At 66.4% G+C, this 56,926-nt stretch carries 54 protein-coding genes and 2 tRNA genes (2 of these 56 running past the window's edge); 24 read left to right on the plus strand and 32 right to left on the minus strand.

The window, feature by feature from the left end; genetic code table 11:
* On the plus strand, nt 1-1,395 hold the 3' portion of the coding sequence (locus tag HPC46_RS17995) for a glycosyltransferase family 39 protein (protein ID WP_179472293.1). It extends 141 nt beyond the left edge of the window; 1,395 of the gene's 1,536 nt are visible here — the last part of the coding sequence; its start codon lies beyond the left edge, outside the window; it ends in the stop codon at nt 1,393-1,395.
* A complete protein-coding gene (locus HPC46_RS18000) occupies nt 1,392-2,255 on the plus strand; it encodes an alpha/beta fold hydrolase (protein ID WP_179472295.1) in 864 nt (287 codons plus the stop codon). Before HPC46_RS17995 ends, HPC46_RS18000 begins: the two co-directional genes overlap by 4 nt.
* Here the strand turns inward: HPC46_RS18000 and HPC46_RS35550 are convergent.
* The 3 genes from HPC46_RS35550 to HPC46_RS18015 form a co-directional block, all read right to left on the minus strand.
* Nucleotides 2,252-5,353 carry a hypothetical protein gene (locus HPC46_RS35550; RefSeq protein WP_179472297.1) on the minus strand — a complete coding sequence of 1,034 codons (3,102 nt, stop codon included), beginning with the start codon at nt 5,351-5,353 and terminating at the stop codon, nt 2,252-2,254. The genes HPC46_RS18000 and HPC46_RS35550 overlap by 4 nt on opposite strands.
* Before the next feature lie 331 nt (nt 5,354-5,684).
* Nucleotides 5,685-5,740, minus strand: a tRNA-Cys gene (locus tag HPC46_RS18010).
* A gap of 3 nt (nt 5,741-5,743) precedes the next feature.
* Nucleotides 5,744-6,508: a DUF899 domain-containing protein gene (locus tag HPC46_RS18015; protein ID WP_179472299.1), complete on the minus strand. Its 765-nt coding sequence runs from the start codon at nt 6,506-6,508 to the stop codon at nt 5,744-5,746.
* A gap of 88 nt (nt 6,509-6,596) precedes the next feature.
* Here HPC46_RS18015 and HPC46_RS18020 point away from each other — a divergent pair, with 88 nt between their 5' ends.
* Nucleotides 6,597-7,301, plus strand: a complete 705-nt coding sequence (locus HPC46_RS18020) for an MgtC/SapB family protein (RefSeq protein ID WP_179472301.1) — start codon at nt 6,597-6,599, stop codon at nt 7,299-7,301.
* A 2-nt stretch (nt 7,302-7,303) separates the two neighbouring features.
* Here the strand turns inward: HPC46_RS18020 and HPC46_RS18025 are convergent, their stop codons facing one another.
* Entirely contained in the window at nt 7,304-8,701 is a 1,398-nt protein-coding gene (locus HPC46_RS18025) for an MFS transporter (protein WP_179472303.1), read from the minus strand.
* A gap of 39 nt (nt 8,702-8,740) precedes the next feature.
* The gene (gene uvrB / locus HPC46_RS18030; RefSeq protein WP_179472305.1) at nt 8,741-10,912 is read right to left on the minus strand and encodes an excinuclease ABC subunit UvrB; all 2,172 of its coding nucleotides are present in this window, start codon (nt 10,910-10,912) and stop codon (nt 8,741-8,743) included.
* 56 nt (nt 10,913-10,968) lie between these two features.
* Here uvrB and HPC46_RS18035 point away from each other — a divergent pair, with 56 nt between their 5' ends.
* The 3 genes from HPC46_RS18035 to HPC46_RS18045 are packed head-to-tail and all read left to right on the plus strand — an operon-like array spanning nt 10,969 to nt 12,515.
* Complete coding sequence (locus tag HPC46_RS18035) at nt 10,969-11,475, plus strand: ribonuclease FAU-1 family protein (protein ID WP_179472307.1); 507 nt, start codon at nt 10,969-10,971, stop codon at nt 11,473-11,475.
* 59 nt (nt 11,476-11,534) lie between these two features.
* Nucleotides 11,535-12,065: a hypothetical protein gene (locus tag HPC46_RS18040; protein WP_179472309.1), complete on the plus strand. Its 531-nt coding sequence runs from the start codon at nt 11,535-11,537 to the stop codon at nt 12,063-12,065.
* A gap of 9 nt (nt 12,066-12,074) precedes the next feature.
* Nucleotides 12,075-12,515, plus strand: coding sequence for a nitroreductase family deazaflavin-dependent oxidoreductase (locus HPC46_RS18045; protein ID WP_179472311.1), 441 nt, complete (start codon nt 12,075-12,077; stop codon nt 12,513-12,515).
* Here HPC46_RS18045 and coaE read toward each other — a convergent pair.
* Both coaE and rpsA read right to left on the minus strand, forming a co-directional pair.
* The gene (gene coaE / locus HPC46_RS18050; protein WP_179472313.1) at nt 12,512-13,657 is read right to left on the minus strand and encodes a dephospho-CoA kinase; all 1,146 of its coding nucleotides are present in this window, start codon (nt 13,655-13,657) and stop codon (nt 12,512-12,514) included. The genes HPC46_RS18045 and coaE overlap by 4 nt on opposite strands.
* Before the next feature lie 73 nt (nt 13,658-13,730).
* Nucleotides 13,731-15,185 (minus strand): 30S ribosomal protein S1, encoded by a 1,455-nt coding sequence (gene rpsA / locus HPC46_RS18055; RefSeq protein WP_179472315.1) that lies wholly within the window; start codon nt 15,183-15,185, stop codon nt 13,731-13,733.
* A 165-nt stretch (nt 15,186-15,350) separates the two neighbouring features.
* On the opposite strand from rpsA, the gene HPC46_RS18060 reads away from it, so the two are divergent.
* Together HPC46_RS18060 and HPC46_RS18065 are read left to right on the plus strand one after the other, a co-directional pair.
* Nucleotides 15,351-16,484, plus strand: a complete 1,134-nt coding sequence (locus HPC46_RS18060; RefSeq protein ID WP_179472317.1) for a PrsW family intramembrane metalloprotease — start codon at nt 15,351-15,353, stop codon at nt 16,482-16,484.
* Between the two features lie 50 nt (nt 16,485-16,534).
* The gene (locus HPC46_RS18065) at nt 16,535-17,203 is read left to right on the plus strand and encodes a trimeric intracellular cation channel family protein (RefSeq protein WP_179472319.1); all 669 of its coding nucleotides are present in this window, start codon (nt 16,535-16,537) and stop codon (nt 17,201-17,203) included.
* Here HPC46_RS18065 and polA read toward each other — a convergent pair.
* Both polA and HPC46_RS18075 read right to left on the minus strand, forming a co-directional pair.
* Nucleotides 17,170-19,866, minus strand: a complete 2,697-nt coding sequence (polA, locus tag HPC46_RS18070; RefSeq protein ID WP_179472321.1) for a DNA polymerase I — start codon at nt 19,864-19,866, stop codon at nt 17,170-17,172. The two genes, HPC46_RS18065 and polA, sit on opposite strands and share 34 nt — an antisense overlap.
* Nucleotides 19,867-19,895: 29 nt before the next feature.
* Nucleotides 19,896-20,195: a hypothetical protein gene (locus tag HPC46_RS18075; RefSeq protein WP_179472323.1), complete on the minus strand. Its 300-nt coding sequence runs from the start codon at nt 20,193-20,195 to the stop codon at nt 19,896-19,898.
* 68 nt (nt 20,196-20,263) lie between these two features.
* On the opposite strand from HPC46_RS18075, the gene HPC46_RS18080 reads away from it, so the two are divergent.
* The 3 genes from HPC46_RS18080 to HPC46_RS18090 are packed head-to-tail and all read left to right on the plus strand — an operon-like array spanning nt 20,264 to nt 22,170.
* Nucleotides 20,264-20,743: a Zn-ribbon domain-containing OB-fold protein gene (locus HPC46_RS18080; protein ID WP_179472325.1), complete on the plus strand. Its 480-nt coding sequence runs from the start codon at nt 20,264-20,266 to the stop codon at nt 20,741-20,743.
* Nucleotides 20,740-21,942, plus strand: coding sequence for a lipid-transfer protein (locus HPC46_RS18085; protein WP_179472327.1), 1,203 nt, complete (start codon nt 20,740-20,742; stop codon nt 21,940-21,942). The genes HPC46_RS18080 and HPC46_RS18085 overlap by 4 nt, the downstream gene beginning before the upstream one ends.
* Nucleotides 21,943-22,170: a DUF167 domain-containing protein gene (locus tag HPC46_RS18090; RefSeq protein ID WP_179472329.1), complete on the plus strand. Its 228-nt coding sequence runs from the start codon at nt 21,943-21,945 to the stop codon at nt 22,168-22,170.
* Here the strand turns inward: HPC46_RS18090 and HPC46_RS18095 are convergent.
* A complete protein-coding gene (locus HPC46_RS18095) occupies nt 22,148-22,423 on the minus strand; it encodes a helix-turn-helix domain-containing protein (protein ID WP_179472331.1) in 276 nt (91 codons plus the stop codon). The two genes, HPC46_RS18090 and HPC46_RS18095, sit on opposite strands and share 23 nt — an antisense overlap.
* Nucleotides 22,424-22,471: 48 nt before the next feature.
* On the opposite strand from HPC46_RS18095, the gene map reads away from it, so the two are divergent.
* A complete protein-coding gene (map, locus tag HPC46_RS18100) occupies nt 22,472-23,242 on the plus strand; it encodes a type I methionyl aminopeptidase (RefSeq protein ID WP_179472334.1) in 771 nt (256 codons plus the stop codon).
* A gap of 7 nt (nt 23,243-23,249) precedes the next feature.
* Here the strand turns inward: map and HPC46_RS18105 are convergent, their stop codons facing one another.
* From HPC46_RS18105 to HPC46_RS18140, 8 genes are all read right to left on the minus strand, one after another.
* A complete protein-coding gene (locus HPC46_RS18105) occupies nt 23,250-23,654 on the minus strand; it encodes a carboxymuconolactone decarboxylase family protein (RefSeq protein WP_179472336.1) in 405 nt (134 codons plus the stop codon).
* Nucleotides 23,651-24,067 carry a MerR family transcriptional regulator gene (locus HPC46_RS18110; protein WP_218894328.1) on the minus strand — a complete coding sequence of 139 codons (417 nt, stop codon included), beginning with the start codon at nt 24,065-24,067 and terminating at the stop codon, nt 23,651-23,653. The genes HPC46_RS18105 and HPC46_RS18110 overlap by 4 nt, the downstream gene beginning before the upstream one ends.
* Nucleotides 24,068-24,126: 59 nt before the next feature.
* Complete coding sequence (locus HPC46_RS18115) at nt 24,127-24,864, minus strand: ABC transporter ATP-binding protein (RefSeq protein WP_179472338.1); 738 nt, start codon at nt 24,862-24,864, stop codon at nt 24,127-24,129.
* The gene (locus HPC46_RS18120) at nt 24,851-25,720 is read right to left on the minus strand and encodes an ABC transporter ATP-binding protein (protein WP_233716488.1); all 870 of its coding nucleotides are present in this window, start codon (nt 25,718-25,720) and stop codon (nt 24,851-24,853) included. Before HPC46_RS18120 ends, HPC46_RS18115 begins: the two co-directional genes overlap by 14 nt.
* Entirely contained in the window at nt 25,717-26,910 is a 1,194-nt protein-coding gene (locus HPC46_RS18125) for a branched-chain amino acid ABC transporter permease (protein WP_179472340.1), read from the minus strand. The genes HPC46_RS18120 and HPC46_RS18125 overlap by 4 nt, the downstream gene beginning before the upstream one ends.
* Entirely contained in the window at nt 26,907-27,944 is a 1,038-nt protein-coding gene (locus tag HPC46_RS18130; protein WP_179472342.1) for a branched-chain amino acid ABC transporter permease, read from the minus strand. The genes HPC46_RS18125 and HPC46_RS18130 overlap by 4 nt, the downstream gene beginning before the upstream one ends.
* A gap of 78 nt (nt 27,945-28,022) precedes the next feature.
* On the minus strand, nt 28,023-29,240 hold the full coding sequence (locus tag HPC46_RS18135; RefSeq protein WP_179472344.1) for a branched-chain amino acid ABC transporter substrate-binding protein: 1,218 nt from the start codon (nt 29,238-29,240) through the stop codon (nt 28,023-28,025).
* 188 nt (nt 29,241-29,428) lie between these two features.
* On the minus strand, nt 29,429-30,046 hold the full coding sequence (locus HPC46_RS18140; protein ID WP_179472346.1) for a two-component system response regulator PdtaR: 618 nt from the start codon (nt 30,044-30,046) through the stop codon (nt 29,429-29,431).
* Between the two features lie 115 nt (nt 30,047-30,161).
* On the opposite strand from HPC46_RS18140, the gene HPC46_RS18145 reads away from it, so the two are divergent.
* Nucleotides 30,162-30,235 (plus strand) — tRNA-Leu (locus HPC46_RS18145).
* A 537-nt stretch (nt 30,236-30,772) separates the two neighbouring features.
* Entirely contained in the window at nt 30,773-33,205 is a 2,433-nt protein-coding gene (locus HPC46_RS18150; protein ID WP_179472348.1) for a preprotein translocase subunit SecA, read from the plus strand.
* 397 nt (nt 33,206-33,602) lie between these two features.
* Here the strand turns inward: HPC46_RS18150 and HPC46_RS18155 are convergent, their stop codons facing one another.
* Nucleotides 33,603-35,033 (minus strand): hypothetical protein, encoded by a 1,431-nt coding sequence (locus HPC46_RS18155; RefSeq protein ID WP_179472350.1) that lies wholly within the window; start codon nt 35,031-35,033, stop codon nt 33,603-33,605.
* A 235-nt stretch (nt 35,034-35,268) separates the two neighbouring features.
* On the opposite strand from HPC46_RS18155, the gene HPC46_RS18160 reads away from it, so the two are divergent.
* The gene (locus tag HPC46_RS18160) at nt 35,269-36,027 is read left to right on the plus strand and encodes a phosphatase PAP2 family protein (RefSeq protein ID WP_179472352.1); all 759 of its coding nucleotides are present in this window, start codon (nt 35,269-35,271) and stop codon (nt 36,025-36,027) included.
* Between the two features lie 10 nt (nt 36,028-36,037).
* Complete coding sequence (locus HPC46_RS18165; RefSeq protein ID WP_407665519.1) at nt 36,038-36,412, plus strand: heme-binding protein; 375 nt, start codon at nt 36,038-36,040, stop codon at nt 36,410-36,412.
* 24 nt (nt 36,413-36,436) lie between these two features.
* On the opposite strand, the gene HPC46_RS18170 is transcribed toward HPC46_RS18165, so the two are convergent.
* From HPC46_RS18170 to HPC46_RS18180, 3 genes are all read right to left on the minus strand, one after another.
* Nucleotides 36,437-36,697 carry a hypothetical protein gene (locus HPC46_RS18170; RefSeq protein ID WP_179472356.1) on the minus strand — a complete coding sequence of 87 codons (261 nt, stop codon included), beginning with the start codon at nt 36,695-36,697 and terminating at the stop codon, nt 36,437-36,439.
* 112 nt (nt 36,698-36,809) lie between these two features.
* On the minus strand, nt 36,810-37,025 hold the full coding sequence (locus tag HPC46_RS18175) for a hypothetical protein (protein ID WP_179472358.1): 216 nt from the start codon (nt 37,023-37,025) through the stop codon (nt 36,810-36,812).
* A 49-nt stretch (nt 37,026-37,074) separates the two neighbouring features.
* Nucleotides 37,075-37,872 (minus strand): nitrilase-related carbon-nitrogen hydrolase, encoded by a 798-nt coding sequence (locus HPC46_RS18180; RefSeq protein ID WP_179472360.1) that lies wholly within the window; start codon nt 37,870-37,872, stop codon nt 37,075-37,077.
* A 45-nt stretch (nt 37,873-37,917) separates the two neighbouring features.
* Here HPC46_RS18180 and speB point away from each other — a divergent pair, with 45 nt between their 5' ends.
* Both speB and HPC46_RS18190 read left to right on the plus strand, forming a co-directional pair.
* Entirely contained in the window at nt 37,918-38,856 is a 939-nt protein-coding gene (gene speB / locus HPC46_RS18185) for an agmatinase (protein ID WP_179472362.1), read from the plus strand.
* Nucleotides 38,857-38,937: 81 nt separating this feature from the next.
* On the plus strand, nt 38,938-40,209 hold the full coding sequence (locus HPC46_RS18190) for an adenylate/guanylate cyclase domain-containing protein (protein WP_233716496.1): 1,272 nt from the start codon (nt 38,938-38,940) through the stop codon (nt 40,207-40,209).
* Here HPC46_RS18190 and HPC46_RS18195 read toward each other — a convergent pair.
* The 7 genes from HPC46_RS18195 to HPC46_RS18225 are packed head-to-tail and all read right to left on the minus strand — an operon-like array spanning nt 40,206 to nt 46,863.
* A complete protein-coding gene (locus tag HPC46_RS18195) occupies nt 40,206-40,703 on the minus strand; it encodes a Dps family protein (protein ID WP_179472366.1) in 498 nt (165 codons plus the stop codon). The genes HPC46_RS18190 and HPC46_RS18195 overlap by 4 nt on opposite strands.
* 7 nt (nt 40,704-40,710) lie before the next feature.
* The gene (locus tag HPC46_RS18200; protein WP_179472368.1) at nt 40,711-42,453 is read right to left on the minus strand and encodes a DUF2339 domain-containing protein; all 1,743 of its coding nucleotides are present in this window, start codon (nt 42,451-42,453) and stop codon (nt 40,711-40,713) included.
* A 46-nt stretch (nt 42,454-42,499) separates the two neighbouring features.
* Complete coding sequence (locus HPC46_RS18205; RefSeq protein ID WP_179472370.1) at nt 42,500-43,150, minus strand: response regulator; 651 nt, start codon at nt 43,148-43,150, stop codon at nt 42,500-42,502.
* Nucleotides 43,140-44,270: a MacS family sensor histidine kinase gene (gene macS / locus HPC46_RS18210; protein ID WP_179472372.1), complete on the minus strand. Its 1,131-nt coding sequence runs from the start codon at nt 44,268-44,270 to the stop codon at nt 43,140-43,142. The genes HPC46_RS18205 and macS overlap by 11 nt, the downstream gene beginning before the upstream one ends.
* Nucleotides 44,271-44,276: 6 nt before the next feature.
* Entirely contained in the window at nt 44,277-45,029 is a 753-nt protein-coding gene (locus tag HPC46_RS18215) for an amino acid ABC transporter ATP-binding protein (protein WP_179472424.1), read from the minus strand.
* A gap of 11 nt (nt 45,030-45,040) precedes the next feature.
* Nucleotides 45,041-45,961, minus strand: a complete 921-nt coding sequence (locus HPC46_RS18220) for an amino acid ABC transporter permease (protein ID WP_179472374.1) — start codon at nt 45,959-45,961, stop codon at nt 45,041-45,043.
* Between the two features lie 5 nt (nt 45,962-45,966).
* Nucleotides 45,967-46,863: an ABC transporter substrate-binding protein gene (locus HPC46_RS18225; protein WP_179472376.1), complete on the minus strand. Its 897-nt coding sequence runs from the start codon at nt 46,861-46,863 to the stop codon at nt 45,967-45,969.
* Nucleotides 46,864-47,069: 206 nt separating this feature from the next.
* Between HPC46_RS18225 and HPC46_RS18230 the strand changes: the two genes are divergently transcribed.
* The 6 genes from HPC46_RS18230 to HPC46_RS18255 all read left to right on the plus strand — a co-directional run bounded on the left by HPC46_RS18230 (nt 47,070) and on the right by HPC46_RS18255 (nt 54,044).
* Nucleotides 47,070-47,627 carry an HdeD family acid-resistance protein gene (locus tag HPC46_RS18230; RefSeq protein WP_179472378.1) on the plus strand — a complete coding sequence of 186 codons (558 nt, stop codon included), beginning with the start codon at nt 47,070-47,072 and terminating at the stop codon, nt 47,625-47,627.
* A gap of 94 nt (nt 47,628-47,721) precedes the next feature.
* Complete coding sequence (locus tag HPC46_RS18235; RefSeq protein WP_179472380.1) at nt 47,722-49,170, plus strand: cytochrome ubiquinol oxidase subunit I; 1,449 nt, start codon at nt 47,722-47,724, stop codon at nt 49,168-49,170.
* Between the two features lie 22 nt (nt 49,171-49,192).
* Complete coding sequence (gene cydB, locus HPC46_RS18240) at nt 49,193-50,236, plus strand: cytochrome d ubiquinol oxidase subunit II (protein WP_179472382.1); 1,044 nt, start codon at nt 49,193-49,195, stop codon at nt 50,234-50,236.
* A 62-nt stretch (nt 50,237-50,298) separates the two neighbouring features.
* Entirely contained in the window at nt 50,299-51,903 is a 1,605-nt protein-coding gene (cydD, locus tag HPC46_RS18245) for a thiol reductant ABC exporter subunit CydD (RefSeq protein ID WP_179472384.1), read from the plus strand.
* Nucleotides 51,890-53,503 (plus strand): thiol reductant ABC exporter subunit CydC, encoded by a 1,614-nt coding sequence (gene cydC / locus HPC46_RS18250; protein ID WP_179472386.1) that lies wholly within the window; start codon nt 51,890-51,892, stop codon nt 53,501-53,503. Before cydD ends, cydC begins: the two co-directional genes overlap by 14 nt.
* A gap of 10 nt (nt 53,504-53,513) precedes the next feature.
* On the plus strand, nt 53,514-54,044 hold the full coding sequence (locus HPC46_RS18255; protein ID WP_179472388.1) for a DUF4190 domain-containing protein: 531 nt from the start codon (nt 53,514-53,516) through the stop codon (nt 54,042-54,044).
* Here HPC46_RS18255 and HPC46_RS18260 read toward each other — a convergent pair.
* The 3 genes in view from HPC46_RS18260 to pyk are tightly spaced (at most 22 nt apart) and all read right to left on the minus strand, a layout consistent with a single transcriptional unit that may run on beyond the window.
* Complete coding sequence (locus HPC46_RS18260; RefSeq protein WP_179472390.1) at nt 54,022-55,383, minus strand: MprF family protein; 1,362 nt, start codon at nt 55,381-55,383, stop codon at nt 54,022-54,024. The two genes, HPC46_RS18255 and HPC46_RS18260, sit on opposite strands and share 23 nt — an antisense overlap.
* Before the next feature lie 22 nt (nt 55,384-55,405).
* Nucleotides 55,406-56,272 carry an acyl-CoA thioesterase gene (locus tag HPC46_RS18265; RefSeq protein WP_179472392.1) on the minus strand — a complete coding sequence of 289 codons (867 nt, stop codon included), beginning with the start codon at nt 56,270-56,272 and terminating at the stop codon, nt 55,406-55,408.
* A gap of 12 nt (nt 56,273-56,284) precedes the next feature.
* A protein-coding gene (gene pyk, locus HPC46_RS18270) for a pyruvate kinase (protein ID WP_179472394.1) crosses the window boundary here: on the minus strand, nt 56,285-56,926 show its end. The gene runs 777 nt beyond the window's last position; only the last 642 of its 1,419 coding nucleotides appear in the window; its start codon lies off the right edge, out of view; the stop codon is at nt 56,285-56,287.

Here is a 56,926-nt window from a genome sequence, read left to right on the forward strand (position 1 = left end):
TTCGACGAAGCTGCGACGATCTCGGCGTCCACCCGCCCGCTGCCCGACTTGTGGCGGATGCTCGGCAACATCGACGCCGTCCACGGCCTCTACTACCTGGTGATGCACGGCTGGTTCGCGGTGTTCCCGGCAACCGAGTTCTGGTCCCGGCTGTCGAGTGCGCTGGCGGTCGGCCTGGCGGCCGCCGGTGTGGTGGTGCTGGGCCGGCAACTGTCGACCCGCTTGGTCGCGACGACTGCCGGTGTGGTGTTCGCGCTCCTGCCGCGCGTGACGTGGGCCGGGCTCGAGACGCGGTCGTATGCGCTGGCGATGGTCGCCGGTGTGTGGCTCACCGTGCTGTGCCTGGTCGTCATGCGCCGCAACGAGTCTCGGTGGTGGCTGGGTTATGCGGTGTCGATGATCATCGCCACCCTGCTGAACGTCTTCTTGGTTCTGCTGCTGCCCGTGCACGCGGTGCTGGTGGCGGTCATGGCCGATACCAGAGCGGTGCGGTGGCGCTGGGCGGTGACCGCATTGGCCGCAGGCGCCGGCGCCACGCCGTTCCTGCTGTTCGCGCAGACCCAGCTGTTCCAGGTGAATTGGATTTGGCCGCTCGACGGCCGGACCGTCGGAATGATCCTGCGGGAGCAGTACTTTGATGACTCCCTACCAACTGCGGTACTGACTGGGCTGCTGATCGCCGCCGGCCTGCTGCGGTGGCCGCTGGCCGGCCGCCGATCGCGACGGTTGGTCGCAGTCACCGTGGCGTGGATCGCCATCCCGACCGTCATACTGCTCGCGTATTCGGCGCTGCGGCATCCCGTCTATTACCCGCGGTACCTGTCTTTCACCGCGCCGGCCGCAGCGCTGCTCATCGCGCTGTGCATCGTCGCGGTCGGCAAGTCCCGGGCCGGGATCACCGCGCTGCTCGTCGTTTTCGCGCTCGCAGCGACGCCGAACTATCTGGCCCAGCGCGGCCCGTACGCCAAGGAAGGTATGGACTACAGCCAGGTCGCTGACGTCATCACCCGGCATGCCGCCCCTGGCGACTGTTTGGTGATGGACAATTCGACTGCCTGGAAACCCGGACCCATCCGCCCACTGCTGGCCGCCCGCCCTGCCGCGTTCGCCAAGCTGCACGACTACGGCCGGGGCCCGACAGCGATCCAGCGGAATTGGTTGTGGGACGGTCACATCGCCGTCTGGTCCTGGGCCGACAAGATGCCGGATTGCCCAGCGATCTGGACGGTATCGGAGCGGGACAAGACCTTGCCCGATCACCAGCAGGGCGCGGCGTTGACGGCGGGCCCGCGCCTGGGCCGCACCATGGCCTACCAGGTGCCCAGCCGGTTCGGCTTTCGCGTCGTGGAACGCTGGCAGTTCAGTTTTGCGCAGGTCACCAAGTCGGTCCGATGATCCCCAGGCCTGGCGAGAACCTCACCGTGCGACTGGCCGACGGGCGCTCGGTCGGGTACGCGCAGTACGGCACGCGCGACGGCGCCGTCGTCGTCAACGCCCATGGTGGGCTGGCCTGCCGGCTCGATGTGGCGGCGGCCGACAACGCGGCGCGAACCGCCGGGGTCCGGCTCATCTCACCGGACCGGCCGGGAATCGGCGGTTCCGATCCGCAGCCCGGACGCACCATCCTGGACTGGACCCGCGACGTCGCAGACATGCTGGATCAGCTTGGTGTCGAACACTTTTCGGCGATGGGCTGGTCGATGGGCGGCCAGTACGCGGCCGCGCTCGCCTGGGCGCTACCCGAACGAGCGAAGCGGGTGGCGATCATCGCGGGCGCACTACCGCTGACCGAACCCGGCGTGTTCGCACAGCTGCCCGCCTTCGACCGGATCTACACCCGGTTGTCACAGCGGGCCCCCTGGCTGGTGAAGCCCTGCTTCAGCGCGATGGCGCTGGCCGCAAGAGCGACACCCATGCTCTACGGGCGTCTCGCCGCCGGCCAAGTGGGCGCTGCCGATGCCGCCGTGCTGCGCGACGACGGTTACGGCGAGTTCGGACGGATGTCGGCCGAGGCGCTACGGCGCCCGGCCGGTGTCGTCGAGGACTACCGGGCCTGGATGCGGCCGTGGGGCTTCGCGCCCGAACAGATCACCATCCCCGTCGACGTCTGGGGCGGACAGCAGGACGAGCTGGTGAACATTGCCTGGCCGCGTGAGCTGGCGCGTCGCATTCCCGGTGCGACTCTTCATGAGCGGCCAGGCGGCCACTTCCTCGCCCACCTGTATTACCCCGACATCTTTGCCCGGTTGAGTTAGTCGCCGAACCACCGGTTCGCCGGTGGCAGCTCCGTGCCCAGGATGGCGCCGGCCGGGGCCCCGGATTCGGTGCCCGACTTCTTCGCCGACCACCCGGTGCCCACGCACAGCAGGTCGCGTGGCGTCGAGATCGTCGACGGCAGCGGGATACCGAAGCCCGGGATGCCGGGGATCGTCAGCTGCGGCGGCGTGAGCAGCGTCGCCACACCCTGCGCCATGGTCCCGAACAACTGAGCCGGTGGCGTCGGCAGAGTGCCGGCCGCATCGGAGATCGGCGCCGCCGGAATCAGGCTGCCGAGACCGCCCGGCTGCGGGCCGATGTAGCCGCCAGGCCCACCCGGAAGAACGGTCGGCGGGGTCGGCGGGGTGGCCCCCCGGTTGTTTCCGGGCGTACCCGGAGTCGCCGCGGGCGGGGTCGGGATCCCGCCGCCGCCACCACCACCCGGACCACCGGGAACTGCGGCGGGCGGAGTGCCCGGAGTCACCACATCGTTGGTGAACGGCACGCCCGGGACCGAGGCCGGCGGAGTACCGGGAACGCCACCACCACCGGGAATCCCACCCGGGGGCACCACACCCGGCGGAGTACCGGGAACCCCTCCACCACCGGGAATCCCACCCGGGGGCACCACACCCGGCGGAGTACCGGGAACGCCACCACCACCGGGAATCCCACCCGGGGGCACCGCAGCAGGAGGAGTCCCGGGGACACCACCGCCGCCCGGCACCAGACCAGGAGGCGCGGCGGCCGGCGGGGTCGGGACGCCGGCACCGCCGCCATCGACAGCGGCAGCGGGCAGCGCAGCCGCAGCAGGCGGGGCAGGCACACCGGCGGCCGCGGCCGCGATCGCCTCGGCGGGAACTCCGGCTGACGGGGCGACCACACCCGAGGCATCGGCGACGGGTGCACCTACCGCGCCACCCGCACCTGCGCCCGCGCCGGGAACTCCGGCTGCGGCCAGTGGCGCGCCCGCGGTTCCGGAACTGTCCGACAGTGCGGCGGCAGGAACTGCTGCGCCGGCATTGTCGGTGACCGGAGCGGCCGGGACACCGGCGGGGCCGGGGATGCCTCCGCCGTCTCCGACCGGGACGCCGGGCACACCGGCGGGCGGGGTCGGAACTCCGGCGCCGCCACCACCACCGGGACCTCCCGGGACCGCGGCCGGAGGCGTCGGCAGACCACCACCGCCAACCTCACCGGGCGTACCGGGCACAGCACCCGGAGGCGTCGGCAAACCACCACCGCCAACCTCACCGGGCGTACCGGGCACAGCACCCGGAGGCGTCGGCAAACCACCACCGCCAACCTCACCGGGCGTGCCAGGGATGCCGGCCGGCGGAGTCGATCCGGTCTCCACGACGTTGCCGCCCGGCGTGCCCGGAACCGCAGCCGGCGGTGTCGGCAGGCCACCACCGGTGCCACCGCCGGGGGTACCTGGCACGGCCGCCGGCGGAGTCGAAAGCTCTTCGACGCCAGGGGTTCCCGGCGTACCGGGGATGACCGTGGGCGGCGTCGGCGGGATCTCCATGCCGGGCGTGCCCGGAGTGGGCGGCAGCGCGGCGGGCGTGCCGGGCACACCCACGTTCAGCGGCACTCCGGGGCCGCCGGGGACGGCGGCCGGCGGAGTGACGATGCCAGGAGTCGACGCCGCACTGGGCACACCGGGCAGGGTGATCGGTGGAGTGCCAGGGACATTCAGCATGCCGCCGGGAGTCGGGACGCCCGGAATCGATGCGCCGGGAGGGGGCAGCGTCCCCGACGCGTCGTTGATCACGTTGCCGGGCACCGCGGCTGGAGGAAGCCCCGGAGTGTTGAGAGACAGGTTGTTCCCTCCACCCGGAACTCCGGGCACCTCGGCCGGCGGAGTGACGATCTCTGCGGGCACCTCACCGCCGGGAACAGCAGCCGGCGGGGCCGGCGGAGTGCCGCCACCACCGGGCAGCTCACCACCGGGGACTGCGGCCGGCGGAACCGGCGGAGTCACAACGGTTTCGGGCAGCTCGCCACCCGGGACGGCCGCGGGTGGGGTGCCGGGGACACCGCCACCGCCGGGCAGTTCACCACCGGGCACACCCGCAGGCGGAGTCCCGGGAACACCGCCACCACCGGGCAGTCCGCCAGGGGGCACCTCGGCGGGCGGAGTACCCGGGAAACCGCCACCGCCGGGCAGCTCGCCAGGTGGTACAGCCGCGGGCGGGCCGGGCGGAAGCGCCCCACCGCCGGGGATCCCGGCTGGCGGAGCGGCGGCCGGCGGAGCAGGCGTCGCGCCGGAGGCATCGGCCAGCGGTGCGGCAGGCACCGCGGCCGCGGGCGGCGGAACCAGACCGTTGGCATCGGAGATCGGGGCACCTGCGTCGCCGCCACCGGCGGGCAGGGCGCCGGCCGCGTCAGCAACCGGGGCGCCGGCACCGCCAGCACCACCGCCCGAGCCTGCGCCGGCATCGCCGCCACCGGGCAGGCCGGCCGCGGCCTGGGCGACGGGAGCGCCGCCCTCGCCACCGCCAGGCAGGCCACCCGGTGCGCCGGCCACCGGCGCGGGCGCACCGCCGGCACCCCCGGCAGGCACACCGGCGGCGTCATTGACGGGTGCGCTGGGCACTCCCCCTGGCGGCGTCGGGATACCACCGCCACCACCACCGGGCGGAGTACCCGGAACACCAGCAGGCGGCGTCGGGATACCACCACCGCCACCACCGGGCGGAGTACCCGGAACACCAGCAGGCGGCGTCGGGATACCACCACCGCCACCACCGGGCGGAGTACCCGGAACACCAGCAGGCGGCGTCGGAATGCCACCACCGCCACCACCGGGCGGAGTACCGGGGACCGCAGCTGGTGGGGTCGGGATATTACGTGTGACGGAGGTGCCGGGAGCGCCAGGAACTGACGCCGGCGGGACGGTCACCCCGCCGGTACCTGGCGTTCCCGGCGAGCCGGGGACGCTCGCCGGTGGCACCCGGATGCTGCCCGGCACGGTCGCGGGCGGAATCGGGCCACCGGCGGTGGGCGGGTTGTTGGTGAAGATCGAGTTCGACGTGCCGGGAATGCCCTGCGACAGGTCCGGCGGCGTGGTCAGGCCCTGATGAAGGATGCCCATGCACGGCACACCTGGGCTGCCGAAATCGGCAACCGCACGGGGGCTGAACAGTGGAGCAGTCCAGAAAAACCCCGCAGTCGCCATGGCGGTGACCGCCGCCACGCGAGAGCTGGTCCGCGACATCATTTCCCCGTTTCTATGAAAGGCCTGTGCAGAAACTACAGACGTGTAAGTAAGGGAACGGCGGGGCCATCCTGGCGGTTACCGAACTGTTGCGAAGCAGTGCTGATGCGGTTACACCGCCGACAATTTCCTAACGCAAATAGGCGCTCAAGTGCGGCTTGCCGCGTACGCGGCAAGCGAGGCCACCGAAATCAAGATCAGAGCGAGTGACGGGATTCGAACCCGCGTAACCGGCTTTGCAGGCCGGTGCCTAGCCACTCAGCCGGGTCAGTGACACGCTTCCTCGCGCGGAACTCCCCCGGCCAGCCCGTCCTGCGGCCAGCCCGGCGGCACGTCCTCCCACGCTTCCTGGCGGCCGTAGGGCGTGAGGTCGAGGAAGGGATAGCCGACCGAGGTGTGGTCGAGCCCTCGGGCATAGGCGGAGTATGTGTGGAACACCTCGTCGCCGCGGCGCAGGAACACACTGGCCCCAGGCATGTCGCCACGCAGCTCCTCGTCAGTGAAACCGGCGGCGCGCAGCTCTTCGAGTGAGGAGTAGTTGTACTCGATCGGCGCCCTTGCCGGGTCGAGCGTGACATGGAAGTCGTAGGTGAAGTCGTTGTCGTTCGACGAGTACCACGGGAAGGTCCACCCGTGGCTGTCCCGGTAACGGGCGATGCTCGCGAACGGCGCCCGGGATACGCAGGCCACCGTGAGATCTCTGCCGTGCAGCAGGGCCAGACTCTGCTCGTTGAACTGAAGGTCGCCTGCGACGGTGCAGCTGGGGCAGCCGGCGTCGACGGCATCTATCCACATGAAGTGGTGGATGTAGAGCTGGCTGCGCCCGTCGAACATGTCGATGAGCCTCAGCTCACCGTCTGGACCCTCGAACACATAGTCTTTGTCGATCCTGACCATCGGCAACCGCTTGCGCTCGGCGTTGACAGCGTCGCGCAGATGGGTGACCTCGCGCTCCCGCGCGAGCAGCTTCGTTCGGGCAGCGAGCCACTCATGGCGAGTGGCCACGTCGGGACAAGCGGTCGGCTCGGGCATACGGGCTCCTCGAAGTAGGCGATACACACTAAGACCGCACCGTGTGTCAAAAGTCATCGCGCCGCGTCAACCCGGTTAACTAGTCGTCATGGAGATGTGGTGGGCCGACCCCCCACTGCTCGGCGGCCCCGGACAGGGCACCCGGCAGATCCTCGAACTGCTGATCGCATTTGTCTTGACGGCCCTGATCGGCCTGGAGCGCGAGATCCACGGCAAGAGTGCGGGACTGCGCACCCAGGCGATCGTCGGCACCGCGTCGGCCCTGATCCTGATCGTCAGCAAGTACGGCTTTTTCGACGTGCTGAGCGCGGGCACCGTGGAGGTCGACCCATCGCGCGTCGCCGCTCAGATCGTGTCCGGGATCGGCTTCCTCGGCGCCGGTCTGATCATCACCCGCCAGGGCGCGGTGCACGGGCTGACAACCGCGGCCGCAATCTGGGAATGCGCGGCCATCGGCATGGCCGCCGCGGCAGGCCTGGTGAAGCTCGCGATCATCGTCACGGTCCTGCACTTCGTGATCATCCTGGCGTTCAATCCGTTGAGTAAGCGCCTCACCGCGCGGCTGGCCGGTTCAGTGCGGCTGCGCATCACCTACGAGCCCGATCACGGCGTGCTCAGCCGGATCCTCGCCACGTGTGACAAACACCAGTGGAGCCTGACCGAGCTGAGCAGTGATCCCGACGGCGGTGTCCTGCTGACCCTTTCGGGTGCCAAGATCCTGCACGCACCGACGACCGTCGCAGGGCTGCAGGGCGTGACCGGCGTACGCCGGCTCGACGTGAAAGAAGAGTAGGCCTATCGCTCCTGGCCTCGCCCCGAGCGATAGGACGCCACACAGCCGACCGCCGCCAGCACCGCGAAGACACCGAACATCAGCGCACTGGCCGTCGCATCGGGGGTCGCCCGCAGATTCACCACAACCCCGGCCAGCCCGGCGCCGAACGCCCCGCACATCAGCTGGACGGTGTTGATCGCCGCGGCGGCCACGGCCTGCTGCGCAGGATCGTCGACGACCGCACCCATCGCCCACGCCGACAGATGCGGCCACGCCATGCCGATGCCCGCGCCGGTGATGACCAAGGCCAGCGCCCACCCGACCACGACTCCGGTCGATGCCGAATCGGTTTGGGTCAACGCCGCCAAGCCCAGGCCCACGGCCATCACCAGCGGCGCGATCGCCACCACCCGTACGGTGGCTCGGACATTGGTGATCGAGGCACTCGCGATCTCGCCGACGGTCCAGCCCACCGACAGCGCCGCGCCGAGGAAGCCCGCCACGACTGGCGCCAATGCGCCCAGCCGCTGCCCGAACAGCGGCACATACATGTCCACCATCGTGGCAGCCATCAGCAGACCGAGTGTCATGTAGATCCACTTCAGTGGCCCTGGCTCAAAAGCCTTGCGCGGCAACACCGCAGCGAAGACCCGCCGGTCGACCACGATGAAGACGCCGACCAGCACCACCCCGACGGCGAGCAGGCCCCCAATGGCGGCAGCGCTATGGGGTATCACCGCGACGCTGACCGCCAGCGCCGCCGTCCCGAGCAACAGCAAAGACCGCAGCGGGATCCGCGTTCGGACCGAGTCCTGATCGGCGTCTGCCCGTGCGGGGAGGGCGAGCGGAACCAGCAGACTCATCGCCACCGCAAGAACCGCCAGCATCCCGAATCCGCCGCGCCAGAAACCGAATTGAGCGAACAGTCCCCCGGTCGCCGGACCGACCAGCGTCCCTATCCCCCACATCGCCGACACCACCGCCGACGCCCGCGTCCATAACCGGTCGGGCAACGCGGCACTGATCACTGCATAACCCAGGCCTGCCAGCACCCCACCCGCCAGGCCCTGCACCACCCGGCCGACCAGAAGCAGCGGCATGGACGGCGCCAGCGTGCACAGCGCGCTGCCCGCGGCGAAGGACAGCAGCGCACCCAGATACGCCGCCCGCGGGCCGAATCGGGTCAGCAGCGGACCGACCGTCGTCGCCGCCATCACCGACGCCACCAGGTACACCGTCGTCACCCAGGCGTAGAGCCGTTCACCGCCGATATCGGCGACCGCGCTGGGCAGCAGGCTGATGGTGATGAATTCGTTGGTGGCATAGATCGCCACCCCACCGGCCAATACCGCAACGGCTCCAAGGTTCTTCGGGCCCAATAGCTCACGCCAGGTCCCGGTGGCACTCGCGGTGTTCACAGGTGAGAGGTTAGGACCTCAACCGCCGTTGAGATCAAATTACTTCAGGCCCGCCGCATCCATGCCGCGCAATTCCTTCTTCAGATCGGCGACCTCGTCGCGAATCCGCGCGGCGAGCTCGAACTGCAAATCGCGTGCCGCTGCCATCATCTGAGCGGTCAAATCCTTGATCAGGTCCGCCAGTTCGGCGCGCGGCATGTTCGACGTATCCCGGCCCTCGATGATGCCCGCACTCACGGCCCGGCCCGGTTCACCCTGCGCGCGGCGGCCGCGTGACGCGTTGCGCCCCGACCCGCCGATCTCCACCGCCTCCGTGTCGTCAGCCTCCCGGTACACCTGATCGAGGATGTCGGCGATCTTCTTGCGCAACGGTTGCGGGTCGATGCCGTGTTCCTCGTTGTAGGCGACTTGTTTGGCCCGCCGGCGTTCGGTCTCGTCGATGGCTTGGATCATCGAGTCGGTGAGCTTGTCGGCGTACATGTGCACTTCGCCGGAGACATTGCGCGCCGCGCGGCCGATCGTCTGGATCAGGCTGCGGGTCGAGCGCAGGAAACCCTCCTTGTCGGCGTCGAGGATCGACACCAACGACACCTCGGGAAGGTCCAGACCCTCCCGCAGCAGGTTGATGCCGACCAACACGTCGTAATCACCGAGCCGAAGCTGGCGCAGCAGCTCCACCCGGCGCAGGGTGTCGACCTCGGAGTGTAGGTAGCGGACCCGGATGCCGGTCTCCAGCAGGTAGTCGGTGAGGTCCTCGGCCATCTTTTTGGTCAAGGTGGTGACGAGCACCCGCTCGTCACGCTCGGCGCGCGTGCGGATCTCCCCGATCAGGTCGTCGATCTGGCCCTTCGTCGGCTTGACGATCACCTTCGGGTCGATCAGACCGGTCGGGCGGATGACCTGCTCGACGAACTCGCCGCCGGTCTGGCTGAGCTCGAACGGCCCCGGCGTAGCTGACAGGTACACCGTTTGCCCGATCCGGTCGGCGAACTCTTCCCACGTCAGCGGTCGGTTGTCGACCGCCGACGGCAGCCGGAAGCCGAACTCCACCAGATTGCGCTTACGGGACATGTCACCCTCGTACATGCCACCGATCTGCGGCACGGTGACGTGTGACTCGTCGATGACCAGCAGGAAGTCCTCGGGGAAGTAGTCCAGCAGCGTCGCCGGCGCCGATCCGGCCGCACGGCCGTCGATGTGCCGCGAGTAGTTCTCGATGCCCGAGCAGAAGCCCACCTGACGCATCATTTCGACGTCGTAGTTGGTGCGCATCCGCAGCCGCTGGGCCTCCAGCAGTTTGCCCTGATTCTCCAACTCGGCGAGCCGCTCGGCGAGCTCTTCTTCGATGGTGGAGATGGCGTGCGCCATCCGTTCCGGACCGGCCACGTAGTGGGTGGCCGGAAAGATCCGCAGCGAGTCGACCTGGCGCACCACGTCGCCGGTCAGCGGGTGCAGGTAGTACAGCGCTTCGATCTCGTCGCCGAAGAACTCGATGCGAACCGCCAGTTCCTCATAGGACGGGATGATCTCCACGGTGTCGCCGCGCACCCGGAACGAGCCGCGGGTGAACGACATGTCGTTGCGGGTGTACTGGACGTCGACCAACAGCCGCAGCAGCCCGTCGCGCGGGACCTCGGTGCCGACCTCCAGCTCCACCGACCGGTCGAGGTAGGACTGCGGGGTACCCAAGCCATAGATGCACGACACCGATGCGACGACGACAACGTCGCGGCGCGACAACAGGCTCGACGTCGCCGAATGGCGCAGCCGCTCCACGTCGTCGTTGATCGAGCTGTCCTTCTCGATGTAGGTGTCGGTCTGGGCGATGTACGCCTCGGGCTGGTAGTAGTCGTAGTACGAGACAAAATATTCGACGGCGTTGTGCGGCAACATTTCTCGCAGCTCATTGGCGAGCTGGGCGGCCAGTGTCTTGTTAGGGGCCATCACCAGAGTCGGGCGCTGCAGCCGCTCGATGAGCCAGGCCGTGGTCGCCGACTTACCGGTGCCGGTCGCGCCGAGAAGCACCACGTCGCGTTCGCCGGCCCGGATCCGGCGCTCCAGTTCCTCGATCGCGGCGGGCTGGTCACCGGCCGGGTCATACTCGCTGACGACCTCGAACCGGGCGCCGGCACGCACCAGGCCGCTGACGGCATCGGCGGCAGGTCGGTACTCCGAGTGCGCGAGCACCGGGTGTTCGGTAGCGAATGCCATAGCGTTCAGGTTAAGCGCACCCACCGACACATTCATTCCTCGTTAGGCTGACACCCGTGGTCGTCCATCCGCCCAAGCAGGAGACGTTCGACCTGGTCGGCTACACCAACACCGACCCCAAGGGCATCGTGCGCGCGGTCGACGAATACCGGGTCACCCCGTGGGGCCTCTACATGGCCCGCCCGACCCCCGGCCGCACCCAGTTCCACTACCTGGAGTCCTGGCTACTGCCCGCGCTGGGGCTTCGGGCCAACGTCTTCCACTTCAACCCCGGCTACGAGCGGCCCCAGGACTACTACCTCGACATCGGGCAGATCACGGTCGGCGACACCGCATGGCGGGCCGAAGATCACTACCTTGACCTGGTGGTCTACGCCGGAGACCGCACCGATCTGATCGACGGCGACGAACTGTTCGCCGCCCACCGCGACGGCCTCTTGACCACCGAGATCGCCGAGGCGGCACTCCAGCGGGTGGTCGTCGCCGTCGACGGCCTCGCCCGCCACAACCATGACCTCAACGCCTGGCTTGCCGCCGGCGGAATGACCTTGACCTGGCGCTGAGCCGCCGAGCGCGGGCAACGAATCGGCACCCCCGTACCGAACGGGTAATCTCGCTACCTATGAGTCCCATCAAGCGCGGATGGCTGCGGGTCACCGCTGCGGCCCTCCTGGTCGCGGGTTCTCAGTTAACGGCGGGTACCGCGCTGGCCGACCCGGAACCCGCGCCGACCCCGGCTCCCGCCCCGGTGGCCAACGGCGATCCCGACCCGCAGCTGTTGCACAACATCACCTACCGGGCCTCGGCGACCGGCACCTCGAGAGGCGCGGTGGTCGCGTACAAGATCGACGACAACAACGTCAACAGCGACCAACCGACGCTGCTGCCCGGCATGACCTTCGAGGTCAACACCGTCCTGCACGATCCCAAGAAGGCCGGCATGGAGATATCCATCCAGTGGCCGTACGGATCGAACCTGCACTGCGAAATCCTGGTGGACGACGAAATCGTCGCGCAGGCAGACCAATTCATCGCCCCACGGCTGTTCCGCCCCAAGGACGACCCGCTCTACGGCACCCTGCAATGCGGCGCACCGCTGGACACACCGGCCCCAACGACGGCACCGCCCCCGCCGCCGGCACCGGCGGCCTAGATTAGATCCGTGCAGAAGCCCGATCGCGTCGCCGAAGTCAGCGCCTGGCTACTGGAGAACGGTCACCGGCTACTACTCGCGCTCACCGGCGGGCGCTATCCGCGCACCGTGATGGGCATGCTGACGGTGGAATTGCACACCGTCGGCCGCAAGTCCGGGAAGCCGTACGCCAACCTGTTGACGTCTCCGGTGCATGACAACGACCGCATCGTCGTCGTGGCATCCAAGGGCGGGCACCAGGATCACCCCGACTGGTACAAGAACGCGATCGCCACCCCGGATGTCACCGTGACCGTTGACGGTGCGACGGTTCCGATGCGGGCCCGCTCCGCCAGCCCGGAAGAACGAGCCGAGTTGTGGCCCCAGGTGGTCAAGACCTACCGGGGATATGCGGGCTATCAGCGCAATACCCCGCGGGAAATCCCGCTACTGATCCTGGAACGCCGCTAACCGTCCCAGCCGGTGCTCTGCGCCCACACCCACGCCCGCCGGTACGCGTCGAGGAACCAGGGCTCCTTGCTCGCCGCCGAACGTTTGACCGCACGATAGTCGGCCTGCACGTCGGGATTGGCGGTCAGCCAGTCCACGAACAGCAGCGCAAACCGCTGGTTGGGCCAGCCGTCGACCCTGATGTGTACATTGGTGGGCCGGCCCGGGTCCCCTGAGGCGTGAAAACGCTTGTGCCACAGTGTGATATCAGTGCCGGCCTTGGGCACGTCGGACGTGATCGACTCGACCCGGGGATAACCGGATCGCAGCAGATCCTCGGCGAGCTCGTCGGCGACCTCGAGGGAGGCGACCGTCACCTGGATGTCGATGACGTCCTTGGCATCCATACCGGGCACCGCCGTCGACCCGATGTGGTCGATGCGCACAGCCCGGTGACCGCAGGTGGTGTTGAGGCGCGCCAGGATTCGCCGGGCCTGCTCGGGCCAGGTGGGATCGGCAGGCACCACCCTCGTGGGGCTGGGCACCGGGGTGCGGGTGGCGAGGTTGTGCGAGAACGGCAGGATGCGCTGATACCAGAGCTCCCGCGCCTTCTCGACGAGCTGCCCCGAGCTGCCCGAGTTGTCCAGCCAGACGTCGGCCACGAGTCGCCTCTGCTCCTCGGTGGCTTGCATCGCGATGCGCGCCCTGGCGTCTGCCTCGCTGAACCCGCGGTACTCGATGAGCCGCTTCACCCGCACCTCGGGATCCGCGTTCACGATGATGACCAGCGGGAACATCGGCGCCATCTGAGACTCGACCAGCAGCGGGATGTCCTCGACGATCACCGCATCTTCCCCGGCCGCGGCGATCAGCTCGGAACGCCGGGTCGCCACCAGCGGGTGGACGATCCCATTGAGAGTCTGACGCTTGTCCTCGTCACTGAAGGCGATCGAAGCGAGCGCCGGACGGTCCAATGCGCCATCGGGCAGCAGGATGTGCGATCCGAACGCGTCGACGAGCTTGGTCAGGCCCTCGGTACCGGGCTCGACGACCTCGCGGGAGATGACATCCCCGTCGACGACGATGCCGCCACACTCTGAGAACGTGGCGGACACCGTCGACTTGCCGGCGCCGATACCGCCGGTGAGTCCAATACGCAGCACGGGAACAGTCTTTCAGGCAGCCGAGACGACGAACGCCCCGGCTCGGGTGAGCCGGGGCGTCAATCGTGGATTCTTAGGCGTTCCCCGCCAGCTTCTCGCGAAGAGCCGCGAGCTGGGCATCGCTGGCCAGCGAACCGCCGGCCGACTCACCTGAGCTGGAGGACGAGGACGACGACGAGCCGTTGCCCGCGGGACGCTCGGCCGCCTCGGCCTCGGCCTTGGCGAACTTCTCCATCTGCGCGGTGTGCATCTTGTGCCGGCGCTCGGCCTCGGCGTAGCGGGCTTCCCACTCGGTGCGCTGCTTGTCGAAGCCCTCGAGCCACTCGTTGGTGTCGGCGTCGAAGCCTTCGGGGAAGATGTAGTTCCCCGCCTCGTCGTAGCTGTCGGCCATGCCGTACTTCGAGGGGTCGAACTCCTCGGTGTAGTCCTCGTTGGCCTGCTTGAGGCTCAGCGAGATGCGGCGGCGCTCCAGGTCGATGTCGATGACCTTGACCATCGCGTCGTCGCCGACGGCCACGACCTGATCGGGCACCTCGACGTGGCGCTCGGCCAGCTCGGAGATGTGCACCAGGCCCTCGATGCCCTCTTCGACGCGGACGAACGCACCGAACGGCACCAGCTTGGTGACCTTGCCCGGCACGATCTGGCCGATCGCGTGGGTACGGGCGAAGTGGCGCCACGGATCTTCCTGAGTCGCCTTGAGCGACAACGAAACCCGCTCGCGGTCCATGTCGACGTCGAGCACCTCGACGGTGACCTCATCGCCCACCTGAACCACCTCGGACGGGTGGTCGATGTGCTTCCAGGACAGCTCGGAGACGTGCACCAGGCCGTCGACCCCACCGAGGTCGACGAAGGCGCCGAAGTTGACGATCGAGGACACGACACCCTTGCGGATGGCGCCCTTCTGCAGCTGGTTGAGGAACTCGCTGCGCACCTCGGACTGGGTCTGCTCCAGCCAGGCGCGCCGCGACAGCACCACGTTGTTGCGGTTCTTGTCCAGCTCGATGATCTTGGCCTCGATCTCCTTGCCGATGTACGGCTGCAGATCGCGCACGCGGCGCATCTCGACCAACGACGCGGGCAGGAAGCCGCGCAGGCCGATGTCGAGGATCAGGCCGCCCTTGACGACCTCGATGACGGTGCCCTTGACGGCCTCGTCCTTCTCCTTGAGGGCCTCGATGGTGCCCCAGGCGCGCTCGTACTGGGCGCGCTTCTTGGACAGGATCAGGCGGCCTTCTTTGTCCTCCTTGGTGAGGACCAGGGCTTCCACTTCGTCACCGACGGACACAACCTCATTGGGGTCGACGTCGTGCTTGATGGAAAGTTCGCGGGAGGGAATGACACCCTCGGTCTTGTAGCCGATGTCGAGCAAGACTTCGTCACGGTCAACCTTGACGATGGTCCCTTCGACGATGTCGCCATCGTTGAAGTATTTGATGGTCTTGTCGATGGCGGCGAGAAAATCCTCCGCTGAGCCGATGTCATTGAGGGCTACTTGCGGTGAGGTGGCGACGGGACTTGGCATATTGTTGGGTTGCTCCGGACAGCTTCAATCGTAGGGACAGTTTTCTGGTGCCTGTGGTGATGTACCCGCAAAGTGCGCACAGGTACCTCAAGAGCCTACTCGACTAGGCACACGCTGGACAAACCCGGGTCTGTGAGGCAGCTGTGCGCCAACTAATCTGCAGGGGTGAACAGCCCCGCGTTGCCGCGCCAAGTACGCAAAGCCGGAGCACCGCTGGCGGTCATCATCGTCCTCGGCACCATTGCCGGACTGATCTTGATCCTGCTGACCGCGGTGAATCCGATCGGCACGGCGATCGGCTTCGTCCTCGCCACGATCGCGATGGCGCTGGTGCTGCTGGCCTATCTCTGGCTGGACCGCTGGGAGCCCGAGCCGCCCCGGCTGCTGGTGATGGCCTTCCTGTGGGGTGCATCGGTGGCGGTCGTGGTGTCAGTGGTGCTGGAGATGATCGTCGACGCCGCGGTGAACAATGGCGCGGCCGAGTCCAGCCCGATCACCATCGCCGTCGGCGCTCCGGTGATCGAGGAGGCCGCCAAGGGCCTGTTCCTGCTGATCATGATGACGGGTGTGCGTCGCCACGAGTTGAATTCGCTGACCGACTGCCTGGTCTATGCGGGTGTGACGGCGGCCGGATTCGCCTGGCTGGAGAACATCTTCTACATCGCCGACGGCGGCACACTGGGCGACTCGCTGGTCACCGCGGCCCTGCGCCTCGTCATGGGCCCGTTCGCCCATCCGCTGTTCACCACCTTCACCGCGATAGGGGTGTATTTCGCTCTGCAGCAACGTAATTGGCTGACCAAAGCGGGTTGCGTATTGATCGGCTACCTCGCCGCGGTGATCATGCACGGGCTGTGGAACGGCTCGGCACTGCTAGGCCCTGGCGCGTACTTCGGGCTGTACGTGGTGTGGATGATGCCGGTGTTCGCGCTGGCGATCACGCTGGCGGTACAGAGCCGCAAGCGTGAACAGCGCATCGTCGCCGGGAAGCTGCCCGGCATGGTCGCCGCGGGTCTGGTCACCCCGGCCGAGGCAGGCTGGCTGGGGACGATGCGCACCCGCAAGGAAGCGGTCGCCGCCGCGACCCGGTCCGGCGGCCGCACCGGTGGCCGCGGGGTCAAGAAATTCGCCATCCAGGTCGTGGAGTTGGCATTCGTACGCGACCGCATCGAGCGGGGTTTCGTCGATGCCCGGGTGCTGGCGCTGCAGCAGCTGGAGGTCGACGGCATCGTCGCGGCGCGCGCGGCTGCCGGGCCGGCCCTGCACTGGCTGAACGGGTACCGCCCGCCCCTGGGCTGACCGACCCGCTTGCCAGCCGGCTCCTAGCTTCGCCTCCTACCTTCGCGGGCATGATTCAGCACATCCTGGAATACGCCGGGATCGCGGTCCTCGCGACCTCGGGTGCGGTGGTCGGTGTCCGAAAGGGATTCGATCTCTTCGGCATCGCCGTCTCCGCCGTCTTGACAGGCATCGGCGGAAATCTGCTGCGCGACGTCCTTCTGGGCGTGTTTCCGCCGGCCTCGCTGCAGCGCTGGGCCCCGATCACCGTGTGTTTCGTTGCCGCATTGCTGACCACGGTGTTTGCCAAGCTGGTGATCAGGCTGAGCCAGCTCGTGCTGGTCCTCGACGCCATCGGGATGGGGTTCTTCGCGACAACGGGCGCGGCGATATCGGTCGATCACGGTGCCAGCTACTTCGCTGCCGCACTGCTCGGCATGGTGTCGGCGATCGCCGGCACCATCATGCGCGACGTTGTCGCCCGGGACGTTCCGATGGTGATGGGTCCCGACGACATGTATGCCGCGCCCGCAATGCTGGGCGCTGTTGTCTACGTCGTGGTCGACGCGCTCGGCTCACAGTGGCTGGCTGTGGCGATCGGGTCGCTGGTGGCGACGCTGTTACGGCTGGCCGCCATCACCTTTCACTGGCGGCTGCCCACCGGTCCGCGTGAGCTGCACCTGGACCGGGATCCTCGTGACGACGATCAATGCGCGGCCGCATCCCAGCTGCGGCCGTAACCGACCGACACTTCGAGGTCGACGTCGAGCGGGTAGGCGCCGCCCATCTTGTCGCGCACCAGCTTCTCGACGGCGTCCCGCTCCCCCTCGGCCACCTCGAGCAGCAGTTCGTCGTGCACCTGCAGCAGCATCCGGGATTGCAGTCCGGAGCTTCGCAGCGCCTCGTCGACGCGGATCATCGCGACCTTGATGATGTCGGCCGCGCTGCCCTGGATCGGGGCGTTGAGCGCCGCCCGCTCGGCGGCCTCCCGCAGCTGGCGGTTGCTGCTGTCCAGCTCGGGCAGGTAGCGCCGCCGGCCCAGGACAGTCGAGGTGTAGCCGTCCTTGCGGGCTTGGTCGACGATGTCGCGCAGGTAGTCGCGGATACCGCCGAACCGGGCGAAGTACTGGTCCATCTGGACCTTGGCCTCTTCGGTGCTGATCTTCAGCTGGGAGGACAGGCCATAGGCGCTGAGCCCGTATGCCAAGCCGTACGACATGGCCTTCACCCGGCGCCGCAGCTCCGGAGTGACCTCGTCGATCGGGACGTCGAACGCCCGCGACGCGACGAACGAGTGCAGGTCCTCGCCGGTGTTGAACGCCTCGATCAGGCCCTCGTCCTTGGACAGGTGGGCCATGATCCGCATCTCGATCTGGCTGTAGTCGGCGGTCATCAGTTCGGTGTAACCGTCACCCACGATGAACGCGTCACGGATTTCTCGGCCGGCGTCGGTGCGGATCGGGATGTTCTGCAGGTTCGGTTCGGTCGACGACAGCCGCCCAGTCGCCGCGATGGTCTGGTTGAACGTGGTGTGGATCCGCCCGTCGGCGGCCACCGACTTCAGCAGTCCGTCGACAGTGACCTTGAGCCGGGTGGCGTCGCGGTGGGCCAGCAGGTGTTCGAGGAACGGGTGGGCGGTCTTGTCGAACAACGACTGCAGGGCATCGGCGTCAGTGGTGTAGCCGGTCTTGGTGCGCTTGGTCTTCGGCATGCCGAGCTCGTCGAACAGCACGACCTGCAGCTGTTTGGGCGAGCCGAGGTTGATCTGCTTGCCAATCACCTCGTAGGCCGCATCGGCGGCCACCCGGATCTGCTCGCCGAATTCGCGCTGCAGGGTGTCGAGCTTGTCCAGATCCACCGCGATCCCCGCGGTCTCCATGCCGGCGAGCACCGCCTGCACGGGCAGCTCCATCTGGCCCAGCAGCGACGACGAGTCGATGCGGTCCAGCTCCTGGTCGAGCGCATCGGCCAGGTCGGCGACCGCGCGGGCGCGCAGGATGACGGTCTGCACCGCCTGGTCGTCCACCCCGTCGCTGTCGTCGAGCAGCGAAAGTTGTTGTTGTTCAGGGTTATCGGCACGCAGTTCGCGGCGCAGGTAGCGCAGCGACAGGTCGTCGAGGGCGAAGCTGCGCTGGCCGGGGCGCACCAGGTAGGCCGCCAGCGCGGTGTCGGAGGTGACGCCGGCCAGCTGCCAGCCCCGACCCGCCACGTCGTGCATGGCGATCTTGGCCTCGTGCAACACCTTCGGCGCGTTCGGGTCGGCCAGCCAGGCCCCCAGCGCCGCCTCGTCATCGGGTGTCAGGCCGGCCGTATCGAGGTAGGCGCCTTCACCGTCCGCGGTGGCGATCGCCAGCGCGGTGGCATCGCCGTCGTAGACCTGATGGGTACCGACGACCGCGACACCCGAGCGGCCACTGGTGGCGTGCTCGGCCAGCCAGGCCTTCACCGTGCCCGGTTCGAGCATTCCGCCGCGGACGTCGAAGCCCTCGTCGACCTCGGGCTCGACGGCGGCCAAGGTGTCGAAGAGCCGGTCGCGCAGCACCCGGAATTCGAGGTCGTCGAACAGCCGGTGGATCTGGTCGCGGTCCCACGGCTGCATCCGCAGCGTGTCGGGAGTCTGGGCCAGCGGTACATCCTTGACCAGATCGGTGAGTTCCCGATTGAGCACGACGCTGGACAGGTTGGCACGCAACGAATCTCCGACCTTGCCGCGTACCGCATCGACGTTGTCGACGAGTCCCTGCAGCGAGCCGTATTCCACGATCCACTTGGCCGCGGTCTTCTCGCCGACACCGGGGATGCCGGGCAGGTTGTCGCTCGGGTCGCCGCGCAGCGCCGCGAAGTCCGGGTATTGCGCGGGCGTCAGACCGTACTTCTCAACCACCGCTTCGGGGGTGAACCGGGTCAGGTCGCTGACGCCCTTGCGCGGGTACAGCACGGTGACGTCCGGGCTGACGAGCTGCAGCGAGTCCCGGTCGCCGGTGACCACCAGAACCCGGTACTCCTCCTGCTCGGCCTGGGTGGCCAGGGTGGCGATGATGTCGTCGGCCTCGAACCCGGGCTCGGCCAGCACCGTGATGCCCAGCGCCACCAGCACTTCCTTGGTGATGTCGATCTGGCCGCGGAACTCATCGGGCGTCGCCGAGCGGTTGGCCTTGTATTCGGGATAGCGCTCGGAGCGGAACGTCTGCCGGGAGACGTCGAAGGCCGCCGCGACGTGCGTGGGCTGCTCGTCGCGCAGCAGGTTGATCAGCATGGCGGTGAAGCCGTACACCGCGTTGGTGGTCAGCCCGTTCTTGGTCTTGAAGTTCTCGGCGGGCAGCGCATAGAAGGCCCGGAACGCCAGCGAATTGCCGTCCAAGAGCAACAGTGTGGGCTTCTGATCGGTAGCGCTCGCGGTCACGCCCTCACTCTATGCACCGCCGGTGACACTCAATACCCGAGGAGCTTGCGGAAGCGTTGGCCGACGGCCATCGACTGGCCCATCCGCTGGACCCAGCCGTCCATTGCCGCCTTGGTGTCGGCCGGATCCCACCCGCACTCCCGCTGGGCCAGGGCGATCATCCCCGGCTCGTCGGTGATGCCGTGGGTCTGCGAAAGACGCGCCAGGTCCGCGTAGTCCTGCAGAGAAATGCCGTTGATCGGTTCCCAGATCGGGTCGTCCTCGGCTACTGACTTGTTCGACGGGCCGCCCAACAGCGCCGGATCGCTCAGTTTCTTGAAGAGTCCCATGCCACGAGTCCACCCGTGCCCACCGGCTACCGATCCCAACTTTCCGAACTGGAACACGTTTCAGTTCGATGCACCGCATCGCATACGATGACCCCGTGCCAGCTTCTCCAGACGCCCCCACCCAACTACCGGCGATCGACGGCTGGTGGGACTACGACGACGCCGGTGTGCCGCATCTGATCGGCGGCAAGTGCCCGCAATGCGGCACCTATGTGTTCCCGCCGCGGGCCAACAACTGCCCCAACCCGGCGTGTGACAGCGATGTTCTCGACGCCGTCGCGCTGTCTCGGCGGGGCAGGGTGTGGAGCTACACCGAGAACCGCTACGCGCCGCCGCCGCCGTACCCGTCGCCGGACCCGTTCGAGCCATTCGCCGTCGCCGCCGTCGAACTCGCCGACGAGGGCCTGATCGTGCTGGGCAAGGTCGTCGAAGGCACGCTGGCCGCTGATCTGAAGGTCGGCATGGAAGTCGAGCTGACCACGATGCCGCTGTACACCGATGACGACGGCGTCGAGCGCCTCACCTACGCCTGGAGGATCGCCGAATGAACACTCCTGACCCCGTCTACATCCTCGGCGCGGGCATGCACCCGTGGGGCAAGTGGGGCCGCGACTTCACCGAGTACGGCGTGGTCGCCGCACGGGCCGCGCTGGCCGAGGCCGGCCTCGACTGGCGCCAGATCCAGCTGGTTGCCGGCGCCGACACCATCCGCAACGGCTACCCCGGCTTCGTCGCGGGCGCGACGTTCGCGCAGAAGCTCGGCTGGAACGGCATCCCGGTCACGTCGAGCTACGCCGCCTGCGCCAGCGGATCGCAGGCCCTGCAGAGCGCACGCGCCCAGATCCTCGCCGGATTCTGCGACGTCGCCCTGGTCATCGGCGCCGACACCACACCCAAGGGCTTCTTCGCCCCGGTCGGCGGCGAACGCAAAGACGATCCCGACTGGCAGCGCTTCCACCTGATCGGCGCCACCAACACCGTCTACTTCGCGCTGCTGGCACGGCGCCGGATGGATCTCTACGGCGCCACGCTGGAAGACTTCGCCAACGTCAAGGTCAAGAACGCCAAGCACGGGCTGAACAACCCGAGCGCGCGCTACCGCAAGGAAGCCACCGTCGAGGACGTGCTGGCCAGCCCGGTGGTCTCGGATCCGCTTCGGCTGCTCGACATCTGCGCGACGTCGGACGGCGCGGCCGCGGTGATCGTGGCGAGCAAGGCGTTCACCGAGAAGCACCTCGGGTCGGTGCAGGGTGTGCCGTCGGTGCGGGCGATCAGCCTGCAGAGCCCGCAGTATCCGCAGCATCTTCCCGAATTACCGGATATTGCAACGGATTCCACCGCAGTGGTGCCCGGTCCCGAGCGGGTGTTCAAGGACCAGATCCTGGACGCCGCCTACGCCGAGGCCGGTATCGGCCCCGAGGACCTGTCGCTGGCCGAGGTCTACGACCTGTCCACGGCGCTCGAACTCGACTGGTACGAGCACCTCGGATTGTGCGCCAAGGGCGAGGCCGAGGCGCTGCTGCGCAGCGGCGCCACCACGATCGGCGGCCGCATTCCGGTCAACGCCTCGGGCGGACTGGCCAGCTTCGGCGAGGCGATTCCCGCCCAGGCCATCGCCCAGGTCTGCGAGCTGACCTGGCAACTCAAGGGCCAGGCCACCGGACGCCAGGTCGAGGGCGCCACAGTCGGCGTCACGGCCAACCAGGGTCTGTTCGGCCATGGCTCCTCCGTGGTCGTCGCCCGGTAGGTGGCCCAGACCGTCGTCGTCACCGTCAAGCCCGGCAGCCGCAAGGGGCCGCTGGTCGAGATGGCCGGCGACGGTGCGCTGACGATCTACGTGCGCGAACCCGCGATCGAGGGCAAGGCCACCGAGGCCGCGGCCCGGTTGCTCGCCGCCCATCTGGGTGTGCCCCGCAGCGCCGTCACGCTGGCATCGGGCGCGACGTCGAGGATCAAGCGGTTTCGCGTCGACTGACCGCGCCGTCCTGCCCGCGCCAGACCTCGACAGCCTCCTGAAGCGGCAAACCCAGTGCGTCACACAGACTTACCACCGTCCCGAAGCTGGGGCTGGGCAGCCTGCCGACTTCGATCTTGCGCAGGGTCTCCGGGGAGATTCCGGCATCCCTGGCGATGACCTCAGGTGCCCGTCCGGCCCGCGCCGTTCTGATCAGCGCCCCAAGGCGCTGGCCGGCTCGGATCTGTTCGGGACTCAGCGGTACGCGAACCATACGAGCCAGCATACGGTATAAAAATACCGACAGAAGGAGTTGCCCGGGATGATCGAACTCAAGACCGCCAAGGAAATCGACAAGATGGCAGTCACCGGCCAATTCGTGGCGGAGGTGCTCGCCGCGTTGGCGGCCAGCGCCGAGCCCGGGGTCAACCTGATGCAGCTCGAACACCAGGCCCGAGACATGGTGGCCGAGCGCGGCGCGGTTTCGTGCTACTGGGACTACGCACCGTCGTTCGGTCGCGGTCCCTTCCGTAACGTCATCTGCCTGTCGGTTAATGATGCTGTGCTGCACGGACTTCCGTGGGACTACGTTTTGCGCGACGGCGATCTGCTGAAGATGGACTTCGCGGTCTCGATCGACGGCTGGGTGGCCGACTCCGCGCGCACGGTGGTCGTCGGCGACACCGCGGATCCGGCCGATACCGCGTTGATCGAGTCGACCAGACGGGCCCTGGCGGCCGGTATCGCCGCCGCGGTCCCCGGCGGTCACCTCGGCGATATCTCCGCGGCCATCGGCGAGGTGGCCGCGGCGGCGGGATACGCCGTCAACACCGACTTCGGCGGCCATGGTCTGGGCCGCACCATGCACGAGGATCCGCACGTCCCCAATCGCGGCCGGCACGGACGCGGCATGGCGCTGCGGCCGGGGCTGACACTGGCGCTGGAGCCGTGGTGGGGACGCGGCACCAGCCGGTTGACCGTCGACCCGGACGGCTGGACGCTTCGATCGGCCGACGGCTCCAATACCGCACACTCCGAGCACACCATCGCCATCACCGAACACGGCCCGCGCGTGCTCACCGTGACCGGATAGACCGGCATCACCCGATCGGAAGGAGCCCTCGCTCGGCGAACACCTTCTTTGCGGTGAACGTCGCGTTCAGGGCCCGCGGGAATCCGCAGTAGACGGCCGAGTGCAAGAGCGCCTCGATGATCTGCTGCGGGCTGAGCCCGACGTTGAGGGCCGCGTTGATGTGAACATCGAGCTGCGGCTCGCAGCCACCCAGTGCGGTCAGCATCCCGAGCGTCACCAACTGCCGATCGCGAGGTTCGAGCCCGGGCCGGGAGTAGATCTCCCCGAATCCCCAAGCCACAACCTGGTGTCCCAGTTCAGGGGAAATGTCGCTCAGTGCGTTGATCACGTTGGCACCGGCTGTGCCGTCGACCGCGTCGAGCACTGCCAGGCCGTGCTCGTAGCGCTCTGTGCGGGTGGTGGCTTCATTCATTGGTGTCTGCTCCCTGGTTGCGGTCCTCGAGAATCGGCGAGCTCGTGACGGTAGGTCGCGATCTTGGCTTCGAGGGCCTTCTCATGGCTGGACAACAACGCGATCTGCTCCCGCAGCCCAGCTCGATGGACTTCGAGCAAGCCCAGGCGCGCCTCGACGGTCGCCGGACCTTCGGCGCGCAGCTTCGCGTACTCCCGCATCCTCGCGATCGCCATGCCGGTCTCGCGCAACCGTAGGAGAAAGTTGACCCATTCGACATCCGACTCCGAGTACCGGCGCTGGTTCCCCGGATTCCGTGCGATGGGGTGAATCAGCCCGGCGCGCTCGTAATACCGAAGGGTGTGCGCCGACACGCCCGTGGCAGCCGCCATCTCAGCCACCGTCAGACCGGATACATCATTTCCGTCCGTCACACCATCAGGTTAGAAGTTAGAGCGCGCTCCAAGTCAAACCGTTGGCGGATGCCCGCGGGTCAGGCCACCCCGAGGTAGGCCGCGCGAATACTGTCGTCGGCCAACAACTCTCGGGCCGGCCCGCTGCGGGTCACCGTCCCGGTCTCCAGGATGTAAGCGCGATCGGAGCGGCTCAGCGCCTGCTGGGCGTTCTGTTCCACCAACAGCACGGTGGTGCCCTGGGCGTTGATCTCGGAGATGATCTTGAAGATCTGCGAGATGATCATCGGCGCCAGCCCCATCGACGGCTCGTCGAGCAGCAGCACCCGCGGCCGCGCCATCAGTGCGCGCCCGATGGCCAGCATCTGCTGTTCGCCGCCGGACAGGGTGCCGCCGACCTGGGTGCGCCGCTCCGCCAGCCGCGGGAAGGTCTCGAACACCCAGTCCAACCGCTCACGGTGTGCCGCCTTGGTGTCGAACTTGCGGCCGTAGCAACCCATTTCGAGGTTCTCGGTGACACTCATACCGGGGAACACACCCCGACCCTCGGGAGCCTGGATCAAACCGTCGATCGCGCGCTGATGCGCCTTGACCCGGCTGATGTCACGGCCTTCGAACCACACCGAACCCGACGACAACGGCCGCAGACCGGAGATGGCCCGCATCATCGTGGTCTTTCCCGCGCCGTTGGATCCCAGCAGTGTGACCAGCTCACCCTGGCGCACTTCGAGCGAAACCCCGTGCAGCGCTTCGATCCTGCCGTAGTGTACGACGACGTCGCGGATCTCGAGCAGCACCTGCGCCTCAGAGCTGGTCATCGGGCACCCCCAAATAGGCCGCGATCACGGCCGGGTCTTCGCGAATCTCGGCGGGCAGCCCGTCGGCGATCTTGCGACCGAACTCCAGGACCACGATCCGGTCGGTCACACCCATGACCAACCGCATGTCGTGCTCGATGAGCAGCACCGTGTACCCGTCGTCGCGGATGGCGCGGATCAGCTCGATCAGTGCGGCCTTCTCGCTGGGATTGAACCCGGCTGCCGGCTCGTCCAGGCACAGCAGTTTCGGTTCGGTGGCCAGCGCGCGGGCGATCTCGAGGCGCCGCTGGTCGCCGTAGGGCAGGTTCTTGGCCTTCTCCTCACCGCGGTGCGCGATGCCGACGAATTGTAAGAGCGCAGCGGCCTTTTCGATGGCCGACCGCTCCTCGCGCCGATGCCGCGGCGTGCGCACCAGAGCTCCGGGTACCGACGTCTTGTGCCGGGCGTCGGTACCGACGACGACGTTCTCCAGGGCGGTCATCTCGCCCCACAGCCGGATGTTCTGGAAGGTCCTGGCGATCCCCCGCCGGGTGATCTGATGACGCTTGATCCGCCCCAGCGGCGCCCCGTCGAATGTCACCGAACCCGAGCTGGGCCGGTAGACACCGGTGATCGCGTTGAAGCAGGTGGTCTTGCCTGCGCCGTTGGGCCCGATCAGCCCGAGGATTTCGCCACGCTTGATCTCGAAGCTCACCGAATCCAGGGCGGTCAGGCCGCCGAACTTCACGGTCAGATCCTTGGTCTCCAACAGGGTTTCGCCCTCGGCGACGTCGACGTCGCGGGTGAAGACGGCCAGACTCTCGTCGATCGGGGTGTCCGGGTCGTCCTGGGTGGGCCCGCCTGCAGGCGCGGTCATGCGGCCGACTTCGTCTCGTCGGCGCTGCGCAACAGGTAGCGGGCTCGCTTGCCGTAGGTCAGCAGCTGCTGGCGCACCGGGAACAGGCCTTGCGGACGGAAGATCATCAGCACCACCAGTGCCAGGCCGAAGAACAAGTACTTCAGGTCGCCGAGGTTGATCCCCAGCACTTGCACGCCGAGCATTCGGTTGGGCAGGTAGACGATCACGAAGGCGCCGAAGACGACACCGAGCTTGTTGCCTTGCCCGCCGAGCACCACCGCACACAGGAACAACATCGAGTTGATGATGTTGAACGTCGGCGGCGCGACGTACTGCACCTGGCCGGCGTACAACGCCCCGGACAGCCCACCGATCGCGGCCCCGATCACGAATGCCCACAACTTGAACCGAAAGGTGTTGACACCCATCACTTCCGCGGCGTCTTCGTCCTCACGGATGGCAACCCAGGCCCGGCCCGCACGGCTGCGCTCGAGATTGCCGACCAGCAGCAGGATGGCGACCATCAGGATCAAGCCCAGCCAGAACCACCACGTCCCGTAATTCGCTTCGCCCGACGAATTGCCGCTGGAGAACACCCCGTCGGGATATTTGGCCGTCTCGATGATGTGCGGATACGCCACCTGATTGAGCCCGCGTGAGCCATTGGTGATGTCGGACAGGTTGTCGGCCAAGAGCCTGATGATCTCACCGAAACCCAGTGTGACGATGGCCAGGTAGTCGCCGCGCAGCCTCAAGGTGGGGATACCGAGGATCAGTCCGGCCATCGCGGTAGCGGCCATCGCGATCGGCACGCAGGCCAGCCAGGCCCATTTCTCGGCGAAGAGACCGGAGGTGCCGACCCGGTTCCACGGGCTGTCGGGACTGGTCAGCAGCGCAACGGTATAGGCACCAACCGCATAGAACCCGACGTAGCCCAGGTCGAGCAGGCCGGCTTGGCCGACCACGACGTTCAGGCCGATCGCGATGATCGCGACCATCGCGAACTGAGCCATGGTGCCGCCGAAGCTGATTCCGGGTGTATCGAGGAACGGCGGCGGAAACAGCGGCGACAACGCCAGCAGCGTGAAGCCGACTACGCCGACGGCCCACTTCTGCACCCGGCTCAGGTTCGACCACCATTCCCGCAGCCGATCCCCAGGGGCCAGCAGCCGACCGCTCCATTTCCCTGGTGCCGCCTGGTGAGTCATGCCCGCGCCTTTCCGAGGCTTTCACCGAGTATCCCGGTGGGCCTGATCAGCAACACCAGCACCAACAGCACGAAGGCGACGACATCGCGCCACTGGGTGCCGAACACCGCCTGGCCGTAGTTCTCCATGATGCCCAGGATCAGGCCGCCCAGCAGCGCTCCACGCAGGTTGCCGATGCCACCGAGCACCGCGGCCGAGAACGCCTTGATCCCCAGCAGGAATCCGCCCGAGTAGATGATGCCCTGCGGCACCTTCAGCGTGTAGAGCAGCGCGGCCGCACCGGCCAGCAGACCGCCGATCAGGAACGTCGTCATGATGATTCGTTCCCGGGATACCCCCATCAACGTCGCCGTGGTCGGGTCCTGGGCCACCGCTCGAATTCCCCGGCCGAACTTGGTCCGGTTGATCGCGACGTCGGTCAGCATCGCCAGCACCAACGCGGCGGCGACCACCACGATGGTCACGTTCGAGACGGTCGCGCCGAAGACCTCGAACTGGCTCTTGGGCTGTACCAGGATGATCGGCTGCTGGGCGTTGCTGCCGCCGTAGCCTTTGATGATCTTGGGCAGCACGAAGTGCACGAACTCCTGCAACACGAACGACATGCCGATGGCGGTGATCAGGAAGGTCAGCGGCCGCGCATTTCGCCGGCGTAGCGGCCGATACGCCACGGCCTCCAAACCCATTGCGGCGGTGCCGGATACCAACATGGCGAACAACATGGCGATGGCGAGATAGAACACCGTCAGCAGTACGCCTTTGTTGTAGGCGTTCCCACTGGGTGTGAATCCCAGGATCATGTCCAGGCAGAAGTATGCGCCGAACATTCCCAGCATGAAGATCTCGGAGTGCGCGAAGTTGATCAGTCGCAGCACACCGAACACCAGGGTGTAGCCGACCGCCACCAGTGCGTAGATCGCACCCCAGGACAATCCATCGATGGTCAACTGCCAGAAGCCATTTCGCAGGTTATCGATATTGAATCCGATGTCGCTGGCGAGGCAGGCGTACTGACCGAGGCACTCGTGGATCATCCCGGGGCGACTCCTTACGGTCCGGTGTAAACGAAACGCGTCCGAGCCTCACGGTCCCGGACGCGTCTCGCGAATCGACTACTGAACCTTGTAGATCCAGATGAGCGTGGTGGTCAGCTCACCCTTGTCGGTCCACTGGTACTTGCGGGCAACGCCCTGCCCGTCGTAGTTCTTGACCCAGTCGAGCAGGTCCGGACGGGTGATCTTGCCGGCGTCGATGCCCTTCAGCAGAACAGTTCCGAGGTCATAGCCCTCGGTGCTGTAGGTGCCCGGCGCCTGGCCGAACTTCTTGGTGTACTCGTCGGCGAAAGTACCGGTGGCCGGGCCGCACGGGCAGGACAGGATGGCGTCCTTGGAGGACTGCCCGGCCTGCTTGACGAACTCCGGGTCCTTGGTCCCGTCGGCGCTGACGAACTTGCCGGTGAAACCGCCGTCGCGCAACTGCTGCACGAACGGAGCGGCTTCGGCGTAGTAGCCGCTGTAGAACACCGAGTCCGGCGACTGGCCCTTGACCTGGGTCACCGCGGCCGAGAAGTCCTTGTCGCCCTTCTTGACCGAGATGTTGCAGGCCGAGTCGGCCACCGAGCCGAGGGTCTCGCGGACAGCCTGGGCCAGGCCGACACCGTAGTCGGTGCTGTCGTCGACGACGCAGACCTTCTTGTCGCCCAGGGTGTTCTTCATGTAGTTGGCAACCGAGGGGCCCTGCACACCGTCATTGGCCAGGCCGCGGAAGAAGGTCTTCCAACCCTGTTCGGACAGCGTGACGTTGGTGGCCGACGCGGTGGCCGCGACCAGACCTGCCTGGTCGAACACCGCGCCGGTGGCCTTGGTCTCGCCGGAGAACGCCGGGCCGACGAGCCCGATGGTGAAGGCATCGTCGACGATCTGCGGAGCGATCGCGGTGGCCTTCTGCGGGTCACCTTCGGTGTCGAACGGCTTCAGCTGCACCTGGCAGCCGGGGTTGGCCGCGTTGTGCTTGTCGATGGCCAGTTGCACGCCGTTCTTGATGTTGATGCCGAGCGCGGCATCCGGGCCGTTGAGCGCCCCGGCCATCGCGATCGACACCGGCGGGCAACTGGCCTTGCCGTCACCGGCCGGGTCGGCCGGGGCGGTGCCCGAATCCGACTTGACCTCTTTGCCGTCCTGGTCGATCTGGACTTGCTCGACGATCTTCAGATCGCTCTGCGCGGAATTCCCACCATTGGACGGGGTCTGCTGATTGCAGCCCGCGATTCCGAACACTGCCAACAACGCCGAGCTAGCGGCGATTGCACTGCGTGTCGCGCGTCCGCGCACGTTTCACCTCCGGGTCAGTAGTTTCACGGCGCCGACGTCGCCAACCACGATCTGGGTCCGCCCCTCGACACTGCGGTTGAACATAGTCAACCTGTGACCGCAGCGCGTGATCTTGGCCAACGCCTGGCCGTGAGCATATTCCGTATCGCGACAAACGGCGCGGTCAGAGGAAACGCAGCGTTAACCGATCAACTGGAGGGCGATGCATCCTTGGGCGTGTCGAGAGTCTCCAAAACGACCTCGGCCACCCGCTTCATCGTGGTCCGCCGGTCCATGGCGGCTCGCTGAATCCACTTGAACGCCTCCGGCTCGGACATGCCCTGGTTTGTCTGCAGCAGCCCCTTGGCCCGCTCCACCAGCTTGCGGGTCTCCAGCCGGTCGGACAGGTTGGCCACCTCGCGCTCGAGCTCGGCGATCTCGCTGAACCGGCTGACCGCGACCTCGATGGCCGGGATCAGATCACTGATCGAGAACGGCTTGACCAAGTAGGCCATCGCTCCGGCATCGCGAGCCTTCTCCACCAGGTCACGCTGACTGAACGCGGTGAGCACCACGATCGGCGCAATCCGCTTGCTGGCGATCTCGGCAGCGGCGTCGATCCCGTCGCGACGCGGCATCTTGACGTCCATGATCACCAGGTCGGGATGTAGCTGCTCGGCCAGCTCGACAGCTTCTTGGCCGTCACCGGCCTCGCCGACCACTTCATAACCCTCGTCACGAAGCATTTCGGCCAGATCCAGCCGGATCAACGCCTCGTCCTCGGCGATCAGCACCCGGCGGGATGTACGGTCTGGGGCGTCGGTCATGCGGCCATTGTTGCCTGGAGAGCGGCAAACAGCCACCTCGGGCTGCCACCACCCACCGGTTAGCTGTATTCCCCAGCCCATCAACTATGGTGGAACACCGCCGCAGCAGCGGCCGGCCCTCGTATCCCAACTGGCAGAGGAAACGGATTCAAAACCCGTGCAGTGTGAGTTCGAATCTCACCGAGGGCACCGCATAACAGCACGTAGAAGCATGTACTTAGCCTATCTCGCAATGCAATTGGAACTGCTACGCTACACACCTACTACACACAACATCTGCGCAGGTCAGCGCGTTGCGCCGCACTAAACGGATGGGAATCCATTTAGTGCGGCCAATACGCGTCGCGCTGACCTGCGGAGATCCCACAAAGGGGCTTTAGCTTCGCACCATATGGAACCCAGTCAAGAAGAGTTAGCTAGCCGGCGGCATTATTGATGTGACATTCACGGGCGTGCACCGGACGCTCAAGTGTAGTAAACACAGCATCCGCGCAGGTCAGCGCGTTGCTCCTCACTAAACGGATGCGAAATCCATTTAGTGCGGCCAATACGCGTCGCGCTGACCTGCGGAGATCGTCAAGAACGGCTCAGGTTTCGGACTATGTGGAAACTGGGTGAACGTCGCCTCCTCGCGCCGCCCGTCTACGAAGCTCGAAATTCGCGCAGAGCAGTCCCCCAAGAAAAATTGCGTCGCGGCCAATCGCCTGTACGTGTGACCATCGGGAGATGACCTCCAGGACAAAGCGCCGCGAGACGCGGCGCCGCCGTCGGAACAAGGCAGAAGGGGTCGACATGGGCATCGACCGACACGGCGCAATAGTGATGGCTGTGCTCGCAGAGTCTGCGGCTTTGCTCCAACGGTCACCGGGTGGCGATGCCACACTCCCATGGCTGGAACAACAGTTGACGAAGACCATTTCATCGCTGTCGACCAGGTTGAGCCGACACTCTACATTCGCAGTTTGCGAGGTTGCCCGGATCAATCTGTTGCCTTGGACCTTTATGCGCGGCGCCAATTTCATGGACACTGAAGGCGGACCAGCGCGAATCGAGTTACTAACCATGCTTTCCGCCACCAGCCCGAGGACTCAAGAAGGCGATCCACCACAAATATGGGCCGAAATTGGAGAGTGGAAGACTGCCGTAGATAGGATCATACAGCTCTCGGCGATGATTGGTCTTTTCCGTGCTATCGAGGATGGCACCCTTGATCCCATGGCCAAGATTCAGGCCAGCACGCGAGCGAGTGAAGTCTTGCTCCGCGAATCATCATATGCCGACATGGTGAAAACAACTTTGACGGATTTATTCGATACCCCGCAGATGAAAACCGTTCTAATAAATCTCCTATCCTTCGATCTCAATGACGCCATCAACGTGTTGGAAGCCTGCCACGAAATTCAGACCGATAAGTTCAATGATCGGCTTTCTGCAATGATGGTCGAACTTCAGGAGGGCATGGCCAATCAGGAGGATTTATCGGACGCTGAGAAAGAATCCATTCGCAACAGACTGAACGGAACCTGGGACCCATCTGATGATGACATATCGGTAAGCTCAGCTGAGATAGCGGCAAAGCTAGGAACTTCCGAAAATACGGTCACTGCCGTTCTGAACCAGTTCGTTCTACCGACCGAGCTTGGATCGCCCGAAGAGGTCGTTTCGAACTTCACTACCGGTGATAACGCGCTCAGGACGAACCCAGTCATCTCGGACGGGAATGGCCGCTTCATGCTCGTGCATCCTTCCTTGGCTCTCCCTGCGATTCGCGAAAACTTCGAGCAGCGGTTGAAACAGTCCCCATCGTGGAACGAATACCAGTCTCACCGCGGCAAATACCTAGAGGATGAGACATCTAAGTGCCTCAGTCGTGTACTACCGGGCGCGGATATTCGTTCAGGTTTCGAGTACTTCGTTCCTGCCAGCGATCTCGAGGAGGCAGGTGATCCGGCAGGCTATACAAAGCTGGTCGAAGGCGACCTCCTGTTCGTGCTCGATGACATAGCGATCATCGCCGAGGAGAAAGCAGTCGCTCTCGCTCCTAGCGCGCGGGCTGGCAATACTCGCCGACTTCGCAGTGACTTGGTTCGGATCGTGACGAAAGCGGCAGAGCAGGCCGGCCGGTTGAAGGAGCGGATGGAAAAGGATGGCGGATTCCGCCTTCGAGACGGTAGCTGGGTAAGTACGGAGAACATTCGCGAAATCCACACTATGGCAGTGAGTCTGGAAGACTTGTCTGGGGTGAGCACAGCGACCGCCGACTTGCTCCAAGCGGGCCTGCTCGACGCAGACAACATCCCATGGACCGTCTCCTTGAACGACTTGAGACTAGTAATCGAACTCGTGGACCCGTCCGCTACCGCAATGTTCTTGCTCTATTTGCGGCGCCGTAGGCATCCGGAGGCCACAGTCATGTTCGCTGCCGTGGACGAGCTCGACTTCTTTCTCTACTTCTTCGAGAACGGTCTATACGTTCAGCCGGACCCCGACGTGATGAAAGCCGAGCTTCCGCATATGACCAACGTGCGGACCGGCGACCGCCGGAGGAGGAAAGGGCAAGCTCGTCAATTCATCACTAGCCGAACGGATCCGCTCGACGCGTGGCACGCGTATGAGACGGGGGTGTCGGATGTGCCCGCTGCCAAGCCCGAAATCACGGGTTCGCCAACGATGGCACTGGTTAGAGAGTTGCAGAGCCGGAAAGGCAGCGGTTGGTGCAGTATCGGAGCCACTCTGCTCTCGGGCTCCACGCGTACTCAGCAAGAATGGATGAACACCTCCCGTGAACTGGTTAAAAGGTTCCGTGTTGACGGGCATGGCCACCATGTCACTCGACCATACGGTTCGAATCGCGCGGACGCGTGGCTCCTAGTTTGGGCGGTCGAGGATTCGGCGACGCCAGAATTCGGGTCCGCAACGACGCTTCTGACGGACTACATCCGTGCGAAGAAGTATCAAATGGGCTTTTCGCGCGCGGCAGCACTGATATTTGACGCGAAGTCGGGCGATCTGCATACCGTTCTCTACGACGGGAGCCCCTTGGTTGCAGATGAAAAGCTCAAACGGTTAATCGAAAAGCTTCACCCGGTTGATAAATGGCAGAAGTCGATCCCGAAAGTTCGTAGCTCCAGTCGCGGCGGCCGTGGCGGAAGGCCTTGATTTGGTCCGTCGATAGCTCGGCTTTGTGCGCGCGCCTTCACTGACGCGCCCGAGACCGGAGCTGAAAGCCTTGGTGCCACTCGGCCGCGCGTCCACTGAGTCCTTGATCGCGAGGGTCGTGCCTCACGTCGCGCGCGGGCGGGTGCGGCGGCTTATAGATAGTGCCATGCGTGAGTGTGAGGGCCTCGGTAGGAATTGAGCAGCTGCGCAAAGTGGGGCTGGGCCAACGCATATGCAGAGACGACGCATTAGCTGAGAATTTCGAGAACTTCCAGCCAACACTCGACAGAATCAACGAAGTACTCGGGGGCGACGTCGTGTTGCGGGGAAGCGGCCCTACGCCACTAATCCTGCTCGAGATCACCTGTGAACCAGACAGATTCGCGCCCGATTCAGTCTAATCGCCGAACCATCCCACCGCGCCACCAGGTTCACCAGAAATCGTTACCGGCTGCCGCTTCAGTGTTCTGTCGATGGCTCCACCCCATACGTCGACCGGCGGCAGGGCTCCCCCAGCCATCCCTCGATACTCACTGAAATACCGCGAGACTCCATCCAGTGTTTCTGGAATCTCGAAATCCGGGTCGGTAACTCGGTGACCGATCAGGCTCGTTCGGCGTGATTCTAAGTAATGGAGAATCGCCCACTCTGCAAACCAGAGCGCCAGCATTCGACGTTGCCCTGCCGCGCCAGCGAGCGACATCCCTTCGTAAGCCATCGCGAGACCTTCGTGAACGGGCTCAGACCGGAATCCATATAGATTTCCAAGCAGATTGCGTCGCAAAGTTTTCGGCTGTTTGACTCCTCGAACGATGCCGAAAGCCTGCTCGAAATTATCGTGTTGAACCATCTCATCGAGGTGCTCCGGCATGAGGTCGTCAAAAAACTTGATGAACCTCGTAGTCAGCCGTTCGGTCTTCCAAGGCTGGAACGGATTCGTCAGGCACTCAGCGGCAACGACATAGAGGATGACAGCAACCTGCTCGCGTTGCGCACGTAGCGCGGCGTCATAGCTCAGTAATGCGCCCCGAACGCGGTCCCAGCTCATTCTGTCTTCGTTTGCGAGACCGAAAATATCAAGCGGCCTGCCATGTCGAGCCAAGGTCAGAATGCTCGGGTCTGCCATCCGAGATTCGAGCTCGGGCAGCATGTCGCTGCTAACGGGCCAGATTGTGGGGGGCAAGTCCACGGGCCGCCCAAGTGCAAATGTGCAGATCGCCGCGGTCACCTCGCCCATCGCCTGCACGGCGGGACGAGTGAACGGTCCATCAATCGGTCCGCCGAGAGCCATGTAGACATCGACGGTTGTAGGTGGGCGGAACATAGCGAGATCGGACGGCGGGCCGTCTCCCTCAGGCGCAGCTTCGTTGAAGTTGAGCAGCAACCCCTCACCAAGGCGCCGCCAACCTGTGATGTGCGTTGTCGAATAGAGCCGCTCTTGCATGCGCGACTGGAATAGCGGATCGGCAAGATTTAACTGCTCAGTCTGCAGAGAGCACTGATACCAGACATAGCCACCGAGCCCCTCGGCGGTCGCTGTCGCGGCGGAAGTCAACGCCCCACAGCGCACAACGAGGGCGTCCACCTCTTCTTGGCGGCTGGGGTCGCTGGAAGTTGCTGCGATCCATGGAGCGGACTCCAGCGGGTCTATCGAAATATGTAGACCGTCTTGCGGGCCGACGACGAACGGCCACATTTGCAGGCCGGTCTGGCTTACATCCCATCCAGCCTCGCCGGCAAGGCGACGCAGCCATGAGGCACTCAAAGCTTGGAGGTGGTGAAGCCCCAACTGTGGCAACTCCAGACTCGCTCGACCTGGATCGCTCACGTCGCCCCCTCTCACGCAGGCAATTCAGTAGTTGTTGAGATCGCGCCCGCCACCGATATGAGTGCCTTGAACTGGCATTCCCTCACCAAGCCACTACACACCTGCTACACACAACAACACCCAAGAGTACATATCAACACATACGCATACATACTCTGATCTGCAGTTTTAGCACCGAACGAAGCATCGTCGCAGGTCTAAAATCCACCATATCCAGATTCAAAACCCGTGCAGTGTGAGTTCGAATCTCACCGAGGGCACAATCATCGGCATCGATACCATGTCCCGTCGGCGCCGACTGACGCTGATCTTCCTTTCCGGGGTTCTCCTCGTCGTCCTGGCCGTGCTGGCAATTGAGATCAATTCCTGGTGGATGACCGGGCTCGACACGTCGGTGTGGAATTGGTTCGACGCCCACCGGTCACACAGGTGGCAAGGCGACGAAGACGGCATTTTCACCTTCATCGGTAAACCCGTCCATGTCGCGATAGCCGGGCTGGTGAGCGGAGCGCTGCTGGCGTTGCAGGCGCGAGACGTGCTGCGACTCGTTGTCGTGACAGGGACGGTTGGCGCCGGCGCAGTGATCGAACAGACACTCAAGGCGACAGTCGAACGGTCGCCCGAGAATCTCGCCCAGTTGCGCAATGACTCGGTGCCCGACTGGTCGATCCTTGATTTCTACGCGCATTCGTTCCCGTCCGGCCATGTCACAGGAGCTGCGACGTTGTTCGGGACGATTGCGGTGTGCCTCGGTGTCGGGCGGAGTCGCGCAGTGCAGATATTGATGTCAGCTGTGGCGGTGGCAGGCGTCCTCACGGTCGCCTGGCTCGCACTGTACGTCCGCGCACACATCTTCACCGATGTCATCGGCGGCATGATTCTGGGTGGGGCGCTCGTGGCGTTGGCCGCTGCCACGATTGTGACGCCGACTCCCCGCGCGGTCAGCAGGCCTCACAAACGCCAAATCGGAGGAACTCACAGTCGTACAGTGTGAGGCCATGACCATCACCCGCGCTGTGCGTCGGGCGGCCGCGATCACGTTGGCCGCCAGCGCTCTTGCTGTCGGCGTCCCCGGCCTCGCCACCGCCGATCCGGCGCCGAACTGCACGTCGGCCGATATGGCCGGCATCATGTCAGGGGTCGGGTTCGCAATGTCGGGCTACCTGTACACCCACCCCGACGTCAACGATTACCTCACCAGCCTGCGGGGCCTGCCGAAAGAGCAGATCCGCGCCAAGGTCCAGGATTACCTGGCCGCCAACCCGCAGGTGCGCGACGAGATCAAGGCGCTTCGCCAGCCCGCGAACGATTTCCGCAGCCGCTGCGACATCCCCAGTGCGGGCATCCCGGCCGGCGTTCCCGTCCCCGCGGGATCCTGATCGCGGGGACGGCGCCGGAGTACGTCAGCGAACGCAGTTGTTGCCGACGACTTCCTTGCACACCGCACCTGGAGGTGCCGGGTTGACCGTCGGCGAGAACGAGTTGGGCCCGCCCGGGCCCACTGCCTTCTCCGTCGGCGACGGCGTCACGGACGACGACGGCGTTGTGGTCGTGGACGGGCTCTCCTTGGCGTCCGAGCTGCAGGCGGTCAACGCCCCCATCCCGACGATCGCGACCCCGCCAGCAAAGAGTGCAATCTGGCGACTCAGTCGACCAGCGCTCATAATTTTCCCTACTCCCCGTCGTCGTGCGGCCGACCAAGCTCGGCCCGATGAGGGCAGCATACCGTCCAGGCAAACCCTCGTAAGGGCAAAAAGTCACCTTCAATTGAGGCCGTCAGCCGATCGAAATGATGAATCCGCCGCCCCAGAACGGCCAACCCCAGTTCGGAGTGGCGATGGTGCCGGGTGAGGTGGTGATCTGCGCGTTGCCCGGGCTCTGACAGATCGTGGTGGTCGGGCTGACGTTCGTGCAGGTCGGAGCACCGGAGGCGATAGTGGCCACGCCCAGGCCGGCCGCCAATACGGCACCGAAGAACAGCACGGTTCCCACTACAACCTGCCAGAGCCGAACACCTCGAGTTGTCATAGCGGTAGCTCTCTCAGTACAAGTCGATACGCCGGTCAGCGAGCACGTCGACATGCTCCGTCAGCGACTTGTCGTGGGTCTCCGACAGGTCGACGTCGCCGACCACCAGCGCAGATCCGGGACCGGCTTCGGCGACCACCCAGCCGTCGGGGTCGATGATCGCGCTGCCTTGAGTCCACAGCTGCCCGCGCTCCTCGCCGGCGCGGTCGCACACCGCAATCGCGATCCGGTTGAGCCGCGCAGTGGACATCGCGGTGATCACTTCGCCCGGGTGCTCCCCGTCTGGCCGCGGAAACACCGGCCAGTTGACCGGTGCCGCAATGAGTTCGGCGCCGTCGACGGCGACTCGCCGGGTCACCTCCCCGAATTCGAGGTCGTAGCACACCATCACCGCGATCGCCCCGTGCCGGGTCCGCAGTACCGCCGGCAATTCGGCACCGGGAGTGAAGATCAGCTTCTCCCGGTCCCACAGGTGGGTCTTGCGGTAGGTGGCGAGCAGCCCGTCGCGGTCCAGCGCCACTGCGCTGTTGTAGAGCAGGCCGTCGTCGCCGAGTTCGCAGAACCCGCCGACGACGATCGCCCCGCCCGCGGCAGCCCGCCACACGTCGAACGCGGGATCGTCGGGTCGCAGCGCCGCCGAGCGGGCTTCGTCGGCATCGGCGAACATATAGCCGGAGGTGGCCAATTCGGGTAGCACGACGACGTCGGCACCCTGGCCGACGGCGCCGGCGACCGCGTCCGCGGACAGCTCGAGGTTGTCGGCCACCGCCCCCAGCGTGGGTGCGATCTGCGCACAGGCGATGCGGGTCACCTTTGCAGGCTAGCCTCGCCGCATCGGCCCGGCAGAGGAGGAAACATGGAGATTGTCGGACCAGTCGACGCGACCACATACCCCCGTTACACCGAGCCGTCGACGTTCGCGCGGCTGCCGCGGATCGCCGAGGTGCCCGGCGCCGACGTCCGGATCGTCGGCGTGCCGTTCGACAGCGGGGTTTCCTACCGCCCGGGGGCGCGATTCGGACCCTCGCACGTGCGGGCCGCGTCCAAGCTGCTGCGGCCCTTCAATCCGGCCCTCGGCGTCGCCCCGTTCACCACGCAGCAGGTGGCCGATTGCGGCGATATCGCGGTCAACCCGTTCAACATCGACGAGGCGATCACCACGATCGACACCGCGATGACCGATCTCCGCAAGGACGGGTCGACCGTGCTGACGATCGGCGGCGATCACACGATCGCGCTGCCGATCCTGCGTTCGCTGGCCCGTGACCACGGAAAAGTGGCTGTCCTGCATTTCGACGCCCACCTCGACACGTGGGACACCTACTTCGGCTCGCCCTACACCCACGGCACCCCGTTCCGGCGGGCCAGCGAGGAGGGGCTGATCGACATGGAGCGCTCGCTGCACATGGGCATCCGCGGGCCGCTGTACAGCAAGACCGATCTGGAGCAGGACTCCGTGCTCGGCTTTCAGGTCATCCGGTCCGACGATTACGAATTCGACGGTGTCGCAAGCATTGTCGAGCGGATGCGCAAGCGGCTCGAGGGCGGTCCGGTGTACGTGTCGATCGACATCGATGTGCTCGACCCCGCCCACGCCCCCGGCACCGGAACCCCCGAGGCCGGTGGGCTGACCTCCCGTGAGCTGCTCAACACCCTGCGCGGTCTGGTGGGCCTCGACATCGTCGGCGCCGACATCGTCGAGGTGGCGCCGGCCTACGACCACGCGGAGATCACCGGTATCGCCGCTGCCCACGTCGGATTCGAACTTCTCTCGGTGCTCGCGGCCAACCGATAGGCTGCGATTGTGGGCAGCCTGCGGAAATGCGCTGGTTCGGTGCCGCCGGGCGGGCCGAATCAGCGCGCGGACTGCGAGCGCATGCAGCGCCGTGCTCCCGCCCGCAACCTGCACTGGGCCGAATCCATCAAACGCCGGCAGCGGGTGCTCAACATCGCGGCGGCGATGGCCGCCGTCGTCACCGCTGTGGTGGGAATCCTGCAGCTGGTCACCGGCTCGGGCCTGATCGTCATCGGGTTGATCAACCTCGGCACCGCGGCCATCTTCATCGCCGTTCCGCTGCTGCACCGCTTCGGCGAGATTATCGCCGCCCTGGTGTTCGTGTTTTTCGCGTTCCTGTCGGTGAGCACGGTCGGCTGGCAGGTGGGGACGGACTCCGGCATCCAGTTCTACTACCTGGTGTCGGCGTCGCTGGCGGTGCTGATCCTCGGCGTCGAGCACGTCGCGCTGGCCTCGACGGTGGTCGCGATCGGCGCTGGGCTGACCATTGCGTCGCAGTTCCTGGTGCCCGGCGACACCGGGATCCAGCCACGTTGGCTGGTCAACACCGGTTTCGTCATCACCACGGTGACCACGTGCGTGATGGTGTTCGCGACGGTCTGGTACGCCCTGCGGGAGGTGTCCCGGGCCGAGGCCGCCATGGAATTCGAATACCTGCGCTCCGAGGCGCTGCTGGCCAACATCCTGCCCGCCAGCATCGCCGCCCGGCTGAAGGATCCGGCCCGCGGCGTGATCGCCGACCGCTTCGACGACGCCTCGATCCTGTTCGCCGACATCGCCGGATTCACCCAGCGGGCCAGCCAGATTCCACCCTCCGAACTGGTGCGCTTCCTGGACCGGCTCTACACCACGTTCGACCGGCTGGTCGACAAGCACGGCCTGGAGAAGATCAAGACCACCGGCGACTCGTACATGGTGGTCAGCGGCGTTCCCGAGCTCAGAGACGACCACGTCGAGGCGCTGGCCAACCTCGCCCTGGACATGTCTAAGGCGGTGCGTGACCTGCGCGACCCGAACGGCCAGCCGGTGCCGCTGCGGATGGGCATGGCGGCCGGGCCGGTGGTGGCCGGGGTGGTCGGGGCGCGCCGGTTCTTCTACGACGTCTGGGGTGACGCGGTCAACGTCGCCTCCCGGATGGAGACCACCGACCCCGAAGGACGCATTCAGGTGCCCCAGGACGTATACGAACGCCTCCGGGACCGCTTCGTCCTGGAGGAGCGTGGCGACGTCGAGGTCAAGGGCAAGGGCGTCATGCACACCTGGTATCTGGTGAGCCGCCGGCCCGCGCCTGCCGCGGACAGCGATCGACCCGCCCAGGAAGAGACTGGGCGGGTCGAGAGTCCAACCGGCTAGACCTTCCGGTTCTCCGACTTGATCAGCCAGGCCAGCTTCTCCAGGCCGTCGATCACCTGGTGCAGCAGGTCTGCGGTGCTCGGGTCCTCGGCGTCGACGGCGTCGTGGACGTCACGCAGCGTACCGACCACGGCATAAGTCGCCGTGGTGATCAGGTCGACGACGTCGGTGGTGGTGTGCTCGTAGGCGGGAATCTGCGGAACGCTGGTGGTGGCCGCGACGGTGTCCGAACGTCCGTCGGGTACGGCATCGAGGGCTCGCATCCGCTCGGCGATCGTGTCGCTGGACTCGCGGGCGAAGTCGACGAGTTCGTCGAGCTGCAGATGCAGATCGCGGAAGTTCGTCCCGACCACGGTCCAGTGCGCCTGCTTGCCCTGCAGGTGAAGTTCGATGAGATCAACCAGGACGCGCTGCAGGTTGCCTGCGAGCTCGGGTGATGCCTGGAATCCGGTTACCTCTGCGGAGTTTCGTCGTTGTCCGGTCGTCGTTGTCATGCGAGTTTCAACACGGCGCAAGCGGCGACTGCTGCCCGGATTCGCTGTCTGCTTCGTCACGTCGGGCGGCCAGGCTGCGGGCGTAGCGGGTGCCCATGGCCAGCAACACCAGACCGACCACGATGAAGGCCACCACCCGGAAGATGCCGTCGAGCGTGCCCAGGTCGAACAGGAACAGCTTGGCCATCGCCGCCGAGGTGAGCACCAGCCCGCCGGCCCGCTGTCCGATGGCAAACAGTCCCGCCGCCAGCCCGATCCAGCAGATCGTGGCCGCCATGTGCCCGGCCAAGAACCCCTTCTCCGGCCCGCCGATCAGCACTCCGGCCGTCACGGAGAACACGGTCACCGCATAGACCGACACCAGCGCCGCGGCAACCCACCCCGTGCGGAAGGCCCACGCCACGGTCGCCGCCCACACCACCAGCACCACGCTGCCCACCAGGGTCGACACCGCTGCCGCAACCGTGAGGCGCCAGCCGTCGGCGAGGATGTCGGGCGCGTGGCCGAAGAACATCAGCGCCCCCACGGAACCCAATCCCGTTGCAGCCCAGCGGGCGACGACGTCGCGTCGCCCGGTGAGTGCCACCATGGCGCCCAGCGCCAGCAGGACCGGCGCGGCCACCTCGCCATCGAAGGCCACCGTGATCGCCACCAGTGCGGCGGCCGCCGATGCCGCCGACCACACCTGAGCGACCACCCCTTCGACGCCGGGCAGACGATCGGCGACCAGCACGATCGCCAGCAGGAACACCGACACGGCGCCGGCGAGCAGCACCGCGAGCCAGCGATCCACCGCGATGCCGGCGACCAGCACCGGAACCAGGCCGCCGACGGTGACGACGGCCATCCACGCCCGGTTGGCGGTTGACGGGAGCAGCAGAAGGGCGCTGACAATGCTCAGCAGTGCGGCGATCCCGGTGGCGGCGCCGAGCAGCCCGGTGTCCGCCGTGGACCCGAAGTGGCCGGCCAGCAGCGCGATGAACAGTGGCAGCGTCACCGCCGCGGTGCGGGCGGCGTGCATCCACAACCAGTCCCGGCCGATTTGGATCAGCAATGCCGCAGCCGACAGCGCGATCATGAATCCGATGAGCAGCAGCGTCACGCCGTCGGTGATGACCGGGGCCAACACCAGCAGCGGCACCAGCACCAGCACGGCGAGCTGCTCGGAGTTCCAGCGCCGGGCCAGGCTGAGCCCGCCGCCGCCGACGACCGCGCCGATCACCAGCGCGACCGGCGCCACCACCCAGTGGTAGATCGTCGTGACGGCCATGACGTCCATGTAGAGCGCGGCGATCCCGGTGGCGCTCAGCGCGATCGCACCGACCCGGCCACCGGGCCGGGCGTGCACGCGGATGCCTATACCGACCAGGACCGCTCCCAGCACACCACCGGCGGCCACCCGCAGTTCGGGCCGCAGCAGGCCGGCCTGCGCGGCGAGCACCAGCAGCAGCACAACGCCGATCAGCGTGACGCCGACACCGGCCACCGCCAGCGCCTTGCCGATCCAGCCCCGATCGGGATCCCCCACTTTCACCGGAGGTGGCGCCGGCCGTGGTGGCGCGTACGCGGGGGGCGGCGGTTGCCAGTAAGGCATCGGAGTCGGCTGCGGTGCCGGGGGCGGCGGCGCACCTTGGGTGAGATTCAGCTCATTGAGCGTGGCCGACACCCTGGCCATTTGCGCCGACATGGCGCCGAATTCCTGGGACAGCCGGGCCAGCACAGCACGCTGCGGATCGTTCATGGCATTCATCGTCGGCGCCGGCCGGCCGGGGCGGATGAGTAGTACTACCCGGTTGTCACTCTTGGTCGAGCCCGTGTTCGATCGCGTAGCGGGCCAGCTCGACCCGGTTGGCCACCTGCAATTTCCCGAAAGTGGCCTGCACGTGGTTTTCCACCGTGCGATGACTCAGCGACAGCTTGGCGCCAATCTGCTTGGCGGTCAACCCTTTTGCCACATAGCGCAGGATCTCGGTCTCTCGCTCGGTCAGGCTGGCGGCAGGCCCGTCCGGGCTCTTCGCCATCCTGCGGTACTCGCCAAGGACCAGGCCGGCCAGCCCGGGGGTGAACACCGCGCGTCCTGCGGCGGTGGCGCGCACCGCCTCGGCCAGTTCGGTCCGCGACGCGCTCTTCACCAGATAGCCGATGGCGCCCGCCTTGACCGCCTCCAGGACATCGTCTCGTTCACCGGACGCCGACAACACCAGCACCCGCGAGCTCGGCGAGACCTCCAGCACTCCTGCGGTGGCCTGCGCACCGTCGCCGTCGCCCAGTCGCATGTCCATCAGCACCACCGCCGGGTGAACCACCGCGGCGCGACGGCGAGCCGAGTCCACCCCGTCGGCCGTCGCGACCACACTGAAACCGTCGTCGGCGAGATCGCGGGCCACCGCGTCACGCCAGATCGGATGGTCGTCGACCACCATCACCGTTATCGGCTCAGCCTCCATCGGTCCCCCTCGGTACGCTCAGCTCCCACTCGGTTCCACAGGAGTCGGTCGACAGTGTCGCGGTACCGCCCAGTGAATGCAGCCGTCCGACAATCGACTTCGATATCCCCGCCCGGCCGTCGGCGGCGGCCTGCTCCAGCCGGCCTTCCGGGATGCCCACGCCGTCATCGCGAACGCTGACCGTGACGCTGTCGCCGACGTCCTCGAGGAACACGAATGCGCTGGCACGTGGCCCGGCGTGGGCGACGACGTTGTCCAGCGCGTTGCCCACCGCCGCATCCAACTCGACGGCCACCGCCGAATCCAGCAGCACCGGCGTACCGGGCAGACTCAGCGACACCCGGTCGGATTCCCGGCGCGACAACAGCATCCGCACATCGACGGCACCCGAACTCTCCTCCGGCCCGACGCTCGAGATCAGCCGCCGCAGCGCACGTTCCTGCTCACCGGCCAGTTCCCCGAGCTCGATCGCCTCTCCACCCCACTCCGGTCCCTTCTTGGCCATCAGCGCCAAGACCTGAACGACACCGTCGTGCACCTGACGGGAGAGCCGCTCACGTTCCTCGAGTGCGGCCGAGAGGCGCACCGCGCGTTCCAGTTCGGCGTGCGCGCGCCGCGCGGTCTGCGCGGCCATACCGACCGCCAGACCCACCGCCAGCTCGATCACGATCGACGCATTGCGGCCCACATCGAGGTTGACCTGGCCCTTCATCGTTGCTGCTGCGGCCATCACGGCCAGGCCGGCCGCCATCCCGCCGACCGGGCCGAGCAGGATCGCCGCCGAGATCGTCGCGTTGGTCGCCCACAACGTCGTCGGCAGCGACTGGTTGTCGGCCACCCACTGATCGGAGGCCACCAACTCGGTGGACAGCATCAGGGCCACCACGATCACGATCTCGGCGATCACCCATCCGGTCCGCCGGCCGAAGCCCTGCAGATACGCCGCCGCGCAGGCCAGCGTCCACGCACTGAGCACGCCGAAGAACACCCAGGCCAGCGCCGGTCGCTGGAGTTCACCGATCCGGGTGACGAAGAAATACCCGGCATAGACGTAACTGAGCAATCGGAACACCTGCGCCGCTCGCCACAGCGGTGCCGTCGGGTCCGCGCTGACCTGCACGCTGAGTTACATGACTTTCGACAGAAAGGCCTTGGTGCGGTCGTGCTGCGGGTTGCTCAGGACCTCGCGGGGCGGGCCGTTTTCGACGATCACCCCACCGTCCATGAACACCAACTCGTCGGCGACCTCGCGGGCGAAGCCCATCTCGTGGGTCACCACGATCATCGTCATGCCCTCGCTCGCCAGCTTTTTCATCACGCCCAGCACCTCGCCGACGAGTTCGGGGTCCAGCGCCGAGGTGGGCTCGTCGAACAGCATCAGCTTGGGATCCATCGCGAGCGCACGGGCGATGGCCACCCGCTGCTGCTGACCACCGGACAGCTGCGCCGGGTACGCGTCGGCCTTGTCCGACAGGCCGACCTGGGCGAGCAGGTCACGCGCCCGCTCGACGGCGGCGGCCTTCTTGACTCGCTTGACGTGCACCGGCGATTCGATGATGTTGGCCAGCGCCGTGCGATGCGGGAACAGGTTGAAATGCTGGAACACCATCCCGATATCGCGGCGTTGTTTGGCCGCGTCGCGCGGAGCCATCTCGTGGAGCTTGCCCCCGCGTTCCCGGTAGCCGATCAGCTCGCCGTCGACGTAAAGCCGTCCGGCACTGACGTTCTCGAGATGATTGATGCACCGCAGGAAGGTCGACTTCCCGGAACCCGACGGACCGACCAGTACCAGCACCTTGCCGGGGTCCACCGACAGCGTGACGCCTTTCAGTACCGACAGTGCGCCGAAGTCCTTGCACACTCGTTCGGCACGGACCATGGGTTCGCCTGTCATACGTGTCCCGCCTCCGTACCGGTCTGTGCCTTGGCCAATGCCGCGAGCTGTTTGGAGGTCAACCTGCGAGAGATGCCGCGGGAGAAATACTTCTCGAGGTAGTACTGCCCCACCATCAGCACGCTGGTGACCACCAGGTACCAGGTCGCGGCCACCATCAACAACGGCACCGGCTCGAAGATCCGGGCCGCGATCTCCCGGGAGGCGATGCTGTACAGGTCATACGAATAGGGCACGGCGGTGACCAGCGAGGTGGTCTTCAGCATGCTGATGACCTCGTTGCCGGTCGGCGGGATGATGACCCGCATCGCCTGTGGAAGCACGGTGCGGCGCATCGTCATTCCCCACGACATGCCCAGGGCGGTCGATGCCTCCGACTGCCCCTCGGGCACGGAAGTGATTCCGGCGCGGATGATCTCGGCCATGTAGGCGGCTTCGTTCAAGCCGAGACCGATCACCGCCAGCAGGAACGGTATCGACAGGTCCTGCAGATCGAGATGGAAGAAGGACGGGCCGAACGGGATGCCGAGCTGGATGTTCTGGTAGATCGTCGGGATCAGGCCCCAGAACACCAACTGCACGTACACCGGGGTGCCGCGGAAGATCCACAGGAAAACCCATGCCACCCAACTGAATACCGGATTCGGCGACAGCCGCATCACCGACATGATCACGCCGAGCACGATGCCCAGCACCATCGCGTAGACGGTCAGCTGCAGCGTGTTGACCACGCCGAGCATGATGCGCTCGTTGAACAGGTATTCGCCGTACGTCGACCAGCCGTAGGCGGGGTTGGTGGCCGCGCCGTAGAGGAACAGCGCCGCCAGGACGATGATGACGGCCGCCCCCACCCACCGCCAGGGATGACGAAGTGGTACCGCGTTGATGGCAGATGGGGCCGACTCGTCGACACTCATGAGGCTTAGTTGGTCCCCCCGTTGATGACCGGCTTGGTGATCATCCCGGCCTCGACGCCCCAGTTGCCTGCGATCGTCTTGTAGTCACCGGTCTCGATGAGGTGCTCGAGCGCCTTCTGCAGCGACTGCGCCAACGGCGAACCCTTGGCGACCGGCCAGCCGTACGGAGCGGAGTCGAAGATCTCGCCTGCGGCCTCCAGCTTGCCGTTGCTCTGCTTGATGGCGTACGCGGTCACCGGCGAGTCCGCCGACATCGCGTCGGCCTGGCCGAGCACCACGGCGTTGGTGGCCGCGTCCTGGCCGTCGAACTTCAGGATCTCGATGGCGGGCTTACCGGCGTCGGTGCACGCCTTGCTCTTCTTGGGCAGCTCGTCGGTTTCCTCGGTGGTGGTCGCCTGCACGGCCACCTTCTTGCCGCACGCGTTGTTCGGGTCGATCGGTGAGCCAGGACGCTGGGCCCACATGATGCCCGCGTTGAAGTAGTCGACGAAGTCGACCGACTCCTGGCGTTCCTTGGTATCGGTGAACGACGACATGCCGACGTTGAAGGTGCCCTGCTGGATCGACGGGATGATCTTGGCGAAGTCGGCCTCGCGATAGTCGGCGGTCAGCCCGAGCGTGGCGGCGATGGCGTTCATCAGGTCCACGTCGAAGCCGACGATCTTGCCGCTGGAATCCTTGAATTCGTTAGGCGCATAAGGGATGTTGACGCCGACCACCAGCTTGCCCGATTTCTTGATGTCGTCGGGAACGCCTGCCGCGATCTCCTCGACCTTCTGCGCCTTGGCGGCGGTGGTCGCGGTCGACGGACCCGAGCTCGTTTCGTTCTTGCTACTACAGCCAGACAGGGCCAGAGCGCCGGTCACGGCGAGCACTCCAGCAATGCGACACCAGTTCTGCACGGTTGCCTCTTTCTCTCGACTGCATCCGGGCTCCCGCCCGAAACTAATGGCGTGGTTCAGGTTTTGTACTTCCGGTAACGGAACAGTAGTAGAGGTGTAACCATCCGGCAGCAGAACCACCGGCGCGGAAACCTGACGTGCACACTTCACCCGGTGAACTGCTCAAATACCGCAAGTCGCCAAGTCGCTGTGAAACACTTTGTGTCATGACAACTACCTCTGCCCCGCCGCTGTTGCCGCACTTGTGGAAGTCGGTTCTGCTGTCGGGAGTTCTGGCACTCGCCCTCGGCGTCCTGGTACTCGTCTGGCCCGCGAAGACCATCCTGGTCGCGGCGATCTTCTTCGGCGCCTACCTTCTGGTGACGGGTATCTCGCAGGTATTCCACGCCTTCACCCTGCATGTGTCCGCAGGCGGGCGGGTCTTGCTGTTCATCAGCGGTGCCGCCGCCCTGATTCTGGCGGTGATGTGCTTCCGCAGCCTGCAGAACTCCATTCTGCTGCTGGCGATCTGGATCGGAATCGGCTTCATCTTCCGCGGCATGGCCACCGCGGTCTCGGCGATCAGCGATCCCGACACCCCCGGCCGCGGTTGGGAGATCTTCGTGGGCGCCATCAGCCTGCTTGCGGGCATCGTGGTGCTGGCGTCGCCGTTCGAGTCGCTGGCCACGCTGACCCTCGTGGTGGGCATCTGGCTGATCGTGATCGGCGTCTTCGAGATCGTGGCGTCGTTCGGGGTCCGCAAGGCGTCGCAGAACCTCCAATAAAGGCCGAAAGCCCCTAGCGCGAGCGGCGCGGATTCCTACTACACTCTGTCGTAGGTAGGCGATCCGCGCCTTTCGCGTGCTTGGAGAGTTCGGTATGAGTGCTCTTGACGTGTCCCGATGGCAATTCGGAATCACGACCGTCTACCACTTCATCTTCGTCCCGCTGACGATCGGGCTGGCGCCGCTGATCGCCGTCATGCAGACGATCTGGGTGGTGACCGACAACCCGGCGTGGTACCGCATGACGAAGTTCTTCGGGAAGATCTTCCTGATCAACTTCGCGATCGGCGTCGCGACCGGCATCGTGCAGGAATTCCAGTTCGGCATGAACTGGAGCGAGTACTCCCGGTTCGTCGGCGACGTCTTCGGCGCACCGCTTGCGCTCGAAGGCCTGGTCGCCTTCTTCCTCGAGTCGACGTTTATCGGGCTGTGGATCTTCGGCTGGACCCGGCTCCCCCGGTGGCTGCACCTGACCTCGATCTGGCTGGTGGCGATCGCGGTCAATCTGTCGGCGTTCTTCATCATCACGGCGAATTCGTTCATGCAGCATCCAGTGGGCACCCGGTACAACCCGGCGACCGGTCGCGCCGAGCTGCAGAGCATCACCGAGTTGTTCACCAACAACACCGGGGTGGCGGCCTTCTGGCACGCGGTGGCGGCGTCGTTCCTCGTTGCCGCGACGTTCGTGGCGACGGTCTGCGCGTGGTGGATGGTGCGCAGCAAGGGCGCCCCGGACGCCTCTGCCCTGTATCGACCCGGCGCGATCCTGGGCTCGCTGGTGGCGTTGGCTGCTTGCGCCGCTTTGTTTTTCACCGGCGACATCCAGGGCAAGCTGATGTTCCACCAGCAGCCGATGAAGATGGCTGCCGCGGAATCGTTGTGTCACACCGAAACCGATCCAGGCTTTTCGGTCCTGACCGTGGGAACGCACAACAACTGCGACAGCATCACCCGGGTCATCGAGGTGCCCTACGTATTGCCGTTCCTGGCCGAGGGCAAGTTCAGCGGCGTCACGCTGGAAGGCACCAACGACCTCCAGAAGCAATACGAGCAGAAGTTCGGCCCGGAGTGGTATGTGCCGAACCTGTTCGTCACCTATTGGTCTTTCCGCGCCATGATCGGCCTGCTGGCGTTTCCACTGCTGTTCGCGCTGGCCACGTTGTGGCTGACCCGCGGCGGCCGGGTGCCCGGCGGCCGGTGGTATTCCCAGTTCGCCCTCTGGACGCTGCCGACGCCGTTCCTGGCGTCCATCGCCGGCTGGGTGTTCACCGAGATGGGCCGCCAGCCGTGGGTGGTCGCACCCAATCCCGATGGTGATCAACTGGTTCGGCTGACTGTCCGTGAAGGGGTGTCCCTGCACGGACCCGGCCTGGTCTGGGTGTCGCTGATCTCGTTCACGTTGCTCTACGCGGTGCTCGCAGTGATCTGGTTCTACCTTGTGCGCCGCTACGTCACGGCCGGACCGCTGGAACACGACTCCGAACCCGCACCACCCAAGCCGCCCGGTGACGACGAGGTCGCGCCTCTGTCGTTCGCCTACTGAGCCGAAGGACAGGAGTTACATCATGGGACTGCAACAGTTCTGGTTCATCATCGTGGCGGTGCTGTTCCTCGGCTTCTTCGTCCTGGAAGGATTCGACTTCGGCGTCGGCATGGTGATGACGTGGCTCGGCCGGCTCGGCAAGGACGATGCCGAGGCGCACCGACGGGCCGTGCTGAACACCATCGGCCCGGTGTGGGACGGCAACGAGGTGTGGCTGATCACCGCGGGCGGCGCCATGTTCGCCGCGTTCCCGCACTGGTATGCCACGGTGTTCTCGACGCTCTACCTGCCGCTGCTGGTGATCCTGCTGTCGATGATCGCGCGCATCGTGGCCATCGAATGGCGGGGCAAGATCGACGATCCGAAGTGGCGCCGGTGGTGCGATATCGGGATCGCGGTCGGCTCATGGCTGCCGGCGATCCTGTGGGGTGTGGCATTCGCGATTCTCGTCAACGGTCTGCCGGTCGGCCCGGACAAGAACGTCGTGGGGCTCTCGGTCACCGATGTGCTGAACCCCTACACCCTGCTGGGTGGGCTGGCCACCTGCGCGCTGTTCTTGTTCCACGGCGCGGTGTTCCTCGCCCTGAAGTCCGGTGGTGCGGTGCGCACCGACGCGATCGGATTGGCGCGCAAGCTCAGTGTGCCCGCGACGGTCCTGGTAGCCGCGTTCGGCCTGTGGACCCAACTGGCGCACGGGAAGCCGTGGACGTGGGTGGTGCTGGCGTTGGCCGTGGTGGCCCAGCTGGCCGCCGTCGCGGCCGCCTGGGGTGTCCGCGAAGGATGGGCATTCCTGGCGACGACGATCGTCGTCGCTGCGGTGGTGAGCCTGCTGTTCGGGTCGCTGTATCCGAACCTGGTGCCGTCGACGATCGACCCGGCCTACGACCTGACCATCGTCAACGGCTCCTCGAGCCCGTATACCTTGAAGGTGATGACATGGGCCGCACTGATATTCACTCCGATCGTCCTGGTCTACCAGGCCTGGACGTACTGGATCTTCCGTAACCGGATCTTCGCCGAGTCGATCCCCAAGTCGATCGGTCTACCGCGCAGGCGCGTGTCCTGAGCGCCGGCGGCCCGCGCCGGACCGGCCCACTGGACCCACGTCTGTGGCGGGCCTCGTCGGCGGTGCGCCGCTATCTGGTCGCGACGGTCGCATGCGGGACGGTGATCTCCGGCTGCGCGATCGCCGGCGCGGTCGTCCTCGGCCATCTGGTGGCCGGGGTCGTCACCGATCCGGCCACGCGCAGCATCGGGTACTGGCGCGCCGATCTGATGATCCTGGCGGGGTTGTGGCTGCTGCGGACGCTGGTGCAGTGGCTGCAGGGCCGTTTGGGCCAACGCGGTTCCAGCGCGGCGATCGCCGATCTCGGTGGCCAGGTGCTGCGGGCGGTCACCGCCGTGGCACCCGGCGCGGACGCCACCCGCCGCGATGACGCCGCAACGGTGATCACCAGCGGGCTCGACGGGCTGCGGCCGTATTTCACCTCCTACCTTCCCGCGTTGTTCCTGGCCGCAATCCTCACCCCGGCCACCGTTGTGGTCATCGCGTTCAACGACATCCAGTCCGCGGTCATCGTGCTCGTCGCGTTGCCGCTGATCCCGATCTTCATGGTGCTCATCGGGCTGGCCACCGCAGAGCGGTCGGCGGCCGCACTGGAAGCGATGACCACGCTGCAGGCCCGGCTGATGGACCTCATCGCGGGCATACCCACGCTGCGTGCACTCGGCCGCGCCGACGGCCCGGCCGACCGCATCGCCAAACTCAGTGCGGCCCATCGCCGATCGGCGATGGCCACCCTGCGGATCGCGTTCCTCTCGGCGCTCGTTCTGGAGCTCATCGCCACACTGGGCGTCGCGCTCGTCGCGGTCAGCATCGGTTTGCGGCTGGTGTTCGGCGAGATGAGCCTGGCGGCCGGGCTGACCGTGCTGCTGTTGGCACCCGATGTGTTCTGGCCGCTGCGCCGCGTCGGCGTCGAGTTCCACGCCGCACAGAACGGAAAGGCCGCCGCCGACAAGGCGTTCGCGTTGATCGAGCAGTCCCCCGATCCGCCGTCCGGCACCCGCACCGTCGAGGCCGCCGGCGCGACGATCGTGCTCGACGGGCTGTCTGTGGCCGGCCGGGACGGACTGTCGCCGCACCAGTTGTCGGGCCGGCTGCGTCCGGGCGAAGTCACCGTGCTGACCGGCGGCAACGGCGCGGGCAAGACCACCACGCTGCTCACGATCGCCGGACTGGTCACCCCGACGCGGGGCAGCGTCACGGTCGACGGCGTCGATGTCGACGACCTGGAACGCACCGCGTGGTGGCGGCAGCTGGCCTGGCTGGCCCAGCGCCCGGTGATCATCCCCGGCACCATCGCCGAGAACCTGACCCTGTTCGGTCCACTGTCGGATCTACAAAGCGCCTGTCACACATCGGGTTTCGCTGCGGTCCTTGAATCATTACCCGACGGCATGGACACCGTGCTGGGCCGCGGCGGGTTCGGGCTGTCGCTCGGCCAACGCCAGCGACTGGGACTGGCCCGCGCACTGGGCTCTGCTGCCCCCGTCCTGTTGCTCGACGAACCCACCTCACACCTGGATGAGGTGACGGAACACACTGTGCTGCAGGCAATCCAGCGGCGGGCGACCGAAGGGGCCACCGTCGTGCTGGTCGCCCATCGCGACACTGTGGTGCGGATTGCCGATCACGTCATCGCGGTGGAGGCCGCGCATCATGCCGGCGTTTGACAAGGCAAGGCTGCTACTGGCGATCACGCTCGGCTCGCTGGCGCTGGGCAGTGCTCTTGCCCTGACCGGGGTGTCGGCGTGGCTGATCACCCGGGCGTGGCAGATGCCGCCCGTGCTGGATCTGTCGGTGGCCGTCGTGGCGGTTCGCACGTTCGGCATCTCCCGCGGCGTCCTGGGGTACTGCGAGCGACTCGCGTCCCACGACACCGCACTACGAGCGGCGGCCGAGGCGCGCGGCGAGATCTACCGCCGTCTGGCGCACGGCCCGGCCGGGGTCACCGCACGACTGCACAGCGGCGATTTGCTGGCCCGGGTCGGCGCCGATGTCGACACGCTCACCGACGTCCTGGTCCGCGCCCTGGTCCCGATCGGAGTGGCCGGCATCCTCGGCATCGCCGCCACTGCCGTCATCGCCGCGATCTCCCCGTCGGCGGCCGTCATCCTCGCGATATGCCTGCTGGTCGCGGGCCTGCTGGCGCCGGCCCTGGCCGCGCGGGCGGTACACGCGCAGGAGGCGGTTGCCCGCCGGCTTCAATCCGACCGCGATATCGCGGCGGTCACCGCACTCGAGCACTCGGCCGAGTTGCGGGTGGCCGGCCGGCTGCCCACTCTGATCACGCAAGCCGAACAGCGCCAACGTGATTGGGGGGCGGCGATCGACCGTGCTGCCGCGCCGGCCGCTGCGGCGGCCGCGGTTCCGACCCTGGCGATCGGGGCCAGCGTCATCGGCGCCGTGATCGTCGGAATCGGCATCGCCGCCCACACCGCGCCGACGACCCTGGCGGTCTTGATGTTGTTGCCGCTGGCCGCGTTCGAAGCCACCATGAATCTGCCGGCGGCCGCGGTCGCATTGACCCGTGGGCGGATCGCACAAACGCGCCTGACCGACCTGGTTCCCGCCCAAGCCGCAACCACCCCGGTCATCGTCGCCACCGGAGCCCACGCACCGGAGTTGCGCGCCAGCGAAGTTCGCGCCGGCTACCCCGGCAGCCCCGTGGGCCAACCGATCTCCCTGATTCTGCAACCCGGAGCCCGGCTGGCGGTCACCGGCGCCAGCGGCGCGGGTAAGACCGCACTGTTGATGACCCTGGCCGGTCTGCTCCCACCGGTCAGCGGCGAAATGACGGTCGACGGTGCCCCGATCGGCTCGTTGAGTGAATCCGAGTTGCGCAGCGCCATATGCTATTTCGCCGAAGACGCCCACCTGTTCAGCACCACCGTCCGGGACAACCTGCTGGTTGCCCGCGGCGACTGCGACGACGACGAGCTCATGCGAACACTGGCCGCGGTGGGCCTGGCCGACTGGCTCGACAGCCTGCCCGACGGACTGAGCACCGTGCTGGGCGGTGGCGTCGCCGCGGTGTCGGCAGGGCAACGCCGGCGACTGCTGCTCGCACGGGTGTTGCTGTGTCCCGCACCGGTCGTCCTGCTCGACGAACCGACCGAGCATCTCGACGCCGCCGACGGACAGCGCATCCTGCGCGCGCTATTGGACAATCGGCACGGCCTGCTGCCCCAGGGACGCACGGTGGTGATCGCAACCCATCAACTTGGCAACGACATCACCTGTCCGCGACTATCGATCGGCAACGGCGGGTAACGTGCAAGCCATGACTGAGCCCCCAGAGCAGGCACCTCAGCAACCCACTCCGCCGCCGCCCCCCGCGGGCTACCCGAACCCGTATCCCCCGGGCCCGTATCAGGGCGGCTATCCGCCTGCCCCGCCGCAGCCCTACGCCGGTTACGCACCGCCACCGGCAGCCCCGCGCAACGGGCTCGGCATCACCTCACTGGTGATCGCGATCGTGGCCCTGTTGTCGTCGTTCTCCGTGGCCGGCGGCATCGTCCTCGGCATTGTCGCGGTGATCATCGGCTTCGCCGGCCGCAGCCGCGCCAAGCGCGGTGAAGCCAACAACGGCGGCGTCGCGCTCGCCGGCGTCATTCTCGGCTTTCTGTCGATCATCATCGGATTGGCGTTCATCGCCGTCTGGGTCGGAGTGTTCAAGGAAGTCGGCGCCACCGACTACATCGACTGCCTTCAGAAGGCCGGTCAGGATCCGTCCGCCGTCCAGCAGTGCGCCGATGAATTCAAGCAGTCGGTGGAGAACAAGTTCAGCGTCACTCTGACGCCGACACCGTAGGGACCGACAGGTGCCGCCGCCGCGGCACGAATTCCAGCGACAGCAGGATGACCAGCAGCGGAACCACCTGACTGATCGGCAACAGCACGTACCGGCGCTCGCCGAGCGCGTGGAACTTGCGCAGATAGCGGTAGAGCGACTCCAACGCGATCAGCGGGTCGCCGAGGTGGATCGCCGTATAGAGCAATCTGCGCAGTCGTCCGCGTTCCTTGTCGCTGAAGATCTCCGGGAATGCTGCGAACGCCAATGAGAGACGCTGTGCACCAAGGTCTTTCATTGCGCCGATCATGTCGACCGATAGTCGCTCGTCGATTCCGTTGGGCGCACCGCGACGCCGCCAGGGAACGTCGAGGGTGACATCGCTGCCACCGCCCGCGACTGCGTAGCGGTGGAATCCCTGGACCCGGCCGGCGCGATCGCGCGCGACGATCAACAGGATGCCGGGATAGTCACCGGTGAGCGTGCCGTCGAGGATCATCGAAAAACCACGCTCGACGTGTGCCCCCTTCGCCGAGGACAGCAGCACATCGGTCAGCTCGGCCAGCCGGCGGTCGTCCAACTCTTGTTCGGCGACGATCTCGGTGGTGATGCCGACGTTGTGGGTACGCTGCACGGCCTGACGCAGATTGCGGAACCGGCGGCCCACCATGTCGAACGCGGGCACGTCGATCACCACGTCGCGGCCGATGGGGACCGCCCGCAGGTTCGGCCACAGGCCGATCCTGCGCTCGCTGCAGCCCAGGACCACCAGCCGCCAGCCGCGGGTGTGGCACATCCCGGCGAAGTCGGCGACCAAGTCGGTGAAGCGGTCTTCGTCACCGATCGGGTCCCCGCTGACCACCGCATAGCCCAGCCGCGTGCGGTAGGCGATCGCCGCGGTGCCGTCGGCGCTGAAGAAGTAGCTCTTCAGCGTCTGCATGGCGAACGGCGCCACCGGGTCGCCGCTGGTCGCGTTGACCAACGCCCATACCCGCGGCAACAGCCCGGGCTCGGGCCGCGCCGTCGTCGGCCACATCAAGAGCAGTCCCGACGATGCGATCAGGGCGTCGCCCGTCACGTCGAAGGCGAGCAGGTGCGCGCCGAACCCGGCGACGACCGCCATGCCTGCGGCGATCGCGTGGGCGGCGGTCACCGGCCGGCCCAGGAAAATGCCCCGCGCGATCAAGGCGACCGCCGCGAGAATGGTCAATGACCAGGGCGACCGCCCCACCGCGAGCCAGCTGGCCGCAATCAGAAACCCCAGCGCGCCGGCCCAGCGGGCGGCCCGGGTGTCGACTTGTACGACAACCCGTTCCCTGGCTCGCAGGCGCAGCGCCACCTGGACCGGCGGATCGGTCACCCGAGCAACGATACGCCGTCTATCAGGCATTTCCCGGGAAGTGCTTGACGATTCCCTCCTGCACGACGGTGGCCACGACGTCGCCGATCGGGCTGAAGAAGTGACCCGTCCCCAGGCCCCGGGACTCCGCGGCGGCGGGAGAACTCGTCGAGTACAGCACCCAATCGGAGAAGTCGACCTGCCGGTGGAACCACAGCGAATGGTTGACGGTCACCGCGAAGATGCGGTCCCAGCCCCAGGACAGTCCGTGCGTGGTGATGATCGAATCCAGCACCGTGGTGTCCGACGAGTAGATCATCGCCGCAGTGTGCAGCGTCGGGTCGGCGGGCATCACCCCGTCGGCCTTGAGCCACACCTGATTCGTCGTCAGCGTGCCGCCCTTTTCCCGCATGACCCAGGACGGGTCGTTGGTGTAGCGCCACTCGATCGGGCGCAGCGCTTCAACGAATCCGGGCACCACTTTCTCGTAGCCGACCAGCAGCTCGTCAATTGTCGGAAGAGTCTCCGGCGCAGGAAGATTGGGCATCGGAACACCGTGCTCCAATCCGCTGCCCGCGGATGTGAACGACACCAGCGCCGTGGCCAGCAGGGTGTCGCCCTGCACCGCGTCGACGCGCCGGTTGGCAAAGCGCCGCTCGTCGCGCAGCCGCACCACGCGGTATTCGATATCCACCTGCGGGTCGCCGCCCGCGATGAAATGCACCGACAGCGCGCTGGGGGCGATGTTGTGGACCAGGGTGCGGCTGGCGGCCACGAAGGACTGCGCCATCAGCTGCCCGCCGAACGTGCGGGGCGGGTTCTTGCGGGGGTGGGCGCCGGCGAACACGTCGTCGCCGATCGGGGACAGATCGAGAATGGCCAGCAGGTCGTCGAGATCTGAGTTGGCCAACAGCCTGTCTCCTTAGTGGTCGTCCTCCCCGATCCGGTGCACATGGATCAGGTTGGTCGAGCCTACTGTTCCCGGCGGCGCACCAGCGACGATGACCACCAGGTCGCCCCGCTTGTAGCGGCCGAGCTCGAGCAGGGACTTGTCGACCTGGCGAATCATGTCGTCGGTGGTCGTCATGTGATCGACGATGAACGTCTCGGTGCCCCAGGTCAGCGCCAGCTGGCTGCGCACCTCGGGCAGCGCGGTGAACGCCAGCAACGGCAGGTGGGTGTGGAGCCTGGCCAGCCGCTTGACCGTGTCACCGGACTGGGTGAACGCAACGAGCGCCTTGGCGTCCAGCCGTTCCCCGATATCGCGGGCGGCATAGGAGATGACCCCGCGCTTGGTGCGGGGCACGTGGGTCAGCGGCGGCGCCGCGATCGAGTTGTCCTCGACGGCCTGGATGATGCGGGCCATCGTGCGCACCGCCTCCATGGGGTACTTCCCGACCGAGGTCTCGCCGGAGAGCATCACCGCATCGGCGCCGTCGAGCACGGCGTTGGCCACATCGGAGGCCTCGGCGCGGGTGGGCCGGGAGTTCTCGATCATCGACTCGAGCATCTGGGTGGCCACGATCACGGGCTTGGCGTTCTCGCGGGCCATCTGGATGGCCCG

Source organism: Mycolicibacterium vinylchloridicum, assembly GCF_013404075.1.
Lineage (GTDB): Bacteria > Actinomycetota > Actinomycetes > Mycobacteriales > Mycobacteriaceae > Mycobacterium > Mycobacterium vinylchloridicum.

Bases quoted from the DNA above. Each gene is read 5' to 3' on its own strand.
- uvrB (WP_179472305.1), bottom strand. From the start codon at position 10,912: ATGGCATTCGCTACCGAACACCCGGTGCTCGCGCACTCGGAGTACCGA.
- HPC46_RS18205 (WP_179472370.1), bottom strand. From the start codon at position 43,150: ATGGAGGCTGAGCCGATAACGGTGATGGTGGTCGACGACCATCCGATC.
- cydB (WP_179472382.1), top strand. From the start codon at position 49,193: ATGGGACTGCAACAGTTCTGGTTCATCATCGTGGCGGTGCTGTTCCTC.
- HPC46_RS18230 (WP_179472378.1), top strand. From the start codon at position 47,070: ATGACAACTACCTCTGCCCCGCCGCTGTTGCCGCACTTGTGGAAGTCG.
- HPC46_RS18125 (WP_179472340.1), bottom strand. From the start codon at position 26,910: ATGACTCACCAGGCGGCACCAGGGAAATGGAGCGGTCGGCTGCTGGCC.
- HPC46_RS18140 (WP_179472346.1), bottom strand. From the start codon at position 30,046: ATGACCGACGCCCCAGACCGTACATCCCGCCGGGTGCTGATCGCCGAG.
- map (WP_179472334.1), top strand. From the start codon at position 22,472: ATGATCGAACTCAAGACCGCCAAGGAAATCGACAAGATGGCAGTCACC.
- HPC46_RS18200 (WP_179472368.1), bottom strand. From the start codon at position 42,453: ATGAATGCCATGAACGATCCGCAGCGTGCTGTGCTGGCCCGGCTGTCC.
- HPC46_RS18015 (WP_179472299.1), bottom strand. From the start codon at position 6,508: ATGCCCGAGCCGACCGCTTGTCCCGACGTGGCCACTCGCCATGAGTGG.
- HPC46_RS18130 (WP_179472342.1), bottom strand. From the start codon at position 27,944: ATGATCCACGAGTGCCTCGGTCAGTACGCCTGCCTCGCCAGCGACATC.
- HPC46_RS18235 (WP_179472380.1), top strand. From the start codon at position 47,722: ATGAGTGCTCTTGACGTGTCCCGATGGCAATTCGGAATCACGACCGTC.
- HPC46_RS18000 (WP_179472295.1), top strand. From the start codon at position 1,392: ATGATCCCCAGGCCTGGCGAGAACCTCACCGTGCGACTGGCCGACGGG.
- rpsA (WP_179472315.1), bottom strand. From the start codon at position 15,185: ATGCCAAGTCCCGTCGCCACCTCACCGCAAGTAGCCCTCAATGACATC.
- HPC46_RS18075 (WP_179472323.1), bottom strand. From the start codon at position 20,195: ATGGGACTCTTCAAGAAACTGAGCGATCCGGCGCTGTTGGGCGGCCCG.
- HPC46_RS35550 (WP_179472297.1), bottom strand. From the start codon at position 5,353: ATGGGCATCCTTCATCAGGGCCTGACCACGCCGCCGGACCTGTCGCAG.
- HPC46_RS18115 (WP_179472338.1), bottom strand. From the start codon at position 24,864: ATGACCAGCTCTGAGGCGCAGGTGCTGCTCGAGATCCGCGACGTCGTC.
- HPC46_RS18095 (WP_179472331.1), bottom strand. From the start codon at position 22,423: ATGGTTCGCGTACCGCTGAGTCCCGAACAGATCCGAGCCGGCCAGCGC.
- HPC46_RS18220 (WP_179472374.1), bottom strand. From the start codon at position 45,961: ATGAGTGTCGACGAGTCGGCCCCATCTGCCATCAACGCGGTACCACTT.
- cydC (WP_179472386.1), top strand. From the start codon at position 51,890: ATGCCGGCGTTTGACAAGGCAAGGCTGCTACTGGCGATCACGCTCGGC.
- HPC46_RS18040 (WP_179472309.1), top strand. From the start codon at position 11,535: ATGAGTCCCATCAAGCGCGGATGGCTGCGGGTCACCGCTGCGGCCCTC.
- HPC46_RS18085 (WP_179472327.1), top strand. From the start codon at position 20,740: ATGAACACTCCTGACCCCGTCTACATCCTCGGCGCGGGCATGCACCCG.
- HPC46_RS18190 (WP_233716496.1), top strand. From the start codon at position 38,938: ATGCAGCGCCGTGCTCCCGCCCGCAACCTGCACTGGGCCGAATCCATC.
- HPC46_RS18105 (WP_179472336.1), bottom strand. From the start codon at position 23,654: ATGAATGAAGCCACCACCCGCACAGAGCGCTACGAGCACGGCCTGGCA.
- HPC46_RS18215 (WP_179472424.1), bottom strand. From the start codon at position 45,029: ATGGTCCGTGCCGAACGAGTGTGCAAGGACTTCGGCGCACTGTCGGTA.
- HPC46_RS18120 (WP_233716488.1), bottom strand. From the start codon at position 25,720: ATGACCGCGCCTGCAGGCGGGCCCACCCAGGACGACCCGGACACCCCG.
- HPC46_RS18150 (WP_179472348.1), top strand. From the start codon at position 30,773: ATGACCTCCAGGACAAAGCGCCGCGAGACGCGGCGCCGCCGTCGGAAC.
- HPC46_RS18170 (WP_179472356.1), bottom strand. From the start codon at position 36,697: ATGAGCGCTGGTCGACTGAGTCGCCAGATTGCACTCTTTGCTGGCGGG.
- HPC46_RS18195 (WP_179472366.1), bottom strand. From the start codon at position 40,703: ATGACAACGACGACCGGACAACGACGAAACTCCGCAGAGGTAACCGGA.
- speB (WP_179472362.1), top strand. From the start codon at position 37,918: ATGGAGATTGTCGGACCAGTCGACGCGACCACATACCCCCGTTACACC.
- HPC46_RS18080 (WP_179472325.1), top strand. From the start codon at position 20,264: ATGCACCGCATCGCATACGATGACCCCGTGCCAGCTTCTCCAGACGCC.
- HPC46_RS18255 (WP_179472388.1), top strand. From the start codon at position 53,514: ATGACTGAGCCCCCAGAGCAGGCACCTCAGCAACCCACTCCGCCGCCG.
- HPC46_RS18020 (WP_179472301.1), top strand. From the start codon at position 6,597: ATGGAGATGTGGTGGGCCGACCCCCCACTGCTCGGCGGCCCCGGACAG.
- HPC46_RS18065 (WP_179472319.1), top strand. From the start codon at position 16,535: ATGATTCAGCACATCCTGGAATACGCCGGGATCGCGGTCCTCGCGACC.